Origin of the sequence: Kluyvera sichuanensis (assembly GCF_014218705.1) — a bacterium.
GTDB lineage: Bacteria > Pseudomonadota > Gammaproteobacteria > Enterobacterales > Enterobacteriaceae > Kluyvera > Kluyvera sichuanensis.
This window is the reverse complement of sequence record NZ_JABBJF010000005.1, coordinates 173015-229765: the sequence shown is the minus strand read 5'-3', so window position 1 is coordinate 229765 and position 56751 is coordinate 173015. Positions and strand designations below refer to the sequence as shown.

The 56751-nt window shown below is 54.0% G+C and carries 57 protein-coding genes (2 of these 57 only partly in view); 28 read left to right on the top strand and 29 right to left on the bottom strand.

The window, feature by feature from the left end; all coding sequences use genetic code 11:
• Positions 1–1131: the 3' portion of an SLC13 family permease gene (locus HII27_RS08570; RefSeq protein WP_185667502.1), read on the top strand. 174 nt of this gene lie to the left of the window's left edge; the window shows 1131 of its 1305 coding nt (coding positions 175–1305); its start codon lies off the left edge, out of view; it ends in the stop codon at positions 1129–1131.
• Between the two features lie 77 nt (positions 1132–1208).
• On the opposite strand, the gene tpiA is transcribed toward HII27_RS08570, so the two are convergent.
• Positions 1209–1976 (bottom strand): triose-phosphate isomerase, encoded by a 768-nt coding sequence (tpiA, locus tag HII27_RS08565; protein WP_035895862.1) that lies wholly within the window; start codon positions 1974–1976, stop codon positions 1209–1211.
• A gap of 108 nt (positions 1977–2084) precedes the next feature.
• The gene (locus tag HII27_RS08560) at positions 2085–2681 is read right to left on the bottom strand and encodes a DUF1454 family protein (protein WP_185667501.1); all 597 of its coding nucleotides are present in this window, start codon (positions 2679–2681) and stop codon (positions 2085–2087) included.
• A gap of 111 nt (positions 2682–2792) precedes the next feature.
• Between HII27_RS08560 and HII27_RS08555 the strand changes: the two genes are divergently transcribed.
• Positions 2793–3224, top strand: coding sequence for a DUF805 domain-containing protein (locus tag HII27_RS08555; protein ID WP_185667500.1), 432 nt, complete (start codon positions 2793–2795; stop codon positions 3222–3224).
• Here the strand turns inward: HII27_RS08555 and fpr are convergent.
• The 7 genes from fpr to gmk all read right to left on the bottom strand — a co-directional run bounded on the left by fpr (position 3215) and on the right by gmk (position 10999).
• Positions 3215–3961 (bottom strand): ferredoxin--NADP(+) reductase, encoded by a 747-nt coding sequence (gene fpr, locus HII27_RS08550; RefSeq protein ID WP_185667499.1) that lies wholly within the window; start codon positions 3959–3961, stop codon positions 3215–3217. The genes HII27_RS08555 and fpr overlap by 10 nt on opposite strands.
• A gap of 96 nt (positions 3962–4057) precedes the next feature.
• Entirely contained in the window at positions 4058–5068 is a 1011-nt protein-coding gene (glpX, locus tag HII27_RS08545; RefSeq protein WP_185667498.1) for a class II fructose-bisphosphatase, read from the bottom strand.
• A gap of 68 nt (positions 5069–5136) precedes the next feature.
• A complete protein-coding gene (gene recG / locus HII27_RS08540; protein ID WP_185667497.1) occupies positions 5137–7218 on the bottom strand; it encodes an ATP-dependent DNA helicase RecG in 2082 nt (693 codons plus the stop codon).
• A 5-nt stretch (positions 7219–7223) separates the two neighbouring features.
• Positions 7224–7910, bottom strand: a complete 687-nt coding sequence (gene trmH, locus HII27_RS08535) for a tRNA (guanosine(18)-2'-O)-methyltransferase TrmH (RefSeq protein WP_185667496.1) — start codon at positions 7908–7910, stop codon at positions 7224–7226.
• A 4-nt stretch (positions 7911–7914) separates the two neighbouring features.
• A complete protein-coding gene (gene spoT, locus HII27_RS08530; protein WP_185667495.1) occupies positions 7915–10029 on the bottom strand; it encodes a bifunctional GTP diphosphokinase/guanosine-3',5'-bis pyrophosphate 3'-pyrophosphohydrolase in 2115 nt (704 codons plus the stop codon).
• Positions 10030–10047: 18 nt separating this feature from the next.
• Complete coding sequence (gene rpoZ / locus HII27_RS08525; protein WP_000135058.1) at positions 10048–10323, bottom strand: DNA-directed RNA polymerase subunit omega; 276 nt, start codon at positions 10321–10323, stop codon at positions 10048–10050.
• 52 nt (positions 10324–10375) lie between these two features.
• Positions 10376–10999: a guanylate kinase gene (gmk, locus tag HII27_RS08520; protein ID WP_035895845.1), complete on the bottom strand. Its 624-nt coding sequence runs from the start codon at positions 10997–10999 to the stop codon at positions 10376–10378.
• A gap of 256 nt (positions 11000–11255) precedes the next feature.
• On the opposite strand from gmk, the gene ligB reads away from it, so the two are divergent.
• Complete coding sequence (gene ligB / locus HII27_RS08515; RefSeq protein WP_396401352.1) at positions 11256–12932, top strand: NAD-dependent DNA ligase LigB; 1677 nt, start codon at positions 11256–11258, stop codon at positions 12930–12932.
• Here ligB and HII27_RS08510 read toward each other — a convergent pair.
• From HII27_RS08510 to HII27_RS08500, 3 genes are all read right to left on the bottom strand, one after another.
• Positions 12929–13546, bottom strand: coding sequence for a trimeric intracellular cation channel family protein (locus HII27_RS08510; RefSeq protein ID WP_185667494.1), 618 nt, complete (start codon positions 13544–13546; stop codon positions 12929–12931). The two genes, ligB and HII27_RS08510, sit on opposite strands and share 4 nt — an antisense overlap.
• A 246-nt stretch (positions 13547–13792) precedes the next feature.
• The gene (locus HII27_RS08505) at positions 13793–15526 is read right to left on the bottom strand and encodes a phosphoethanolamine transferase CptA (protein WP_185667493.1); all 1734 of its coding nucleotides are present in this window, start codon (positions 15524–15526) and stop codon (positions 13793–13795) included.
• 282 nt (positions 15527–15808) lie between these two features.
• A complete protein-coding gene (locus HII27_RS08500) occupies positions 15809–16672 on the bottom strand; it encodes a YicC/YloC family endoribonuclease (protein WP_185667492.1) in 864 nt (287 codons plus the stop codon).
• Positions 16673–16886: 214 nt separating this feature from the next.
• On the opposite strand from HII27_RS08500, the gene rph reads away from it, so the two are divergent.
• Together rph and pyrE are read left to right on the top strand one after the other, a co-directional pair.
• Positions 16887–17603: a ribonuclease PH gene (gene rph / locus HII27_RS08495; protein WP_123651034.1), complete on the top strand. Its 717-nt coding sequence runs from the start codon at positions 16887–16889 to the stop codon at positions 17601–17603.
• Between the two features lie 63 nt (positions 17604–17666).
• On the top strand, positions 17667–18308 hold the full coding sequence (gene pyrE, locus HII27_RS08490; protein ID WP_185667491.1) for an orotate phosphoribosyltransferase: 642 nt from the start codon (positions 17667–17669) through the stop codon (positions 18306–18308).
• 37 nt (positions 18309–18345) lie between these two features.
• On the opposite strand, the gene slmA is transcribed toward pyrE, so the two are convergent.
• From slmA to coaBC, 3 genes are all read right to left on the bottom strand, one after another.
• Positions 18346–18942: a nucleoid occlusion factor SlmA gene (gene slmA / locus HII27_RS08485; protein ID WP_064540962.1), complete on the bottom strand. Its 597-nt coding sequence runs from the start codon at positions 18940–18942 to the stop codon at positions 18346–18348.
• A gap of 151 nt (positions 18943–19093) precedes the next feature.
• On the bottom strand, positions 19094–19552 hold the full coding sequence (dut, locus tag HII27_RS08480) for a dUTP diphosphatase (RefSeq protein ID WP_185667490.1): 459 nt from the start codon (positions 19550–19552) through the stop codon (positions 19094–19096).
• Entirely contained in the window at positions 19530–20750 is a 1221-nt protein-coding gene (coaBC, locus tag HII27_RS08475; protein WP_185667538.1) for a bifunctional phosphopantothenoylcysteine decarboxylase/phosphopantothenate--cysteine ligase CoaBC, read from the bottom strand. Before coaBC ends, dut begins: the two co-directional genes overlap by 23 nt.
• A 176-nt stretch (positions 20751–20926) precedes the next feature.
• Between coaBC and radC the strand changes: the two genes are divergently transcribed.
• The 4 genes from radC (at position 20927) to mutM (ending at position 23146) form a co-directional block, all read left to right on the top strand.
• The gene (gene radC / locus HII27_RS08470) at positions 20927–21592 is read left to right on the top strand and encodes a RadC family protein (RefSeq protein ID WP_185667489.1); all 666 of its coding nucleotides are present in this window, start codon (positions 20927–20929) and stop codon (positions 21590–21592) included.
• Between the two features lie 219 nt (positions 21593–21811).
• On the top strand, positions 21812–22048 hold the full coding sequence (gene rpmB, locus HII27_RS08465) for a 50S ribosomal protein L28 (RefSeq protein WP_002436699.1): 237 nt from the start codon (positions 21812–21814) through the stop codon (positions 22046–22048).
• 22 nt (positions 22049–22070) lie between these two features.
• Complete coding sequence (rpmG, locus tag HII27_RS08460) at positions 22071–22238, top strand: 50S ribosomal protein L33 (protein ID WP_003024094.1); 168 nt, start codon at positions 22071–22073, stop codon at positions 22236–22238.
• Positions 22239–22336: 98 nt separating this feature from the next.
• On the top strand, positions 22337–23146 hold the full coding sequence (gene mutM, locus HII27_RS08455; RefSeq protein WP_185667488.1) for a bifunctional DNA-formamidopyrimidine glycosylase/DNA-(apurinic or apyrimidinic site) lyase: 810 nt from the start codon (positions 22337–22339) through the stop codon (positions 23144–23146).
• 56 nt (positions 23147–23202) lie between these two features.
• Here mutM and coaD read toward each other — a convergent pair whose 3' ends face one another.
• The 3 genes from coaD to HII27_RS08440 all read right to left on the bottom strand — a co-directional run bounded on the left by coaD (position 23203) and on the right by HII27_RS08440 (position 26201).
• On the bottom strand, positions 23203–23682 hold the full coding sequence (coaD, locus tag HII27_RS08450) for a pantetheine-phosphate adenylyltransferase (protein ID WP_185667487.1): 480 nt from the start codon (positions 23680–23682) through the stop codon (positions 23203–23205).
• Positions 23683–23690: 8 nt separating this feature from the next.
• Positions 23691–24968, bottom strand: coding sequence for a lipid IV(A) 3-deoxy-D-manno-octulosonic acid transferase (gene waaA / locus HII27_RS08445; protein WP_185667486.1), 1278 nt, complete (start codon positions 24966–24968; stop codon positions 23691–23693).
• A 243-nt stretch (positions 24969–25211) separates the two neighbouring features.
• Positions 25212–26201, bottom strand: coding sequence for a glycosyltransferase (locus HII27_RS08440; protein ID WP_185667485.1), 990 nt, complete (start codon positions 26199–26201; stop codon positions 25212–25214).
• Between the two features lie 306 nt (positions 26202–26507).
• On the opposite strand from HII27_RS08440, the gene HII27_RS08435 reads away from it, so the two are divergent.
• The 5 genes from HII27_RS08435 (at position 26508) to HII27_RS08415 (ending at position 31876) form a co-directional block, all read left to right on the top strand.
• Positions 26508–27758, top strand: a complete 1251-nt coding sequence (locus HII27_RS08435; protein ID WP_185667484.1) for an O-antigen ligase family protein — start codon at positions 26508–26510, stop codon at positions 27756–27758.
• Between the two features lie 254 nt (positions 27759–28012).
• Positions 28013–29041 (top strand): lipopolysaccharide core heptosyltransferase RfaQ, encoded by a 1029-nt coding sequence (gene rfaQ / locus HII27_RS08430; protein WP_185667483.1) that lies wholly within the window; start codon positions 28013–28015, stop codon positions 29039–29041.
• Between the two features lie 21 nt (positions 29042–29062).
• On the top strand, positions 29063–30187 hold the full coding sequence (locus HII27_RS08425) for a glycosyltransferase family 4 protein (protein ID WP_185667482.1): 1125 nt from the start codon (positions 29063–29065) through the stop codon (positions 30185–30187).
• A complete protein-coding gene (gene rfaP, locus HII27_RS08420; protein WP_185667481.1) occupies positions 30180–30977 on the top strand; it encodes a lipopolysaccharide core heptose(I) kinase RfaP in 798 nt (265 codons plus the stop codon). The genes HII27_RS08425 and rfaP overlap by 8 nt, the downstream gene beginning before the upstream one ends.
• Before the next feature lie 128 nt (positions 30978–31105).
• Positions 31106–31876, top strand: coding sequence for a glycosyltransferase family 25 protein (locus HII27_RS08415; protein WP_185667480.1), 771 nt, complete (start codon positions 31106–31108; stop codon positions 31874–31876).
• A gap of 134 nt (positions 31877–32010) precedes the next feature.
• Here HII27_RS08415 and rfaC read toward each other — a convergent pair whose 3' ends face one another.
• From rfaC to rfaD, 3 genes are read right to left on the bottom strand one after another with little or no spacing between them, the layout of a single operon-like run.
• Positions 32011–32976 carry a lipopolysaccharide heptosyltransferase RfaC gene (gene rfaC / locus HII27_RS08410; RefSeq protein WP_185667479.1) on the bottom strand — a complete coding sequence of 322 codons (966 nt, stop codon included), beginning with the start codon at positions 32974–32976 and terminating at the stop codon, positions 32011–32013.
• 3 nt (positions 32977–32979) lie between these two features.
• On the bottom strand, positions 32980–34026 hold the full coding sequence (gene rfaF, locus HII27_RS08405; protein ID WP_185667478.1) for an ADP-heptose--LPS heptosyltransferase RfaF: 1047 nt from the start codon (positions 34024–34026) through the stop codon (positions 32980–32982).
• Positions 34027–34028: 2 nt separating this feature from the next.
• Complete coding sequence (gene rfaD, locus HII27_RS08400) at positions 34029–34961, bottom strand: ADP-glyceromanno-heptose 6-epimerase (RefSeq protein ID WP_185667477.1); 933 nt, start codon at positions 34959–34961, stop codon at positions 34029–34031.
• 217 nt (positions 34962–35178) lie between these two features.
• On the opposite strand from rfaD, the gene kbl reads away from it, so the two are divergent.
• The 3 genes from kbl to HII27_RS08385 all read left to right on the top strand — a co-directional run bounded on the left by kbl (position 35179) and on the right by HII27_RS08385 (position 38605).
• A complete protein-coding gene (kbl, locus tag HII27_RS08395) occupies positions 35179–36375 on the top strand; it encodes a glycine C-acetyltransferase (protein WP_185667476.1) in 1197 nt (398 codons plus the stop codon).
• A gap of 9 nt (positions 36376–36384) precedes the next feature.
• Entirely contained in the window at positions 36385–37410 is a 1026-nt protein-coding gene (tdh, locus tag HII27_RS08390) for an L-threonine 3-dehydrogenase (RefSeq protein ID WP_185667475.1), read from the top strand.
• 157 nt (positions 37411–37567) lie between these two features.
• Positions 37568–38605 carry a glycosyltransferase gene (locus HII27_RS08385; RefSeq protein ID WP_185667474.1) on the top strand — a complete coding sequence of 346 codons (1038 nt, stop codon included), beginning with the start codon at positions 37568–37570 and terminating at the stop codon, positions 38603–38605.
• Here HII27_RS08385 and HII27_RS08380 read toward each other — a convergent pair.
• The 3 genes from HII27_RS08380 to gpmM are packed head-to-tail and all read right to left on the bottom strand — an operon-like array spanning position 38602 to position 42369.
• Positions 38602–39537, bottom strand: coding sequence for a divergent polysaccharide deacetylase family protein (locus HII27_RS08380; protein WP_185667473.1), 936 nt, complete (start codon positions 39535–39537; stop codon positions 38602–38604). The genes HII27_RS08385 and HII27_RS08380 overlap by 4 nt on opposite strands.
• A gap of 3 nt (positions 39538–39540) precedes the next feature.
• Positions 39541–40812 (bottom strand): murein hydrolase activator EnvC, encoded by a 1272-nt coding sequence (gene envC / locus HII27_RS08375; protein ID WP_185667472.1) that lies wholly within the window; start codon positions 40810–40812, stop codon positions 39541–39543.
• 9 nt (positions 40813–40821) lie between these two features.
• Positions 40822–42369, bottom strand: a complete 1548-nt coding sequence (gpmM, locus tag HII27_RS08370; RefSeq protein ID WP_185667471.1) for a 2,3-bisphosphoglycerate-independent phosphoglycerate mutase — start codon at positions 42367–42369, stop codon at positions 40822–40824.
• 248 nt (positions 42370–42617) lie between these two features.
• On the opposite strand from gpmM, the gene HII27_RS08365 reads away from it, so the two are divergent.
• The 5 genes from HII27_RS08365 (at position 42618) to cysE (ending at position 45811) form a co-directional block, all read left to right on the top strand.
• Positions 42618–43049: a rhodanese-like domain-containing protein gene (locus HII27_RS08365; protein ID WP_185667470.1), complete on the top strand. Its 432-nt coding sequence runs from the start codon at positions 42618–42620 to the stop codon at positions 43047–43049.
• 38 nt (positions 43050–43087) lie between these two features.
• Positions 43088–43339: a glutaredoxin 3 gene (gene grxC, locus HII27_RS08360; protein ID WP_185667469.1), complete on the top strand. Its 252-nt coding sequence runs from the start codon at positions 43088–43090 to the stop codon at positions 43337–43339.
• Between the two features lie 84 nt (positions 43340–43423).
• Positions 43424–43891: a protein-export chaperone SecB gene (gene secB / locus HII27_RS08355; RefSeq protein ID WP_064541041.1), complete on the top strand. Its 468-nt coding sequence runs from the start codon at positions 43424–43426 to the stop codon at positions 43889–43891.
• On the top strand, positions 43891–44910 hold the full coding sequence (gpsA, locus tag HII27_RS08350) for an NAD(P)H-dependent glycerol-3-phosphate dehydrogenase (protein WP_185667468.1): 1020 nt from the start codon (positions 43891–43893) through the stop codon (positions 44908–44910). The genes secB and gpsA overlap by 1 nt, the downstream gene beginning before the upstream one ends.
• A 79-nt stretch (positions 44911–44989) precedes the next feature.
• Entirely contained in the window at positions 44990–45811 is an 822-nt protein-coding gene (gene cysE / locus HII27_RS08345; protein WP_185667467.1) for a serine O-acetyltransferase, read from the top strand.
• Positions 45812–45877: 66 nt separating this feature from the next.
• Here the strand turns inward: cysE and trmL are convergent, their stop codons facing one another.
• The 5 genes from trmL to HII27_RS08320 all read right to left on the bottom strand — a co-directional run bounded on the left by trmL (position 45878) and on the right by HII27_RS08320 (position 50780).
• Entirely contained in the window at positions 45878–46351 is a 474-nt protein-coding gene (gene trmL, locus HII27_RS08340) for a tRNA (uridine(34)/cytosine(34)/5-carboxymethylaminomethyluridine(34)-2'-O)-methyltransferase TrmL (protein ID WP_185667466.1), read from the bottom strand.
• Between the two features lie 176 nt (positions 46352–46527).
• Positions 46528–47712: an FMN-dependent L-lactate dehydrogenase LldD gene (lldD, locus tag HII27_RS08335; RefSeq protein ID WP_185667465.1), complete on the bottom strand. Its 1185-nt coding sequence runs from the start codon at positions 47710–47712 to the stop codon at positions 46528–46530.
• On the bottom strand, positions 47709–48485 hold the full coding sequence (gene lldR, locus HII27_RS08330; RefSeq protein WP_185667464.1) for a transcriptional regulator LldR: 777 nt from the start codon (positions 48483–48485) through the stop codon (positions 47709–47711). The genes lldD and lldR overlap by 4 nt, the downstream gene beginning before the upstream one ends.
• Positions 48482–50137, bottom strand: a complete 1656-nt coding sequence (gene lldP / locus HII27_RS08325; protein WP_185667463.1) for an L-lactate permease — start codon at positions 50135–50137, stop codon at positions 48482–48484. Before lldP ends, lldR begins: the two co-directional genes overlap by 4 nt.
• 280 nt (positions 50138–50417) lie before the next feature.
• Complete coding sequence (locus HII27_RS08320) at positions 50418–50780, bottom strand: YibL family ribosome-associated protein (RefSeq protein WP_185667462.1); 363 nt, start codon at positions 50778–50780, stop codon at positions 50418–50420.
• A 274-nt stretch (positions 50781–51054) separates the two neighbouring features.
• On the opposite strand from HII27_RS08320, the gene HII27_RS08315 reads away from it, so the two are divergent.
• The 6 genes from HII27_RS08315 to selB all read left to right on the top strand — a co-directional run.
• Positions 51055–51267 (top strand): hypothetical protein, encoded by a 213-nt coding sequence (locus HII27_RS08315; RefSeq protein ID WP_185667461.1) that lies wholly within the window; start codon positions 51055–51057, stop codon positions 51265–51267.
• Positions 51268–51465: 198 nt separating this feature from the next.
• Positions 51466–51831, top strand: a complete 366-nt coding sequence (locus HII27_RS08310) for a DUF3302 domain-containing protein (RefSeq protein ID WP_185667460.1) — start codon at positions 51466–51468, stop codon at positions 51829–51831.
• Between the two features lie 2 nt (positions 51832–51833).
• Positions 51834–52970, top strand: coding sequence for an HlyD family secretion protein (locus HII27_RS08305; protein ID WP_185667459.1), 1137 nt, complete (start codon positions 51834–51836; stop codon positions 52968–52970).
• Positions 52971–53044: 74 nt separating this feature from the next.
• The gene (locus HII27_RS08300; protein WP_185667458.1) at positions 53045–53653 is read left to right on the top strand and encodes a glutathione S-transferase; all 609 of its coding nucleotides are present in this window, start codon (positions 53045–53047) and stop codon (positions 53651–53653) included.
• Between the two features lie 99 nt (positions 53654–53752).
• Entirely contained in the window at positions 53753–55144 is a 1392-nt protein-coding gene (gene selA, locus HII27_RS08295) for an L-seryl-tRNA(Sec) selenium transferase (protein WP_185667457.1), read from the top strand.
• Positions 55141–56751 carry the 5' portion of a selenocysteine-specific translation elongation factor gene (gene selB, locus HII27_RS08290; protein ID WP_185667456.1) on the top strand. Its footprint extends 240 nt past the window's final position, so 1611 of the gene's 1851 nt are visible here — the first part of the coding sequence; the start codon lies at positions 55141–55143; its stop codon lies off the right edge, out of view. The genes selA and selB overlap by 4 nt, the downstream gene beginning before the upstream one ends.

Below are 56751 nucleotides of genomic sequence, written 5' to 3'. Positions count from 1 at the left end.
TCGGCCTTCTGGCTGGTGTTTAGCGGATTTGTGCTCGGCATTGCCATTCGCAAAACCGGGCTGGCCGATCGCGCCGCACGGGCGCTCTCCTCAAGGCTCACCGACTCCTGGCTGCTGATGGTCGGCAGCGTGGTGCTGTTGAGCTACGCGCTGGCGTTTGTGATGCCGTCGAATATGGGGCGTATTGCGCTGCTGATGCCGATTGTGGCGGCAATGGCCAAGCGTGCAGGGATCGAAGATGGCACTCGCGCGTGGTACGGGCTGGCGCTGGCCGTGGGCTTTGGTACCTTCCAGCTTTCTGCGACCATTTTGCCCGCCAACGTACCCAATCTGGTGATGAGCGGGGCGGCGGAAGGTGCCTACGGTATCCACCTCAACTACGTGCCGTATCTGCTGCTGCACACGCCGGTGCTGGGCTGGCTCAAGGGGGCCGCGCTGGTGGGACTTATCTGCTGGCTGTTTCCTGGAAAACCGCACCCGCCGCGCGACCTGGAGCCGCTGCCGCCAATGAGTGGGGATGAGAAGCGCCTGGCGTGGCTATTAGCGGTGGTCTTAACGCTATGGGTAAGTGAGAGTTGGCACGGCATTGGGCCTGCCTGGACGGGGCTGGTGGCTGCGGTCATCACGCTGCTGCCGCGCGTGGGATTTATCAACGGCGACGAATTTGCCAGCGGGGTGAACATTCGTGCCTGCGTTTACGTGGCGGGGATTCTGGGGCTGGCGATCACCGTGACCCAAACCGGGATTGGCGCGGTGGTGGGCAATGCGCTGCTGCATGTTATGCCGCTCAGTGAGGACGCGCCGTTTACCAGTTTCCTGGCCCTAACCGGTATTACCAGCGCGCTGAACTTCATTATGACCGCCAACGGTGTGCCAGCGTTGTATACGACTTTTGCTCAGAGCTTCTCCGATGCCACCGGTTTCCCGCTGCTCAGCGTGATTATGATTCAGGTGCTGGGCTACTCCACGCCGCTGCTGCCGTATCAGGCGTCGCCGATCGTGGTGGCGATGGCGTTAGGGAAGGTGCCGGCGCGGGCGGGGATGCTGCTGTGTCTGGCGCTGGCGGCGGTGAGCTATCTGCTGCTGTTGCCGCTGGATTACGCGTGGTATCAGGTGCTGGGGAAATTATAAAAAAACCGGCCAAATGGCCGGTTCTTCCCGGCGGCGCTACGCTTGGCCGGGCTACGGGGTCGTTCCGCGTAAATGTCTTACGCTTTTTTCGCCGCTTCTGCCGCTTTAACGATCACCGCGAAAGCGTCAGCTTTCAGGGATGCACCGCCAACCAGCGCGCCGTCGATGTCAGGCTGAGTGAACAGCTCTGCTGCGTTGCCTGCGTTTACGGAACCGCCGTACTGGATGATAACCTGTTCAGCGATTTTCGCGTCAGCTTTAGCAATGTGGTCACGGATGAATTTGTGAACAGCCTGAGCCTGCGCTGGGGTTGCAGATTTGCCGGTACCGATCGCCCATACTGGCTCGTAAGCGATAACCGCGCCTTCGAAGGCTGCTGCGCCCTGAGTTTTCAGAACGGCGTCGATCTGACGTGCACAAACTTCTTCAGTTTTGCCCGCTTCGTTTTCTGCTTCGGTTTCACCGATGCACAGAACGGGGATCAGGCCCTGTTCTTTCAGAATCGCGAATTTCTTAGCGATCAGCTCGTCAGATTCTTTGTGGTAAGTACGACGCTCGGAGTGGCCGATGATGATGTAGGTTGCGCCAACATCTTTCAGCATTTCAGCGGAAGTTTCGCCGGTGAATGCGCCGGACAGGTTCAGGTCTACGTTCTGCGCGCCCAGGTGGATGTGGCTGCCCGCAGCGGCGTGTTTAGCCAGATCGATGTACATTTCTGGTGGCGCGATAGCAACGCCACAACCAGCAACGCCAGCCAGTTCGGTACGCAGATTAGCAATCAGCTCGTTTACCATGTGGCGGCTGCCGTTCAGTTTCCAGTTACCCATCACTAAAGGATGTCGCATTTCGATTCTCCACGCTTATCAGCGAATTAAGGAATATGGCCGCCCGTCAGGGCAGCATGGTCTGTGAAACAGTATAGAGATTGAATGTCATGAAGGCTTTGCTTTTTATCATTTATTCTCCCCTTCAAGATTCTCAGATAACGCCAGCTTAATCGGTTCAACGGCGAAGGTCAGCCCTTTTTCACCGTTATCTGCGACAACATAGCGCATGGCGCCTTCGGTGCTGGCGAAGTAGTGTTTGCCTTTACCCAGCGCCAACAATTTTTGCAGCTTTTGCAGGCTTTGCGGTTTGGTGAGCGTTGGGATCACGGCGCGCATCAGGGCGCTCATATATTCCTGAGCTTTATTTTTCGCAGCCTTCTGTTCTGGCCCCTGAATAGGCAGCCAGGTTATCTGGATAGATTTAATTTTCAGCGTACCGCGCTCCAGCGCCGTCGAGGCGTAGAGGTTTTCGTTAATCTTGCTGGCGGCTCGGGTAATATTGAGCTGATCGCGGCTGGACGCGATGGCGCGGAACTCATCGAGCGGCAGCGTCGGATTGTCGGTATTGAATTTTTCCCGGAACTGGCTGATGGAGAGGTCAAAGACCGGCGCGCCAGACAGCAGATACGGCGCAACGGCCGCAGGCGATTGCGCCGACAGCACGGACTGACCGGCGCCCAGGGCCACAAGCCCTATTAGACACAGCGTTATCCACTTTCTCATGCTTATCGTCCTCCTCTTTTCAGATGACGATTAAAACGGGAACCGCCTCGCTTGTCAAAATGTGGCCGCTTCAGGGTAAACTACGCGGCACAACGACAAAGGAAAGGGTACATGACTCTACAGCAATGGTTATTTTCCGGTAAAGGCCGTATTGGCCGCCGTGACTTCTGGATCTGGATCGCCATCTGGGCGGTGACGATGGTGGCGCTGTTCAGCCTTGCGGGCGGCGGGCTGGTTGACCTGCAAACGGCGGCATTTATGCTGGTCTGTCTGCTGTGGCCAACGGCGGCGGTGACGATTAAACGCTTACATGACCGGGGCAAGTCCGGTATCTGGGCGCTGCTGATGATACTGGCGTGGATGCTGCTGGCAGGCAACTGGTCAATGCTGCCCGGCATGTGGCAGTGGGGCGTAGGGCGCTTTATCCCGACGCTGATCATTGTGATGATGCTTATCGACCTGGGCGCGTTTGTTGGCACCCAGGGCGAAAATAAATACGGCAAAGAGACACAGGACGTGAAGTACCGCGCCGATCACCAGTAGTGTTCAGCGGTCATGTGGCCCGGCCGACGACGCAGGTGTTTGGTCATCTGTCGGGTCTCTTTCAGCAACTGTTGGGTATCGCGCACCATCTGCGGGTTACCGCATAACATGACGTGGCTGGTTTCGGCGTTCATCGGCAGGCCGACCGCCGCTTCCAGCGCGCCGCTTTCAATAAGCGCCGGTACGCGCCCTGTTAGCATGCCCGGTGCGGTTTCCCGGCTGACCACCGTCTGAATACGCAGCTTACCAGCGTAACGCGCTTCCAGCGCCCGCATTTGCGGCAGATAGCTTAAATCGGCGGCGTAGCGCGCAGCGTGCACCAGCACCATATTTTTAAAGCGATCCAGATCTTTGCCTTCTTCCAGAATCGACAGGTACGGGCCAATGGCGGTGCCGGTTGCCAGCATCCACAGGGTTTCGCAGTCGGGAATTTCGTCGAGCACAAAGAAGCCAGCCGCTTCGCTGACGACCAGCACTTCATCGCCGGGCTTCAGCGCCGCTAAGCGGGGGCTTAGTTTGCCGTCAGGAACGGTCACCAGATAGAACTCGAGATCGGGGTTGTGCGGGGCGTTAACGTACGAGTAGGCGCGCTGAACACGCTCGCCGTCGATATCCAGCCCAAGCTTGGCAAACTGCCCGGCGGTGAACGGTTGAACCGGTGCGTGGACGGTGAGGCTAAACAGCGCATTCGTCCAGTTCTGCACGTTAACAACTTTGCCTGTAACCCAGTCAGCCATGGCTTTTCTCCCCTCAATATCGTTAGTTTTATCATCACCGCGACGAGAGCAGATTTCCAGCCCGAAAGGGCCGGAAAGCTCTATTGATCAAATGATTTAGAGAATGTGACGCTGAATTTCAGTGTCTTTGCGATCGAGGTAGTGAATCGACTGAATGCGGCGAATAGTCCGTGATTTCCCGCGGATCAGCAGCGTCTCGGTGGTGGCGATATTCCCTTTGCGAGTAATGCCGTCCAGCAGGTCGCCTTTGGTGATGCCGGTGGCGGAGAAGATAACGTTGTCGCTGCGCGCCATGTCGTCAAGCGTCAGTACGACGCCTGCTTCAATGCCCATCGCCTTACAGCGCTCCAGCTCGTTTTCACCGATGCGGCGGTTCTCTTCGCTGTCGCCTTTGACGTGGTGACGCGCCAGCAGGCGGCCGTGCATATCGCCATCCAGTGCGCGAATGACGGCGGCAGAGACCACGCCTTCCGGTGCGCCGCCGATGCCGTACATGACGTCGACTTCGCTATCCGGCATACAGGTCAGGATGGACGCCGCGACGTCGCCATCAGGAATGGCAAAGACGCGTACGCCCAGTTTTTGCAACTCAACGATAACGTCGTCGTGGCGCGGCTTGGCAAGAATGGTAACGGTAAGTTCTGAGAGCGGTTTATCCAGCGCGCGGGCGACGTTGCGCAGGTTCTCTTCCAGCGGTTTGTTGAGATCGATAGTGCCTTTTGCGCCTGGGCCGACAATCAGTTTTTCCATGTACATATCAGGCGCGTTGAGGAAGCAGCCTTTATCGCCCACCGCCAGCACCGCCAGCGCGTTTGCCTGGCCCATCGCCGTCATGCGGGTGCCTTCGATGGGGTCAACGGCGATATCCACCGCATCACCATTCCCGGTACCAACGGACTCGCCAATGTAGAGCATTGGCGCTTCATCGATTTCGCCTTCGCCAATGACGATGGTGCCGTCAATGTTGACCTTGTTGAGCATAATACGCATGGCGTTGACCGCTGCGCCGTCGGCGGTGTTCTTATCGCCACGACCCAGCCATTTGTAGCCTGCCAGCGCCGCCGCTTCGGTGACGCGCGAAAATTCGATAGCCAGTTCTCGTCTCATTACAAACTCGTCCAGGAAAGTAAAATTGTGCGAAGTTTAGCACAGCCCCTGCGGGGCTGCGGGTATCGCTACGCGTTGGAATAACGTTCGGTTTCCGGCATCCAGCGTTCAATCAGGGCATTAGCCTGCTGTGGGTAACGGTCGTGAATATGGCGTGCCAGGCGCTGAACTTCGGGGATCATTGCCTGATCGCGCATTAAGTCGGCGACTTTAAATTCGGCGTTGCCGGTCTGGCGGGTACCCAGCAGTTCACCGGGGCCACGGATCTCGAGATCTTTCTGGGCAATCACGAAGCCGTCATTGCTGTCGCGCAGCACCTGCAGGCGCATTTGTGCGGTTTTCGACAGCGGCGATTTGTAGAGCAGCACGCAGTGCGATGCCACCGCGCCACGGCCCACGCGGCCTCTTAGCTGGTGCAGCTGTGCCAGCCCCAGACGCTCCGGGTTTTCAATAATCATCAGGCTGGCGTTTGGAACGTCGACGCCCACTTCAATGACCGTGGTGGCAATCAGCAGATGTAGCTCGCCCTGTTTGAACGCCTGCATAACCGCCTGCTTCTCGGCGGGCTTCATGCGCCCGTGGACGAGGCCGATATTCAGCTCCGGCAGCGCCAGCTTCAGCTCTTCGCAGGTGGCTTCCGCCGCCTGAGCCTCCAGCAGGTCAGACTCTTCAATCAGCGTACAGACCCAATAAGCCTGGCGGCCCTCGGTGGTGCAGGCGTTGCGCACGCGGTCGATAATGTCGTGACGTCGGGTATCAGGTATCGCTACCGTGGTCACCGGGGTGCGGCCCGGCGGCAGTTCGTCAATCACCGAGGTATCCAGATCGGCATAGGCGGTCATCGCCAGGGTGCGCGGAATCGGGGTGGCGGTCATGATCAACTGATGTGGGTGGAAGCCCTGCTGCTGGCCTTTCTCCCACAGCGCCAGGCGTTGATGGACGCCAAAACGGTGCTGTTCGTCGATGATGACCAGCGCCAGCCCGTTAAACTGCACCTGCTCCTGGAAGATGGCGTGGGTGCCGACAATCATCTGCACCTGACCGCTGGCAATAGCCTCCTGCTGCGCCTGACGGGCTTTGCCTTTTTGCTTGCCCGCTAACCAGCCGACTTCAATGCCGAGCGGTTCAAACCAGTTGCGGAAGTTGTTGGCGTGCTGTTCGGCGAGCAGTTCGGTCGGCGCCATCAGCGCCACCTGTTTACCGTGCGCGATAGCGCGTAGTGCCGCTAGCGCGGCAACCAGCGTTTTACCGGAACCAACGTCGCCCTGCACCAGACGCATCATCGGTATATCCAACGCCAGATCATGTTCGATTTCGGCCGTCACCCGCGCCTGTGCGCCGGTAGGCTTAAACGGCAAATTGGCCAGAAACTTATCTTTCAGCTCACGGTTCTCGCTGAGAGGCTGAGCGTGAAAACGCTGCGCGCCCGCACGCAGCGCCAGCATGCTGAGGTTATGCGCCAGCAGCTCTTCGAGAATTAAACGCTGCTGTGCGGGGTGTTTACCGGTTTCTAAATCGGCGAGCTGTAGCGTCGGCGGTGGGCGATGCAGCGTGCGCAGCGCTTCCGGCAGGCTCATCATCCCCTGTGCCAGTTCCGGTGGCAGCAACTCGCTGATGGCGCAGGTATCGAGTAGATCCAGCGCTTGGTCGGTGAGTTTGCGCAGCGTCGCCTGCTTGATGCCTTCGGTAGTGGGATAGACCGGCGTTAAGGTCTCCTGCAAATCCGGCGTACTGAGGTCGCCCTGCACGCGGTATTCCGGGTGGATCATCTCCGCGCCGTACTTGCCGCGCTTTGCTTCACCATAGGCCAACACGCGTCGCCCGGTGGCGAGGCTATTTTTCATCGCCGCGTTGAAGTTGAAAAAGCGCATGGTCAGGATGCCAGTGCCATCGCTAATCTGGCAGGTCATCATCCGGCGGCCGCCGAAGGTGATATTACAGTTCAGAACTTCGCCTTCTACGGTCACGTAGATGCCGGGAAGCAGTTCACCGATAGGATAAAGTTGGGTGCGGTCTTCGTAGCGTAACGGCAGGTGCAGGAGCAAATCCTGCACCGTGTGCAGACCAATTTTCGCCAGCCGATTGCTCTGCGCGGCGCCTACGCCGGTCAATGTGTTGAGCGGAACGGCATCCAGCAGACGGCTTTGCATGGCGGTTACTCCGTAGCCTGCATAGTGGACCACCACGTGGCATCGGCTTCAATTTCGCCCTGCTCATTGACGTGGGGATAAGGAAGGCCTTTGCGTTTGGCGACGTGTGCCAGCACCGGGTAGCCGCCTTCAAACAGCAGACGCTGCTGCTCTTCGACCGGCAGCATGCTGTTTTCGCGTTGGTACATACCGGCGTTTTGACGCTGACGCTGGGCTTCGTAGAGAATCAACGCAGAGGCGACGGAAACGTTGAGCGACTGCACCATGCCGATCATCGGGATGATGATGTCCTGGTCTGCGAGGGCTAACGCTTCCTGGGTGATGCCGGTTTTTTCCTGCCCCATCAGAATACAGGTTGGGCGAGTGTAGTCGATTTCACGGAAATCGACGGATGTGTCTGACAGGTTAGTGGCCAGGATTTGCATGCCCTGGCCCTTTAAATGGCCGACCGCATCGCCAATGGTGGGATGGGTTATTACCTGAACCCAGCTGTTACTGCCCGCCGCGGATGCCATAGGGCGCATTCGGGTGCTGGGCCAGACCGCATGAACTTCGTGTACGCCTACCGCGTCGGCGGTGCGAACGATCGCCGAGACATTATGAGGTTTGTGGACCTCTTCCATGCAGATCGTCAGGTCAGGCTGACGCCTGGCGAGCATCTCACGAATACGCGCATAACGCTGTAAATTCATAAAGCTAGTTTCTGTTACGGGTGACTTTAATGACGTCCGGCATCACGCGGATTTTGCGCATGATATTCGCCAGATGCACGCGGTCACGTGCGGTCAGACGGATAAAGGCGCTGTAAACGCGGCCGTCTTTTTCTTCCGTATTCAGGCTTTGAATATTGGACGCCGCGGTATTGATGGCTGCCGTCAGGTTGGCCAGTGCCCCCTGATGGTTGAACATATCGACCTTAATCTCGGTGATAAATTCCTGCGCCGTCTCTTTGTCCCACTCAACCGCCATGAATTTCTCAGGTTCTTTCTGATAGCCACGAATGTTGCGGCAGGATTCATGGTGAATAACCAGCCCTTTACCCGGGCTGACGTGGGCGATGATCGGGTCGCCAGGGATTGGACGACAGCATTTCGCGAAGGTGATCAGCACGCCGTCGGCGCCTTTAATCGGCAGATGGGTATGCCCGGAGGCACCCGGTGCAGACGGGATAGCTTCACCCTGCTGGAGGTTTTTCGCCACTACCACGCTCATGGCGTTGCCCAGGCCAATTTCGGCCAGCAGGTCGTCAAGGGTGGCAAGACGCATACGGTCAAGTTCGCGCTGAACATGGTCCGCAGGAATTTCCGCAAGTTTGCGGCTGCCGCCCAGCGCGTGGTTCAGCAGACGGCGGCCCAGGCTGACGGAGTCGTCGCGCTTGAGGTTTTTCAGCATCTGACGGATTTTGGCGCGCGCTTTTGAGCTGACGACAAAATTGAGCCATGCGGCGTTCGGGCGTGCGCCCGGCGCGGTGATGATCTCTACCGTCTGACCGCTTGAGAGCGGTTGCGACAGTGGGTAAGGCTGGCGGTCGACGCGCGCGCCCACGCAGGCATGACCGATATCGGTATGCACGGCGTAGGCGAAGTCCACCGGTGTAGCGCCAGCGGGCAGTTCGACAATGCGGCCTTCCGGGGTGAAAACGTAAATCTCATCCGGGAAGAGATCGGATTTAACGCTCTCGATAAATTCAAACGAGCTACCGGCGCTCTGCTGCAGTTCCAGCAGGCTTTGCATCCAGCGCTGGGCGCGGATTTGTGCGGTCGTACTGCTTTCGCCACCGTGCTCTTTGTATGCCCAGTGCGCGGCAACACCCATCTCCGCCATTTGATCCATGTCTTCAGTACGGATCTGGACTTCGACCGGGACACCGTGTGGCCCAATCATTGAGGTGTGCAGGGACTGATATCCGTTGGCCTTTGGAATCGCGATGTAATCTTTTACGCGACCCGGACGCGGTTTGTACAGGCTGTGCATCTGGCCCAGTACGCGGTAGCAGGTATCCAGATCGTGGACGATAACGCGGAAGGCGTAGATGTCCATGATCGAGTGAAAACGCTGCTCTTTCAGCACCATTTTGCAGTAGATAGAGTAAAGATGTTTCTCGCGACCGCTAACGCGACACGGAATTCCCGCTTCCTGCAAACGCCCTTCGATTTCAGAAAGGATCTTCTGAATCATCTCTTTACGGTTACCACGCGCGGCTTTCACCACTTCTTTAATCACGCGATAACGGTTTGGATACAGCGCTTCAAAGCCCAGCTCTTCGAGCTCGGTCTTGATGTGGTGGATACCTAAACGGTGGGCCAGCGGACTGTAGATTTCGAGCGTTTCACGGGCGATGCGGCGACGTTTGTCCGGGCGTAATGAGCCCAGCGTGCGCATGTTGTGGGTGCGGTCGGCAAGCTTGATGAGGATGACGCGGATATCCTGCACCATCGCCATAATCATTTTGCGAAAGTTTTCAGCCTGCGCTTCTTTCTTATCGCGGAACTTGAGCTTATCAAGTTTAGAGACCCCCTCTACCAGTTCAGCAACGCTTTTACCAAAGAGTTGCTCCATGTCCTGGTAGGTGGCAGGGGTATCTTCAATCACGTCATGCAGCAGAGCAGCCATCAGCGTTTCATAGTCGAGTTTCATCTCGGCCAGAATGCAGGCCACCGCTACCGGGTGCGTGATATAGGGTTCACCGCTTGAACGTGTTTGCCCCTCGTGAGCGTCACGTGCAACGAGATAGGCCTGCCGAAGACGCTTAATCTGGTCTTCCGGCAGGTAATTTTGAATCAGCTGATTCAGGCTCTCAAACAGATACAAGGGCGACCCGCTATGTAATTAACGACGACCTTCAGCAATAGCGGTAACAGCTTGTAATTCAGCGGCTTCCTGCTCTTGCTGTTCCTGGCGCTCGCGCACGTCGAGGATCTGGTTGTTGATCAGACCTTCTTCGATTTCGCGCAGTGCGATAACGGTGGTTTTATCGTTTTCTTCTGGAACCAGCGGATCCTTTCCGCCTACCTGCATCTGACGAGCGCGACGCGCGGCGACCAGTACCAGGTCAAAACGGTTACCAATTTTCTCTACAGCGTCCTGAACAGTTACGCGTGCCATACTTTAATGCTCCACAGATAGTGATGGACTGGGCATGATACTGAAAGTGGGTTCAGTCTGCCAATAATTTGCTGATTAAAGCGTCATGTCGCTGCTTTTGGCGGCTCATACGCAGACGTTCTGCCCGGAGGATGGTTTTAAAATCACCCAGCGCGGTATCAAAATCATCATTGACGATAAGGTAATCATATTCCGCGTAATGACTCATTTCTGCAACTGCCTGAGCCATACGTTTTGCGATCACCTCTTCGCTGTCCTGTCCGCGGCCGCGCAGGCGACGATCCAGTTCAATTTTGGATGGCGGCAGAATAAAGATGCTGCGCGCACCCGGCATGCTTTTACGGATTTGCTGAGCGCCCTGCCAGTCGATATCGAGGAAGACATCAACGCCGGTCGCCAGTACCTGCTCAATTGCCTGACGCGAGGTGCCGTAATAGTTGCCAAAGACTTCCGCGTGTTCCAGGAATGCCCCTTCGCCAATCATCGTTCTGAAATCGTCGTGATTCACAAAGAAATAGTGTTCGCCGTGCACTTCACCCGGACGCGGCGCGCGCGTGGTATGTGAAACAGATACCTGGGAGTCGTACAACGGTTGGGTTTTCAACAAAGCCTGAATCAGGCTGGATTTACCCGCGCCGCTAGGGGCGGAAACAATATAGAGCGTGCCTTGAGCCATGAGTGTCTTTTGTATGTGATTATCGAAAGAGAACTTACATACGAGCCTATTATACACGGCGCTGCCACGCGACGTAGCCTTTGTCACACTTTTTGCGCCAGTTTCTTTCATTTTGCGTACCGTTTTCCTGATTTCTCCTTGTGTTGCTGCAACAAACACGTTTTCCCGGAATCCGGCTCGATAAATGCAGAATCCCTTATCGCAGGGTGAAAAGCGCTGCGCTACAAAGGGGCTATTCGTTGGCGAGGGGAAGAACATGAAAGCATGGATGATTGGCGTGGGCTTGCTGTTCACGTTGCAGGTAGAGGCGGCCTGTCCTGCCTGGTCACCCACCAGAGCGGAGCAGGAGATAGCGCAGCTCGAAGCCCAGATTAGTGGGTGGAATAAAGTTTACTGGCAGCAGGGGGAGAGTGAGGTTAGCGACGGCGTATATGACCAACTCTCTGCGCGTCTTACCCAGTGGCAGCGCTGCTTTGGCATGACCACCGTGGAGCAAACCAGCCTGTCGCCGCTCGGTAAGACGGTGAAGCATCCGGTGGCACATACGGGCGTGCGTAAGTTGGCGGATGCCAGGTCGATGGATGAATGGATGAAGGGCCGGGAAGGGATGTGGGTGCAGCCGAAAGTGGATGGCGTTGCGGTTACCCTGGCCTATCAGGATGGACATCTAAAGCAAGCTATCAGCCGGGGGGATGGGCTAAGTGGAGAAGACTGGACGGAAAAAGCCCGGCACATTCCCGCTATCCCACAAAATGTCAGCGGAGCGCTGGCAAACAGCGTTCTGCAAGGCGAGATATTTTTACGTGCGGAAGGACATGTACAGAAAAAAATGGGGGGAATGAACGCGCGCTCAAAGGTGGCGGGAATGCTGATGCGTCAGAGTAATAGCCAGTCGCTTTCCGCGCTGTCGTTGTTTATCTGGGCATGGCCCGATGGCCCGGCCTCAATGCGTGAGCGGCTGAACCTTCTTGCCGCGTCCGGATTCGAACTCGCCGCGCGCTATAGCCATTCAGTAACGAGTGCCCGGGAGGTAGCAGAATGGCGCTCGCGATGGTTTAACGCGCCGCTACCCTTTGCAACGGATGGTGTGGTGGTTCGAATGGGAAAAGAACCTGAAGGAAGCCGATGGTTGCCAACGCAGGGAGATTGGGTTGTCGCCTGGAAGTATCAGCCGGTGTCGCAGGTGGCAGAGGTCAGCGGTATTCACTTTGCGATAGGCCGTACCGGAAAGATTGCAGTGGTGGCCGAATTGCAGCCCATCATGCTCAACGATAAGCGGGTACAGCGGGTCAATATAGGTTCGGTGGCGCGCTGGCAGAGCCTGGATATTACCGCAGGCGATCAGCTGCTGATTAGTCTTGCCGGGCAAGGCATTCCGCGACTGGAAAGCGTGGTCTGGCGTGCTCTCGAACGAACAAAACCCGAGCCACCTGCGGCTGACTTTAACTCACTCACCTGTTTTTATCGTACGGTTGCGTGCCGGGAGCAGTTCTTAGCGCGCCTTGCCTGGCTCGGATCGCCCGCGGTGCTCGATATTGAAGGCGTTGGAGAGGTTGGGTGGCAGCGGCTTGCGACGGCGCATTCGTTTGAGCACATCTTCTCCTGGCTTGGGCTCACGCTAACTCAGCTTCAGTCCACACCTGGCATGACGGCAGAGCGAGCGCAGCAGGTATGGCACCGTTTTGATATGACGCGTCGGCAGCCCTTTCGCCGCTGGATTAAAGCAATAGGTGTGCCGCTGTCGAACGCGGCCTTAAAGGCGCTTGACGATAGTACCTGGCGACAGCTACTTGCTCGCAATGAGCAACGCTGGCAAACGTTGCCGGGCATCGGCCCGGAGAAAGCGCGTAGCCTGGTAACGTTTCTTCATGACCCCGTGGTGAGCTCGCTTGTCGAAAAGCTGAGAAAGCTTGGGGTTGCGGGGTTTAACTAGTGCGTTTCGTGCCGGTAGTGGAATACCGGAAGGCCAAGCTTGAGCCTGAGCGCCAGCATCCTTGCGGTAAAGCCGAAGAGCAGCGTGGAGATCACCACCACGTCATGATTGCTGACGTACTGTGAAAGCGCCACGTACAGCACGGCGGCCGCAAACGAGATACCGGCATAAAGCTCTTTCTGGAAGACGAGCGGAATGCGCTTACAGAACATATCGCGCAGTACCCCGCCAAATACGCCGGTGATGACGGCGGCGATGACGGCGATAATGGGTCCTTCCCCCATATCCAGCGCGATTTGCGCGCCAATGATTGAGAAGACAATCAGGCCCACGGCATCGAGAACCAAAAACAGGCGGCGCAAATGCGGCATGACCGGAGCCACAATGGTGGTCAGTACTGCGGCAATGGCGACGGTGATGATGTATTCAGGGTGTTGCACCCAGCCTAAGGGATAGTGGCCAAGCAGCATGTCACGGACGGAACCCCCGCCCAGTGCGGTGGCGGTGGCAATGATGATGACCCCAAAGGTATCCATGCGGCGGCGCCCGGCGGCCAGGGCTCCGGTCATCGCCTCTGCGGTGATGCCGATAAGGTAAAGGATGTGCAGTAACATGTTCGCTCCCAACAAGAATGACAGGAGGGTAGCGATTTGTGCGCCATGTCACGATTGAGTTTTTCTAAGGTGAGCTCATTTGAATAAGAAAAACTAATTCATAAATTACGTATGAATGCTGTAGTGGTGAGTTTTATAGAATTTGTTAATGGATTTTATGATTAGAAAATGTAAGTCATTGCGTGAAAAAATGATGCGCGGGGTAAAGCGTAAAAAGCCGCTCCATACGGAGCGGCTTACGGAGCGTTACTGATTACCTTTCTGCTCGCCGTACGGCAGTTTGTCGTAATCGGTCAACGACTTCTTATCGTATGGGTTGCCAATCCAGCGTGTGGTTTCAACAAACTGCGGGCTGGTTAACGCGCGGGTTGGCTCGAAACCGTCATAGCTTAATCCTGCCAGATCGGACCAGGTATGGATAAGCTCGGAGCTGCTGTATTTACGGTTAACATCCTGAGAGAAATCTCGAGGGTGTTCCTGATGCCATTTTTCTGACGTCCACAGCAGGAATGGAATGGTGTACATATGACGCGTTGGCGCAAGCTCATTGCGGCCCTGCGTTTGGTGCGGCGGCGTGTCATAAACCTCTTCCCCGTGGTCAGAGAAGTACAGCAGGAAGCCATTCGGATCTGTTGCTTTGTAGTCCTTAATCAGGGTGGAAACGACGTAGTCGTTGTAAAGGTTGGCATTATCGTAGCTGTTGTACGTGCTTTGCTCATCCTTACTTAACCCAGCTGGCATCGTGTCGGTTTTGCCCGAGAATTTATTCCAGTTTTCCGGGTAACGGTAATCGTAGTTAATATGCGTACCCAACAGGTGCACGATAATAAACTTCTTCGGTGCCGGGTCTGACAGAACCTGTTTAAACGGTGCCAGAACGTTAGAATCGTATTCACGGGCGCTCTGAGTGCGCTGCTGGTTCATATAGAACTGCTGGTCGGTCTGTTTTGAGAACACGGTCAGCATGGTGTTACGTGAGGTCATCGTCTGCTGGTTGGTGATCCAGAAGGTTTTATAGCCGGCCTGTTTCATCAGGTTCATCAGCGATGGTTTAGTCAGATACAGGTCTGGGTTCTGCTCGTTGGCAAAGGTTAGCGCCTGCTGCAGGATCTCAATGGTGTAAGGGCGCGAGGTCACTACATCATTGAAAACGGTGAAGTTAGAATCTGACTTGTGCAGTGCATCCAGCTCAGGCGTGGTTTCGCGCGGGTAGCCATAAAGGCTCATGCGCCCACGCTGTGTGGATTCACCAATGACCAGCACCAGCGTACGAGGAGCATTCCCTGAACTGTCTTTCAGGTTGGCTAGCGGCGGCAGCGCGTGGTTATCATTGAGCAGTCTGGTCAGGCTGTCTAACTGATGGTGATACTGGTAGTAGCCAGTAATAAACTGCCAGGGAGCCGCAGGGGCAAGGCGGGTCGATATGCCATCCAGCACGTCCGCAACGGGCTTGCCTTTCATCAACACGCCGGTCACCAGCGGGTTCAGAATCAGCCCATAGAGCAGGGCAAAGGAGACGAGCCAGCGCCAGGGATTTGGGATATATACTGGACGCAGGCGCGTCCAGAGCAGCACGGCAACAATGGAGTAGACCACCGCAATCAGGACAATCTTAAGGCTAAAATACTGGCTTAAGAACTCACCTGCTTCGTTGGTGTTGGTCTCAAACATCACAAATAAAACGCTTTGCGAAAACTCCTGACCATAAATCACGTAATAGCTAATAGCAGCTAGCGACGCCGCCCAGAGCACAACGCCAATAATGGCGCCAATGATGCGAGTCTTCTTCGGGAACAGGAATACCGGCACCAGCCATAATAAGCTAAAGAGGATGGAATCCCTTAAACCGGTAGAGCCACTGTAGCCTGTGGCGTAGATTACAAGCTGTAATGCCGTTGAAAAGAAACAAAAATACAATACGGCCCAGCCAAGGGCTTTCCAGCTAAAGGCTGGTGTACTCTGAGTAGTCGTGAATTGCATAGGTTTAACTTTATTTGTGATGGAGGCGGCCAGTCTAGCCACCAATGCTTAAGATATAATTAGTTCGATATCTGAACGCATAAGCAGATAGCCCTGGCATCTGAAAGGATATAGATGAAGGTGGAAAATATCTGGTTAAAAACGTCCTGTGTATCGACTCATTCCATAATCACCCTTTATATAAGGGTGAGTAATGATGCAATTTACTTAGGAAAAAAGAAACTACCTGAATTAAAAATGCCCGCACAATGGCGGGCATCAATTTAAAGTCACTGATTCTAATTATTCGATGTTTTGAATCTGCTCGCGCATTTGTTCGATCAGTACTTTCAATTCGATAGCAGAATTGGTCACGTCCGCATTGATCGACTTTGACGCCAGGGTGTTCGACTCTCGGTTGAACTCTTGCATCATGAAGTCCAGACGGCGGCCAACCGCCTCTTTTTTCTTCAGGATGTTATAGGTCTCTTTCACGTGCGCTTCGAGGCGATCCAGCTCTTCGGCAACGTCGATACGCTGGGCCATCAGCACCAGTTCCTGCTCCAGGCGGTTATTTTCAAGCTGAACTTCCGCGTCTTCCAGTTTGGCAACCAGACGGTCGCGCTGCCACTGCAGGATTTCCGGCATATGGGCGCGGACTTTGGTCACTTCGCCGCTGACGCCTTCCAGACGCTGCTCAATCAGGGCTTTCAGCGCCTGACCTTCGGTTTCACGAGCAACGATGAAGTCGTCCAGCGTACCGTCCAGCGCATTGAGGATCTCGGCGGCAATAGCGTCCAGATCCTGCTCCTGTGCGGCCATTACGCCAGGCCAGCGCAGAATGTCGACAGGGTTAACTTCCCCTTCATCGCTCTGCATTTTTACCCAGTTTGCGGCGCTAACCAGTTGTTTTGCCAGTTTTTCATTGAGGATTAGTTCGCCTTGCGCGCTGGCATCTGGCTCAAAACGCAGGGTGCACTCAACTTTACCTCGCGTTAAGCGGGTACGCAGACGTTCACGGACAACGGGTTCAAGACTGCGGAACTGCTCTGGCAGACGGAAATAGGTTTCGAGATAACGCTGGTTAACAGAGCGCAGTTCCCAAGCGGCGCTGCCCCAACTGCCCTTGATTTCACGGCGGGCATAGGCGGTCATGCTGCGGATCATAGACGTTCCTGTTTTTAAAGGAGAGATGGGGGGATTATAGCCTCCGGGGGCTTATGAGGATAGGAATAAGCGCCGTTAATCCGTATACGCTTCGTCCTTCAGGCAGTCTCTGTTTAGTACGCTCCTGAGGTGAGCGCCCTTGCCGCCTTGATACAGCTTGAATGATTTTGTGTATAATGCGCGCCACATTCGTTTCAAGCCGGAGATATCTATCATGCGTCCAGCAGGCCGTAGTGCTAACCAGGTGCGTCCCGTCACCCTGACCCGTAATTATACAAAACACGCTGAAGGCTCCGTGCTGGTCGAATTTGGTGATACCAAAGTGCTGTGTACTGCTTCTATCGATGAAGGCGTACCACGTTTCCTGAAAGGTCAGGGCCAGGGTTGGATCACCGCCGAGTACGGCATGCTGCCACGTGCGACCCACACGCGTAATGCGCGTGAAGCGGCTAAGGGCAAGCAGGGCGGTCGTACCATGGAAATTCAGCGTCTGATTGCTCGTGCGCTGCGCGCGGCGGTAGATCTGAAGGCGCTGGGTGAATTCACCATCACGCTGGACTGCGACGTTATCCAGGCCGATGGCGGCACGCGTACGGCCTCCATTACCGGTGCCTGCGTGGCGCTGGCCGATGCGCTGGGCAAACTGGTTGCCGCGGGTAAGCTGAAAACCAACCCAATGAAAGGGATGGTAGCGGCGGTTTCCGTAGGTATCGTGAATGGTGAAGCACTGTGCGACCTGGAATACGTTGAAGATTCAGCGGCAGAAACCGATATGAACGTGGTGATGACCGAAGATGGACGCATCATTGAAGTTCAGGGGACCGCCGAGGGCGAGCCGTTCAGCCACGAAGAGTTACTCACCCTGCTGGCGTTAGCCCGAGGGGGAATCGAATCTATTATCACGACGCAGAAAGCGGCGTTAGAAAATTGATGTTAAGGGCGACGTGGTCGCCCTTTTTTTTGTCCGTAATAAAGTGAGATGAGGAGCGAATCCATGAAACCGTATCAGCGCCAGTTTATTGAGTTTGCGCTTAACAAGCAGGTACTTAAGTTTGGCGAATTTACGCTGAAATCCGGGCGCAAGAGCCCCTATTTCTTCAACGCCGGGCTGTTTAATACCGGGCGCGATCTGGCACTGTTAGGCCGTTTTTATGCCGAAGCGCTGGTGGATTCCGGTATTGAGTTCGATCTGTTGTTTGGCCCTGCCTACAAAGGTATCCCGATTGCCACAACTACGGCAGTTGCGCTGGCGGAGCATCACGACCGTGATTATCCGTACTGCTTTAACCGCAAAGAAGCGAAAGACCACGGAGAAGGCGGCAATCTGGTGGGGAGCGCGCTGACCGGACGCGTGATGCTGGTAGACGATGTGATCACTGCGGGTACCGCGATCCGTGAATCGATGGAGATTATCCAGGCCAACGGTGCGAAGCTTGCCGGCGTGCTAATCTCTTTAGATCGTCAGGAGCGTGGACGCGGTGAAATTTCCGCGATCCAGGAAGTTGAACGTGACTATGGCTGTGAGGTTATCTCGATCATCACGCTGAAAGACTTGATTGCTTATCTGGAAGAAAAACCAGAGATGGCTGAACATCTGGCGTCGGTACGCGCTTATCGCGAGGCGTACGGCGTATAAAAAAATAGCCCGGCGGATGCCGGGTTATTTGAACGTGTTACTGCAGTTGCGCAACGATCAGCGGCCAACGGGCATCAAAATCGTCCGTTGGTCGGTATTTGAATTCGCTGCGTACAAAGCGCGACAGCATGCCCTCACAGAAGGCGAGCAGTTGACTTGCCAGCAGCGTTTCATCCGTTTCGTAGCCTTCACCTTCCCGCATTTTCCGCTCGCGCAGCACCTGGCGCAACTGAGCTTCAATACGTTCAAACAGCTGGTTGATACGTCCCTGTAGGCGATCTTGCTCAAACATGAGCGCATGGCCGGTCAGGATACGGGTCAGCCCTGGATTGCGTTCGCCAAAACCAAGAATAAGCAGCACAATCAGGCGTAAACGCGCGGTGGTGTCCTTCTCGTCTTTGAGGATCAGGTTGATACGGGTAATCAGGCTATCTTCGATAAACTCGATGAGGCTATCGAACATGCGGGTCTTGCTAGGAAAATGCCGGTACAGCGCTGCTTCGGAAACACCAACGGAGGCGGCCAGTTTGGCCGTGGTGATACGCTGGCTACCGTCGCTGGATTCAAGCATCAACGCCAGGGATTGAAGTATTTCCTCGCGACGATTCCTTTTCGCAGTTTGCTTTTCTGCCATGTTCTAAAATACCCCTGAAAATAAAACAATTGTCAGGCGAGCATCCACACGGCGACCGCAATCATAATTTGCAGTGATGTATTCGCATTATGACACCGTGAGATACGTAAAAACGGGCGCACCGCGCTGGGCGGGTGCGCCTTAGGGCGCGCTATTTACGCCCGGAGTGGCCAAAACCACCTTCGCCACGATCGGTGGCTTCAAACGATTCGACCAGATTAAACTCGGCCTGTACGACAGGAACAAACACCATTTGCGCAACGCGTTCGCCAGGCTCAATGGTGAAGGTCGTTTGCCCACGGTTCCAGATGGAAACCATCAGCTGACCCTGATAGTCGGAGTCAATCAGCCCGACCAGGTTGCCCAGCACGATACCGTGCTTGTGACCCAGGCCAGAACGCGGCAGCATCACAGCGGCCAGGGAAGGGTCGGCAATGTGAATCGCCAGACCGGTTGGCAGTAAAGTGGTCTCGCCCGGCGCCAGCTCTACGGCGTCATCAAGACAGGCGCGCAGGTCAAGGCCTGCTGAGCCAGCAGTGGCATAGGTCGGCAGCGGGAACTGCTGACCAATACGCGAGTCCAGAATCTTAACGTCGATTTTTTTCATCATAACGGGTAACGATCTCGTCCAATAATAGTTGGCCCAGGAGTGACTTACTGGCGAGTGGTAAGCGCTTCTCGCCGTCCTGCCAGAAAAGATGTAATGCATTGTTGTCGCTATTAAAGCCTTGATTTGATTGAGAAACGTCGTTGGCACAAATCAGATCAAGGTTCTTGCGGCTACGCTTTTGCCGCGCATATTCTTCCACATTATTCGTTTCGGCGGCAAATCCTACGACGTAAGGTCGCTCGGTTTTTCGTGCTGCAACGCCGGCAACGATGTCAGGGTTTTTCACCATTTTTATTGTGAATTCATCACCCTGAGTATCCTGCTTCTTAATTTTTTCGTCGGCAATCACGGCAGCGCGATAGTCCGCGACGGCGGCACAACCGATGAAAATATGCTGCCCGGCAACGCCAGCTTGAACGGCCGCATTCATCTCCTCAGCGGTCGTCACATCAACGCGCTGCACGAAGGCTGGCGTTGGCAGCGATACCGGGCCGCTAACCAGCGTAACGTTGGCGCCGCGCTGTGCGGCCGCTTCGGCAATCGCAAAGCCCATTTTCCCGGAGCTATGGTTGGTGATGTAGCGTACGGGATCCAGCGGCTCACGAGTGGGGCCAGCGGTAATCATGATGTTCAGATGTTGCAAATCTTTGACGGGCGAAAAGTGCGCAGCCGCCATATCAACGATGGTCAGCGGGTCGAGCATGCGCCCCGGGCCGACATCACCGCAGGCCTGACTGCCGCTGTCAGGGCCCCAGATGAGCATATTCCGCGAGGCTAATACCTCAAGATTGTGCTGAGTGGCGGCAGCGCGGTACATCTGCTGATTCATGGCTGGCACTACGGCAACGGGAGACGGCGTGGCGAGACAGATAGTCGAGACCAGGTCGTTTGCCATCCCCGCGGTCACGCGGGCAATCAGGTCTGCCGTCGCGGGTGCCAGAATAACGAGGTCAGCCCATTTCCCCAGCTCGATGTGCCCCATTGCGGCTTCAGCGGCGGTATCAAGCAGACTATCAGAGACCGGATAGCCGGAAACGGCTTGCAGACTCAGCGGGGTGATAAAAGCTTTTGCAGCTTCCGTCATGGCAACGCGTACGTCTGCGCCGCGGTCGCGCAGGCGACGTACGAGTTCCGGCGTTTTGTAGGCAGCAATGCCGCCGCTGACGCCAAGAACAATTTTTTTACCGGCCAGGCTCATCATGATTCTTTCCTGTTAGGGGGACACCAGAATCCGCGTATTTTATCACAATCCTTTCGGGGTCGTGCGCTTGTGACATCGACACTTTGCGAGGCGCTACGCAAGCGCAAGATCTCAGTCGTGCGGCGCGATACGCGTTGTGACAGCATGGCGGCAGCTATCGGAAGGAGGCCGTTATGGAGAGTGCAGAAGCGATGATGCCGCGGGAAAAGATGCAGCGGTATGGCATTGAGACGCTGTCAGATACCGAATTGCTGGCGCTGTTTTTACGCACGGGGACGCGTGAAAAAAGCGTGATGCGCTATTCTCACGACCTGCTTCGGCATTTTGGGTCGCTCTACCGGCTACTCTCTGCTAGCGAGGAGGAGATGACTCAGATTGATGGGATGGGGATTGCCAAATATGCTCAGCTCAAAGGTATTGCTGAACTGGCGCGTCGCTACTTCAGCGTGCGGGTGCTGGAAGAAGATTCCCTGTTGAGTCCGGAGCTGGCGCGAGAATTTTTACAAAGCCAGTTGGCCGATGAAGAAAGAGAAATCTTTGTGGTCATCTTTCTCGATAACCGGCACAAGGTCCTGAAACATAGTCGACTTTTTTCCGGAACGTTGAATCATGTGGAGGTTCACCCGCGTGAAATTGTACGAGAAGCCATCAAAGTGAATGCCGCGGCGGTGATCCTCGCGCATAATCATCCATCAGGAAATGCCGAACCGAGTAAATCAGACAGACTTATCACCGAAAGAGTGGTAAAGTGTTGCCAATTCATGGATGTACGTGTACTAGACCATTTGGTTATTGGCCGCGGTGAGTATGTTTCTTTTGCCGAACGAGGCTGGATTTAGCGGATAATTACGCGATCCACCGGGATCTTTGTCTGTTCGGGACTTGAGCATATCCTCGTGTCAGCGTATACTACGCCACCTTTGAGAATCTCGGGTTTGGCATTTGGGCCTGGCAATCGAGAGTTCACTTAGAACTACGCGATGACCGGGCTGTAAAGCCTGACGAGGCGCCGATACCCCATACGAAGCTCGAGCTAATTTGATTTTTGGAGAATAGACATGTCCCGAGTCTGCCAAGTTACTGGCAAGCGTCCGGTGACCGGTAACAACCGTTCCCACGCACTGAACGCGACTAAACGCCGTTTCCTGCCGAACCTGCACTCTCACCGTTTCTGGGTTGAGAGCGAGAAGCGTTTTGTCACCCTGCGTGTATCTGCTAAAGGTATGCGTGTTATTGATAAGAAAGGCATCGATACAGTTCTGTCCGAACTGCGTGCCCGTGGCGAAAAGTACTAAGTACTTAAAGAGGAAATAAATCATGGCTAAAGGTATTCGCGAGAAAATCAAGCTGGTTTCTTCTGCTGGTACTGGTCACTTCTATACCACCACGAAGAACAAACGTACTAAACCGGAAAAACTGGAACTGAAAAAGTTCGATCCAGTTGTCCGTCAGCACGTTCTGTACAAAGAAGCTAAAATCAAATAATTTTAGTTTTGATGTCACGAAAAACCTCGCCTCGGCGGGGTTTTTTGTTTTCTGCGCGTCCCCATAATAGAGAGATCTGTATTTGAGTCGGAGACGCTATGCCTGAATTACCTGAAGTTGAAACCAGCCGCCGGGGTATTGAACCACACCTGGTCGGTGCCACCATCCAGTACGCTGTGATTCGCAACGGTCGCCTGCGCTGGCCTGTCTCTGATGAAATCTACCGCTTGAGCGATAAGCCCGTCCTGAGCGTTCAGAGGCGTGCAAAGTACCTTCTGCTTGAACTGCCCGATGGTTGGATAATCATTCATTTGGGGATGTCTGGCAGCCTGCGTATCCTGTCTGAAGAACTCCCCGCAGAAAAACATGACCACGTCGACCTGGTGATGAGTAACGGCAAAGTGCTGCGCTATACCGACCCACGTCGCTTTGGTGCCTGGCTATGGACCACGGAGCTGGAAGGGCACAGCGTGCTCGCGCATCTTGGCCCAGAGCCGCTCAGCGCGGAATTTAACGCCGATTATCTGTTGGTGAAGTGTGCGAAGAAGAAAACGGCGATCAAACCCTGGCTGATGGATAACAAGCTGGTCGTGGGTGTGGGGAATATCTACGCCAGCGAATCACTATTCGCCGCGCGGATCCACCCGGATCGGCTGGCGTCCTCGCTCTCAAGAGAAGAGGGTGAACGGCTGGTTGACGCGATCAAAGCGGTGCTGGCACGATCGATTGAGCAAGGCGGGACGACGCTAAAAGACTTCCTGCAAAGCGACGGTAAGCCGGGCTATTTTGCTCAGGAATTGCAGGTATATGGACGTAAAGGGGAAGCGTGTCGGATATGTGGGGCGCCGATTGTGGCGAGCAAGCATGCGCAGCGGGCGACGTTTTACTGCAAACAGTGCCAGAAATAACACCTACACGTACGTAGCCCGGCCAAGCGAAGCGCCGCCGGGAACGACACCAAAGCCTACTTCAGCTTCTCCATCAACGCCTGATGCACGTTCACCGGCAGGAAGTGGGTCACATCACCATGATGACGTGCCACCTCTTTCACCAGCGAAGATGAGATAAACGACCACTCTTTGGAGGGCATCAGGAAGACGCTTTCCAGCTCCGGCATCAGGTGGCGATTCATATGCGCCAGCTGCATTTCATACTCGAAGTCAGCCACGGCGCGCAGGCCGCGAATCAGAATATTGGCCTGCTGCGTCCGCGCAAAGTTAGCCATCAGGTCGCTAAAACCCATTACCTCAACGTTATCAAGGTGCGCCGTTGCCTGCTGGGCCAACGCCACGCGCTCGCTCAGATCGAACAACGGTTTTTTACTGGGACTGGCTGCAATAGCGAGGATAACATGGTCAAACATGCAGGCTGCACGGGTCACGATATCAAGGTGACCGTTGGTAATAGGATCGAAGGTGCCTGGATAAATCGCCCGTTTTTGCATAGCCATCCTCAATGCGTTTTCGGTGGTAGGTAAGGCTCCAGAAGTTGTAGCAGACGCTGCAGTGCGCCCTGATTCTGGTAAAGAACCTCAACGGCATGACGGCCATAGAAACTACGGTAGTCTTCATCGGCTAACAGCGAAGCCACTTCTTTCTCAAGGCTGGCGGCATCGGTGACCGTGATAAGGCCGCTGGCCTGCTCCAGACGAGCACAGATATCTTTGAAGTTGAAAGTATGCGGCCCCATCAGCACCGGAATGGCGTGGGCAGCAGCTTCCAGCGGGTTGTGCCCGCCACGTTCAACCAGTGAACCGCCGACAAACGCCAGGTCGGCAATGCCGTAGAGCAGCATCAGTTCACCCATCGTGTCACCAATCACTACCTGGGTGGTGGCAGAAGGGACTTCACCGGAAGAGCGAGTAGTATAGCTCAGGCCTGCCTGACGAGTGAGGTTGATGGCATCCGGGAAACGCTCAGGATGGCGGGGCACCAGAATTAACAGAAGATCGGGATAGTGCTGCAGCAGCGCTTTATGCGCGGCAATGATGATGCTCTCTTCGCCATCATGAGTGCTGGTGGCAATCCATACCGGACGATGCGGGGCCCATTGGCGGCGCAGCGTGATGGCTCTGGCCGCCAGTTGAGGCGTAACCGAGATATCAAACTTCAGGCTGCCAGTGATAGTCACCTGACTATTTTTGGCACCGAGCGCGACAAAGCGCTTACCGTCTTCTTCATTCTGCGCCGCAATTAGCGTAATACGTTGCAGCAGCGTGCGCACGAACGACCCAAGCTTAGCGTAACCAGCAGCAGAACGCTCGGAAAGGCGGGCATTGGCGATAACCAGCGGAATATGACGGCGATGCAGTGCGGCAATCAGGTTCGGCCACAGTTCGGTTTCCATGATAAGCACCAGCTTAGGGTCAATCTTATCGAGGAAGCGGTTCAGAGCATCCGGTAAATCATAAGGTAGATAGACATGCTGAACGTCTTTGCCAAAGGCCGACTGAACGCGTTCAGACCCGGTTGGGGTCATGGTGGTCACCGTAATCGGCAAATCAGGATAACGATGACGCAGCGCGCGAACCAGTGGGATGGCTGCCAGCGTTTCACCAACGGAAACGGAGTGCAGCATAATGCCACCGGGTTTAAGCGGCTGGCGATAGAAACCATAACGTTCACCCCAGCGTTTGCGATAGGCTGGAGCCTTACGTCCGCGCACCCAAAGCCGTACCCAGATGAGAGGCTGGATAAGGTAGAGGAGGGCGGTGTAAAGCAATTCGAGCATATATGGTAGCTGGCTTATGGATGTGCTGGGGATTCTATGTATTTAACTATGGCTTTACCATCATTTTTGCTGATTTTTTGAGGAAACTGTACGGATCATGAGAAGGGGGCCGGAGTCGTGTTGCCCCACTTTGTCATCTCAGCAGCAAAAGGCTAGAAAAGGAATGGTTATGGGCTTAAAAACCGATCGCCTTATCAAATATGACGGAAATATCACCATTTACGCAAGCAGAGCATCGGCTTATTAGCGACTTTTCTTCGCTTGGTACTTTCTCACTAAATATTTTATATAGAAAATAAAGGCACTGAGCACGTGACCATTGTGCTTTAAATGCGTACTTTTTCTCGATAGCTGTTTATATGTAGTGGGGGCTAACAATGGAATATCTTTCCACGGTGAGTTTTCTCTGGCGACGTTGAAGTATTCTACTTCAGCATAAAATTGTGCCCAGTCATGCCAGGGTTTAGTGACGCCAACATAGTGTATGAATACTGTTTGTGGTGTGATTTTAAAGGCATCACCACCTTTTTTTGCTAACGTGTCGATGTTAAAGAATGAATTGAACTTATGATCCAAAATTTTTACGCGATCGTTGAAGAGGACATTCAGTGCATCCTGATCGGGGTGTGAAAAACGATTTTCATTGACCTTTGTAATGACCTGTAAAGTCAAATTAATATCTTTTAATGCTGGAAGGTTAAAGTACATGAATCCTGAGTTGAAATATAGACCCGGATTAATACCGGCAACAGCCGAGGTATCGACAAACCTGTCATGAACAGCCATTAATACATTGTCATTGAATTCTTCTTTGAGTAAGGGAGCAAGACTCTCTTTACATATGATATCAGAATCAAGGTATATAATATTGGTTAATTTATCTGCAAAGTAATCAATCGCAATAAGTCTAAAATAGATTGAATAATTCCATGCTTTAGATGCAGTAGGTAGATTTTTTAGTTCATTGTCATCTAATACATAAAATGTGATGCGGGTATTATATTGTTTTGTCAGGGTAGAAAAAAGATGAAGTTGATGTTCATCAAGGTAATTAGTAAAAATATGAAAGTGAAAATTAATATCGCGGTTATTTAAAAGGACAGATGTAATCGAAACACCGGTTCCATAGAGAAAAGGTCTATCAGCACCATAGGTAATGTTGACACATGGATTTGTTGTATCATCATTTTCAATATGTGCATTCTTAATATATTTTATTATATTTTCTTTCACATTTATTCCTTTTATTTTTCAGAGCGCACTGATGTTTATCTGAGATAAAGTCGCTCTTCTGTTGGCATAGGATAGAACAATCTGCAAAGGAAGGAAAGAGGTAGATGCATGATAAATTTTATATATTAATCATTGTGTTATGTTGGTTTTTCTTGCAAGGAAAGCGAAGGTGCGCGGTGAGAGGAAGAGACAAAATTAATAGGGGATTTTTACGTTTTTTTATAATAAAATATGTCTTATAAATCGTATGTTTGAGCGCTTGTTATTGATTAGCAAGGAAATTTTGATGGGTGAGATTCCAATTTTATGAATCAAGTAAGATATGGTAAAAATGATAACGTCTTGATTTTAAGCAAAATAGTTTTGTTGCTAATGATCTTTGGGTTATTTACAATTGATAATCAAGGGGTGCTCAATATAACCTCTGTCATCGCTGTGCTTTTATCTTTTTATTATATAAAAGTCAGCGGTGTTGAAATTAAAGATAATATTTTAGATCTCATACAGAAGAGAAAAACATTGCTTCTCTTCACGTTATGGTGTGTTTTTTGTATTGCATTTTTCACTTATGAAAATAAATTCCTCCACGCCTATAGCATATTGATAAAAGACTGGCGTTACCCGTTGGTGATGATGTTGTTCTTTGGTGCATTCAGCAAACACAAGGCCTCGCTGAGACAGGTTTTTGTGATTGGGGCGATGCTAACGCTTTCCTATATTGTCTTAGTGGTACCAATTTTAAGAATTATAAAAAATAACCAGCAGGAATTGTATCTACAGCTTCGCTATGGTTTCGCATTCTATGTCGTCATGCTATTTCCTTTTGTATTGACCGGGGCTGTTTTATTAAAGAATACTTTTCTTAAAGTAGCCTTGTATATCATTTCCGCGCTTGCATTTGTCTTTTTGTTATATACCGGGAGTCGGGGTGGAATCTTAGCGATTGTTGTAGAGATTTTCATGATCTCATTCCTTGTGAGTAAAACGCTTAAGAGATTTATGGTAGCTACCTGCAGTCTGCTGATTATAATGTCTGCTTTACTGGTCGGTACCTACAATACAGTGGATCAGGTAAAGCGGAAAGTTGATCAAACGCTACAGATGAAAAACGTTACTTCCAGTCGCGATGAACTCATCACTGACCGTTTTCCTCTGGTAATGAAGAATATCAATAATGTCGTCTTTGGTATTGGGTATGGCAATGCTACATATAACCAATATTTAGAGGACCACAATGCGCCGAAAAATCCAGGCGTATATTCTGAGCGAAACAAAGGCTATAATATAGACGAGCCATTCTTTATAATAGTTCTTTATAATTTAGGGGTGATTGGGCTGCTTTTATTTGTGTCGGCCTTTTACATTACATTTAAAGATATATATGGCCGTGCTAGAACCCAAAAAGACATTTTCAGTATTTCATTACTTTGCTCTCTGGTTGGTTACATTTTGGTGTATTGCTTATTTGAGCAAATGTTCATAAACGTATTCTTTTTATATAGTATAGCTATTGTGATGCTGTATGAGAAAAATGAACCAGTCAGAGTGACGAATTAATATCAAATGAGCCTATGTGATATATTTAAGAATATAGGCTCAATATTCATCATGTAATCTATGGCTTTATATATTGAAGCCATTTATTTGTTCTCTATTTCGCATAGAACTTTTCATAGATATCGAATTGTCAAGTGAATAGTGGTATAATATAACCGATAAAATGCGATGGTGTGATCTGCAGTACACAGGTAGCTGTTGAGCCTGGGGCGGTAGCGTGATTTAAAATTAACAATAACCTGAAAGGGTATAGTGTGAAAAAGATCCTGGTAATAAAAATGCGCTTTCACGGTGATATGTTACTAACCACACCGGTCATCAGTACGCTTAAAAAAAATTATCCTGATGCAGATATTGATGTTCTGCTCTACGAAGATACTATTCCAATTTTATCTGAAAACCCTGACATTCATGCATTGTATGGGATAAAAAATAAGAAGAGTTCTGCTTTTGAGAAAGCAAAAAACTTCTTAATGCTGATCAGAGTATTGCGCGGCAATCATTATGATTTAGTGGTTAACCTTACCGATCAGTGGATAGTCGCTTTACTGTGTCGCTTCCTGGATTGCCCAATAAAATTAACTCATGATTTTTCTCATAGAAATAAGAAATTCTGGCGTGATAGCTTTACCCATCACGTTCCGCTAAGTGGCGAACATTGGGTTGAACGTAATTTGTCTGTTCTGATGCCATTAAACCTAAAGGAATCAGTCCCGGTACTGAAAATGGTTTATGGGGAGTCAGTATGGCAATCCGTTCGGAAAAAACTCCCTCAGGTTGATACCAGAAAGTATGTTGTTATACAGCCAACGGCGAGACAAGAATTCAAATCGTGGGAGAATGAGAGATTCTCCCAGGTGATCGATGCGATACATCGTTTGGGGTATCTGGTCGTACTGACTTCTGGACCAGGTGCAAGCGATCTTGCCTGTGTCGATGAGATTGCCAGGGGATGTGAAACTAAGCCCTTAACGGAAATCGCCGGTAAAACAACATTCCCTGAGCTTGCTGCATTAATTAATCATGCTGTACTTTTCATTGGCGTAGACTCTGCCCCGATGCATATCTCTGCAGCGGTTAAAACCCCCATCATTTGTCTATTCGGCGCGACCGATCATATCGCCTGGCGGCCATGGTCTGATGATGTGACGCAATTTTGGGCTGGTGATTACCAACCCATGCCTGCGCGTGAAAACCTTGATCGAAGTAAGAAATATTTATCTGCTATACCTGCGGAAGACGTGATTGAAGCGATACAGTCACGGTTACCTAAAATCGATTAATAAAGCATCCGGATATATAAAATGGATATTGCCTTCTGTTTGTATAAATATTTCCCTTTTGGTGGGTTGCAGCGTGATTTTTTACGCATCGCGTCGACAGTTGCAGCGCGCGGACACCATGTGCGGGTTTACACGCAATCATGGCAAGGAGATATTCCAGATAGTCTGGAGATAATAATTGTTCCTGTGAAATCGTGCTCCAATAACGGGAAAAATGCAGAGTATCATCGCTGGGTAAGTAAACATCTTGAGAGTAATCCAGCAGGACGTGTTGTTGGCTTTAATAAAATGCCAGGGTTAGACGTGTATTATGCTGCCGATGTTTGTTACGCAGAAAAAGTCGCGCAAGAAAAAGGTTTTCTCTATCGTCTGACGCCACGATACCGGCATTATGCAGCCTTTGAGAAAGCAACATTTGCTGCGGGGACATCAACACAACTGTTGATGCTTACGGATAAGCAAATTGCCGATTTTCAGAAACATTATCATACTGAGATAACACGTTTCCATATTCTCCCTCCGGGAATTTACCCGGACAGAAAATACAGCGCTCAGGCGCCAAACTGTAGAGCTAATTTCCGCAAAGAAAATGATATCAGTGATTCCCAGTATCTGATGATACAAATCGGATCCGATTTTACCCGTAAGGGTGTCGACAGAACTATCAAGGCGATAGCTTCTTTACCGGAACTTGTCCGCAAACAAACGATTCTGTTTGTTGTTGGTCAGGATAAGCCCGAGCGCTATATGAAATTGGCAACAGAATGTGGCGTTGCTGACAATATCAAATTCTTCCCCGGCCGTAATGATGTCTCTGAGTTAATGGCGGCAGCCGATCTATTGATTCATCCGGCATATCAGGAAGCCGCAGGGATCGTGTTGGTTGAAGCAATTGCCGCAGGTTTGCCTGTCATAACAACTGCCGTTTGTGGTTACGCCCATTATATTATAGATGCTAATTGCGGTATTGTTATTGATGAACCATTTGAACAAAAATTATTGAATGAAGCTGTTTGTTTTTCTTTAACTGACTCAGGGCGAAGAGTTGCATGGCAAGAAAATGCACAACACTTTGCTGATACTCAAGACCTTTATAGTCTACCTGAGAAAGCAGCTGATATTATTATAGGCGGTGCCCATGGTTGAGTTAAAAGAACCATTTTTATCCTTGTGGAAAGGGAAAAATGTTTTTTCTGAAGTGCAGAAGTTGCAGGGAGAAACATTTAGACAGCTCGAAACGCGTAGAACGATAAGGTTTGAGATTGCAGGAAAAAGCTATTTTCTGAAATGGCACCAGGGAACTAAACTGAAAGAAGTGATCAAGAACTTATTCTCTTTACGCTTGCCTGTATTAGGAGCTGATAGAGAATGGAATGCGATCCACCGTCTGCAGGAATTGGGTGTCGACACAATGCACGGTGTGGGTTTCGGGCAGCAAGGGCTAAATCCACTTAATCGTATCTCATTTATTATCACTGAGGATCTGAGCCCGGCGGTTAGCCTGGAAGACTATTGCGCAGATTGGCTGGCGAATCCACCTTCGCGAAAAATTAAAATGGCATTAATTGAACGTCTTGCCGTTATGGTCAGAAAAATGCATCAGGGAGGTGTTAATCACCGTGATTGCTATCTCTGCCACTTCTTATTGCATCAACCGGCCAATTTTGAAGGTAATGCGTTTAAACTCTCGGTTATTGATTTACACCGGGCTCAGATAAGAAATTCGGTGCCTATTCGTTGGCGAAATAAGGATCTGATTGGCTTGTACTTCTCCTCGTTAAACATTGGTTTAACGCAAAGAGACTATTTCAGATTCTTGAAGATATACTTCGAAAAAGACATGAATACAATTATCCGTGATGAGTCAGGCCTCTTTGCAACCTATGCAAGAAAGACTGATAAAATTATCAACCATACATCAAAAAATAAACTATAAATATGAAGTGATAGATTTTATATAACTACATAGAATAGTTAATTTAATTTATTCAGCTGGCCAGTAACTGTCAATGTATCTTTCATGGTGACGGTGCTGGCTTAATTTATATTAGAGGGTTTGAACTCATGCACGTGCTGGTCATTTCGCTTCCTTTTGACGATACCCGACGGAAACGCGTATCAGACATAATGAATGAATTAAATGTTGAGTATTCATTTGTTGATGCTCTTTATGGCAAGACTTTGTCTGCCGAAGAAAAGTCTAAGATATCGCTAACTGACTTTCAGCACAGAGTAAATCATAACCCGACGGATGGCGAACTTGGTTGCTCATTAAGCCATATGAAGGCATTTAAGCAGTTTTTGCAGAGTGGGCAAGATTGGGTCTGCATCCTTGAGGATGACGCAATAATCGATAAAGACTTTAAGGAGTTTATATCGACTGTCGATGAACGTGTTCTCAATAAGGATACATTATATCTACTTGGCGGGCAGGATGGCTTAAGATATAAGAATAAAGTTGTCTTAAATCTAATTAAACTTAAGCGAATTGGTGGGCAGACTTTCGGTAAGGTCATATTTGGTCATGGGTATGTTTTGCGAGCCTGTGGTTATTTAATGAATGCTGAAATGGCTCAAAAACTCCTATCCCGTTTTGAACATAACTTTTTCATCATAGACGAATGGGCATATCTGATGCGCCAGGGCTATTTTTCTGATATATACATGGCAAACTTTGTCCATCATCCGGAGGAATTATCCGGGAGCTGGTTAGAGAAAGAGCGTCAAGAGATAAAAAATCGCAAGAAAAAGAAGAAATCGTTTATTAGACTTATGATTTCATCTTCATACTGGCATTCCCGACGAATTCTGCTCGGATTATGTTGGTGGAAGTGAATGGCTGCGACCCCATTTAACCGTGGGCGAAATACGCTACAGTAAAATAGTTTTATTAATCCGCAGATAGGTTAAATCAGCAAGCGATGATATCAATGCACGTTTAACATATCTGCGATGATGAGTACCAAAAATTACAGCAATGCTATGTGGGAATAAACCTGAGTGGGTTCAAGCATAGCCAGCCTCCCTTCCGGGGCACGACATGTGACCTGATTCTTTCCGTAACCCCCAATCAAACCCGGGTCTGTAGGGCCATATAGCGTAACATTCGGCCGATCCAGTGCGGCGGTCAAATGGCTTAATCCGGTATCAACGGATATAACAAACCTAGCGCCTGCTAAGATCCTGGCGACATCTCCAAGACTCATTCGCGGTAAAACGTCAACGTAATCAAATCCCTCTGCTAGTCGTCTGGCGCGGGCCTCCTCATGTGGCGCCCCCCAGGGGAGCTTAATACGTATTCCTGCGTGATCTAATAACCCAATAAGTTCCCGCCACTTCGCTTCCGGCCAATGCTTGTCATCACGAGTGGTGGCGTGCAGGAAGACGGCATACTGCCCAGCATCAGCATCAGCATTGCCTTCATTCAGGAAATGCTGGGCAATAGCGTAATCGCCCTGAGCTTCCGGTTTGACATATCCCAGGCTTTTGGCAAACAGTTCGCGCGTCCGTTCTACCGCATGTTGCGCTTTAGCGATGTGGTGTTTGCGGTTGTAGAACAAGCTTGCCAGCGGTTCACGTGCGGTACGCCAGTCCATGCCATTTTTGACGCCATGGGCGAGTCGAGTGACCAGCGCAGCGCTTTTTACCAGGCCTTGAGCGTCAATGACCGCGTCGTAGGTGACGGCCTGAACCGCTGCTTTAAACGCTTTACGCTCAGCTTTGATAGCCGCAGAGAACCACGCTTTACGCCAGCGGCGAATCGCCACTGGAATGACGCGATCGACGGCTTCGTGCCAGGACGGGATCTGTGCGAAGCCTTCTTCAACAACCCAATCAAAGCGAATGCCGGGAAGGGCGCGCATGGCATCGGTTAACGCGGGCAGCGTGTGCAGCACGTCGCCCATGGAGGATGTTTTGACAATCAGAACCCGCATGCGTCAGGCTTCCTCGCTTGCTAGCAGTGCATTAAGCTCTTCCAGCACGCGGGCCGGGGTAATATCGATAAGGCTCTGATGATAACCCTGAGCGGCATCGCCTTTACGCACCTTGTGATAGCCGGTGATAAGACGAATCACGCGCGCCTTATTAGAGAGCGGCGGCGTAAAGTCAGGACTGCTTGGCCCATAGAGCGCGACCAGCGGGCGGTTAAGCGCGGCGGCAACGTGCATCAGGCCAGAGTCATTGGTGACGATAGCCTTGCAGGCGGCAATCAGGATGACCGCCTGTTCCAGCTGGGTTTCGCCGGCCAGATTGCGGCACCAGCCCTTTTGTTCGTCGCTCAGCGAAGCGATGATCTCATTGCCGGCTTCGTGATCTTTTGCCGAACCGAAGAGGACAATCTGGTTACCCTCATCAATGAGCTGTTTTGCCAGCGTCGCGTAGTGATAGTGTGGCCAGCGCTTGGCTGGGCCAAATTCAGCGCCAGGGCAAAAGCCAATCATAGGACGTTCACTGGAGAGCGAGAACGCATTGCAGGCGAGGGATTTCTCCCCTTCGTTAACCAGCAACTGGGGCCACAGCAGCGGCTGCGGCAGATCTTTAGCGCAGCGCATCACGCCTTTGTCATAAGCCAGCGCGACGTAGCGATCGACCATCAGCGGCCAGGCTTCTTTATCCAGCACGCGCGCATCGTTTAGCAGGCCGTAGCGCATTTCTCCGCGCCAGCCGGTGCGCAGTGGAATACCCGCAAAGAACGGTACCAGCGCCGATTTAAACGAGTTAGGCAGTACATATGCGCGATCGTAGCGCCGTTCGCGCAGGCTATGACCGAGCTTGCGCCGTTCGCCAATTTCCAGCGCGCCGTGCCCTAAAGGCATAGCGATCGCTTCATTGACTTCCGGCATCCGCGATAACAGTGGACGGCACCACGCAGGTGCCATCACGTCGATTATCGCCTGGGGATAGCGCGCCTTGAGCGTGCGATAGAGACTTTGCGACATCATCATGTCGCCCACCCATGACGGGCCTATCACCAAAATTTTCATACTTACGCGTCGCGGTTCAGCCAGGCCATATATTCCGCTACGCCTTCGGCGACGGTCTTGAACGGCTTATCGTAGCCTGCAGCGCGCAGGTTGGTCAGATCGGCCTGGGTGAACGCCTGATAGCGGCCTTTCAGTTTGTCCGGGAACGGAATGTATTCGATACTGCCTTTTTTGTGGTACGCCAGGGTTGCATCTGCGACGGCCTGGAAGGATTCTGCACGACCGGTACCGAGGTTAAAGATGCCGGATTTACCGTTTTCCCAGAACCACAGGTTTACTGCCGCAACGTCGCCAACGTAGACGAAGTCACGCTTGAAGCCGTCACTACCTTCGAACAGTTTCGGGCTCTCGCCATTGTTCAACTGGGTGTTCAGGTGGAACGCGACGCTTGCCATGCTGCCTTTGTGACCTTCACGCGGGCCGTAAACGTTGAAGTAGCGGAAGCCGACGATTGGCGAGTCTACTTCCGGCATGATGCGACGTACGTATTCGTCGAACAGGAATTTGGAGTAGCCGTACACGTTCAACGGTTTTTCGAACTCGCGGGATTCGATGAAGTCGCTGGTGCGGCCGCCGTAGGTGGCTGCAGAAGAAGCGTACAGGAACGGAATTTCACGTTCCAGGCAGTAGTGCAGTAGCTCTTTGGAGTACTGATAGTTGTTATCCATCACGTACTTACCATCCCACTCGGTGGTAGAGGAGCAGGCACCTTCGTGGAAGACAGCTTCGATTTCACCGAACTCTTCACCGGCCATCACCTGGATCAGAAAGTCTTCTTTATCCATGTAGTCGGCGATGTCCAGGTCGACCAGGTTCACAAACTTGGTGCCATCTTTCAGGTTATCCACCACCAGAATGTCAGTGATGCCTTTGTCATTGAGCGCTTTCACGATGTTGCTGCCAATGAAGCCAGCGCCGCCGGTAACGATAATCATAACTGTAACCTTTGAAATGAATAGGCCCTGGACAATCCCGGGCACGAATACCCTTTATCATATCATCACATTGCTAAGCCTTCAGCCTTTCGCCGTGTCGTGAACATCAGGCCGCGTGATTTATGCTGCAAATAATTCATTCAGACATGCATCATCTCGTATCAGCGTATAGCTTTGGGTAATATGTGCCAAATTTTACCGGATCTGGAGAGTTGCAATGCGTGGTGATTTCTACAAACAGTTAACGAACGACCTGGACACTGCTCGTGCGGAAGGGTTGTTTAAAGAAGAACGTATTATCACCTCCGCTCAGCAGGCGGATATCACCGTGGGCGACGGCAGCCACGTTATCAACTTTTGCGCCAACAACTACCTTGGCCTGGCGAACCATCCTGAACTGATCAATGCTGCGAAAGCGGGTATGGACAGCCATGGTTTTGGTATGGCCTCCGTTCGTTTTATCTGCGGCACCCAGGACAGCCACAAGGTGCTCGAGCAGAAGCTGGCCAGCTTCCTCGGTATGGAAGATGCGATTCTGTACTCCTCCTGTTTCGACGCGAACGGTGGCCTGTTTGAGACGCTGCTGGGCGCTGAAGATGCCATTATCTCCGATGCGCTGAACCATGCCTCTATCATCGACGGCGTGCGTCTGTGCAAAGCGAAGCGTTTCCGCTACGCCAACAACGACATGCAGGAACTGGAAGAACGTCTGAAAGAAGCCCGTGAAGCCGGTGCGCGGCACGTGCTGATTGCCACCGACGGCGTGTTCTCCATGGACGGCGTGATTGCCAACCTGAAAGGGGTGTGCGATCTGGCAGACAAATACGATGCGCTGGTGATGGTCGATGACTCCCACGCCGTCGGTTTTGTTGGCGAGGGCGGCCGTGGCTCCCACGAATACTGCGACGTGATGGGCCGTGTAGACATCATCACCGGTACGCTGGGTAAAGCGCTCGGTGGCGCGTCCGGCGGCTATACCGCTGCCCGTAAAGAGGTGGTGGAGTGGTTGCGTCAGCGTTCCCGCCCGTATCTGTTCTCTAACTCTCTGGCGCCAGCCATTGTCGCTGCCTCTATCAAAGTGCTGGAGATGGTGGAGTCTGGCGCTGAACTGCGCGATCGCCTGTGGGCAAACGCGCGTCTGTTCCGCGAAAAAATGTCCGCAGCAGGTTTCACGCTGGCAGGGGCCGATCACGCGATTATCCCGGTGATGCTGGGCGATGCCGTGATTGCACAGAACTTTGCCCGCGAACTGCAAAAAGAAGGGATCTACGTGACCGGCTTCTTCTTCCCGGTCGTACCGAAAGGCCAGGCGCGTATTCGCACCCAGATGTCGGCGGCGCATACGACGGAACAAATTGAACGTGCGGTGGAAGCCTTTACCCGCATCGGGAAACAACTGGGCGTGATTGCCTAAGGGTGTGAGATGAAAGCGTTATCCAAACTGAAAGCGGAAGAAGGGATCTGGATGACCGATGTTCCTGAACCGGAACTCGGCCATAACGACCTGCTGATTAAGATTCGCAAAACCGCCATTTGTGGCACCGACGTGCATATCTACAACTGGGATGAATGGTCGCAGAAGACAATTCCAGTGCCGATGGTGGTGGGCCACGAGTATGTTGGTGAGGTCGTGGGTATTGGTCAGGAAGTGCGTGGCTTTAAGGTCGGCGACCGCGTCTCTGGTGAAGGCCATATCACCTGCGGTCACTGCCGTAACTGCCGCGCCGGTCGTACGCACCTGTGCCGCAACACCATTGGCGTGGGCGTGAACCGCCCGGGCTGTTTTGCAGAATATCTAGTGATCCCGGCGTTTAACGCCTTCAAAATCCCGGACAATATCTCTGACGATCTGGCGTCTATTTTCGACCCGTTCGGCAACGCGGTACACACGGCGCTCTCATTCGACCTGGTGGGTGAAGATGTGCTGGTTTCTGGCGCGGGCCCGATTGGCGTGATGGCGGCGGCAGTGGCTAAGCACGTGGGCGCGCGTAACGTGGTGATCACCGACGTTAACGAATACCGCCTGGATCTGGCGCGCAAAATGGGCGTCACCCGTGCGGTCAACGTCTCCAAAGAAAATCTCACCGACGTGATGGCTGAACTGGGCATGACCGAAGGCTTCGATGTCGGTCTGGAGATGTCCGGCGCGCCGCCGGCGTTCCGCTCTATGCTCGACACCATGAACCACGGCGGACGTATCGCGATGCTGGGTATTCCACCATCAGATATGTCCATCGACTGGACCAAGGTTATCTTTAAGGGGCTGTTTATTAAAGGTATCTACGGTCGAGAAATGTTTGAAACCTGGTACAAAATGGCGGCGTTGCTCCAGTCTGGTCTGGACCTGTCTCCGATCATTACCCACCGTTTCGGCATTGACGATTTCCAGAAGGGCTTCGACGCTATGCGCTCAGGCCAATCGGGTAAAGTGATTCTGAGCTGGGATTAATCGCTTTCACGAAAGTTGTCCCCGGGTATTGATTCGCGTTGAATACCCGGGGATTTTTTTTGCCCTGACACAGCATAGAGTGCAACACTTTCTCTGACTTTTTGCCGTCTAATATGTTAAATATTGCCGTTAATTACACTGTCTGGCAGGATTTTATATGACCTACACCCCCGGTCTCCTGAGCGTCATAATGCCGCTTTACAATACCGGCGAGCCGTTTATCGCTTGTATGGATTCGCTGATCGCGCAAACCTGGAAGAATATCGAGATAATCATCGTTAACGATGGTTCGACGGATAACTCGGCAGAACTCGCCCAATCCTATGCGGATCGCTATCCGCACGTTCACCTGCTGCATCAGCGTAACGGTGGCGTTTCTGCGGCGCGAAATACCGGGATGAAAGTCGCAAAGGGTGAGTACATTGCCTACGTTGACGGTGATGACATTGCCTACCCGGAAATGTACGAAACGCTGATGAATATGGCGCTCAAGGACAATCTGGACGTGGCGCAGTGCAATGCTGACTGGTGTATTGCCGAAACGGGCAAAACCTGGGCATCGATTCCTACCGATCGCATTCGCTCGACCGAGGTCATGACCGGGCCGGATTGGCTGCGTAAAGGGCTCGCGAGCCGTCGCTGGCGCCATGTGGTGTGGATGGGTGTTTACCGCCACCAAACCATCAGCGATGCAGGCCTCTCGTTTATTTCGGGTCTACACCACCAGGATATAATCTGGACGACCGAATTCATGTTTAACGCTAAACGCGCGCGTTACACGGAAGTGCCACTGTACAAATATTTTCTCCACGACGCTTCCATCAGTCGTCTGCCGCGTACCGGTCTGAAGAACCTGGACTACCAGCGTCATTACATCAAAATTACCCGCCTGCTCGATAAGATGAACCACGATTACGCCGGGCGCATTCCAATATACCCGGAGTTTAAACAACAGGTTATCTACGAAGCGCTGCGTGTCTGCCACTGCATTCGCAAAGAGCCGGACCAGAAAATTCGCGAGCGAATGATTGCCGAGGTGGATGTTTCGGGGATGTTTAAACGGATGGTGAGCAACATTTGCAGCGTGAAGCTGGCATATCAGGTGATGCTATGGGCCATCCGCTTTGGTCAGTGGCGCGATAAGTCACTCACGCCTCGTCGTCTGGCCCATTTAACCTTGGGTCTGAAAGGCTAACTGCTCCGCCGCCACCCCTGCCACTGCTGCTGCATATATTTCACCAGCGTGCTGTGGGTGATGCTCTCGCTCAATACGTTGAAGAAACGGCTGGCGTATACAGGCTCCAGCGGTTTCTTCGGCTTGCAGAGCGTTACGCCGCGGAACGGATTGCGCGGTGCGGTGGGTTGGCTTTGAGGCGGCAGGCTGTTGTTAGGCTTAGACGTATCCACCTGCGGCTCGTTGAGCAGGCTGCTCGGACGTACCAGGGTGATATCCGCTGGCAGGTTGTAGACCATCTGCTGTAGTACGCGGACGGTGGTCGGGTGCGGGTGGCCAATGGCGATAGCCGAACCGTTGCGGCGTGCTAAATCGATAGCCCGATTAAACTGTACGCGGATATCCGCTTCGTTCTGCGTATCATCCAGGAAGACCCGACGCTTAATCACCTTCACGCCGGTACCGTTGGCGGCGCGCATGGCCTGGCTGTTGCCGATGGTCATGCTATCAAGGAAATAGAGGTTGTAGCGGCTAAGCGCCTGCATCACCTTCTGCATCCCGAACAGGCTGGAGGTCATCGCACTGCCCATATGGTTATTTAGTCCGACGGCGTACGGTACTTTATCTACGGCTTCGCGAATAATCCGCTCGATCTCATCGCTGCTCATATCCGGGCGAAGCGTGTCTTTCTCCAGCGGCTGCTTGCTGAGCGGCGCCATCGGCAGGTGAATCAGCACCTCGTGCCCGCTGTTATGGGCTTTGGTGGCCATTTCACGCGCGTGGGGAGCGTTGGGTAACACGGCGACGGAAATGGTGGATGGCATCGCCAGTACCTGATTTTCCGTCTGTGGACGATAACCAAAGTCATCGATAACGATTGATAATTTACCGGCGTAACTCGGTGCGGCTAATGCCAGCGCACTGAGCAGAACTACCCTGCGAAATTGAAGCAAAACTTATCTTCCCAACCACGGCAGTGGATTGACCGCCTGACCCTGACGGCGAATTTCGAAATAGAGTGACGGTCTGCCTTGACCACCACTGTTGCCCACCAGAGCGATAGGCTGGCCGGCGCGCACCTGGGTGCCTACGCTGACCAGCGCGCTTTGGTTATAACCGTACAGGCTCATATCACCCTTACCGTGCTCGACCACGACCACAAGACCGTAGCCCTGGAGCCAGTCGGCAAGAATGACGCGTCCATCGGCGATGGCTTTCACTTCGGTGCCTTCCGATGCGCTGATAACCATCCCCTTCCAACGTAGCTCACCTTGCAGCTGTTCGCCATAACGATGCAGCGTGGTCCCACGAACCGGCCAGTAGGCCTGACCGCGTGGCGCACCCAGGCCGCCGGTACGGGCCATCAGCGAGCGTTCGCTTTCGGAAGGTTTGTAGGTGGTGCCTTTACGGGTGGCTTCCTGCTGTCGGTCGCGCACGGCCTCGGCTTCGCGCGCTTCGCGTTCGGCGCGGGCTTTGGCGGCGGCTTCCGCGCGGGCAATGCTGCTACGCAGACGGGATTCGTTCGCGCGCATTTCACCGAGCTGCTGTTGACCTGCCTGGATGGAGGATTCGAGCCCGGAAAGGGTTTTCTGGCGCTCATTACGCGCCGCTTCGAGTTTGGCCTGCTGGGCCTTCTGCTCGTACAGCAGCGTTTGCTGTTCGCTCTGCTTCTCTTCCAGCTCGGTTTTCTGCGTGGCGACTTCTTCACGCGTCTGCTTAAGTTCGGCGATAGTCTCCTGGCGCGCCTGGTTCAGGTAGCCAAAGTAGGCCTGCAGGCGCTGCCCGCGCTGGCTCTCTTCACCGCTGAGGATAAGCTGAATACCCGTGTGCTCGCCCTGGCGGAACGCCGCATCAAGCTGCGCGGCCAGATTACGCTCCTGCGCAGCACGCTGCTTTTCCAGCTTAGCGATGGAGGCATTCATATTGGCAATTTGCGTGTTGAGCTGAGCCAGCGAGTTTTGTGTGTCGCGCAGCTGACGCGCGGCGGCGGCAATGGCCTGTTCCTGCGCTTGCAGTTGGGCGAGAAGCGTAGAGCGCTGTTGCTGCTGTTGGCGAACCGCGCGCTCTTTAGCGGCGATATCGGCCTGAATAGACTGGAGCTGTGAGCGGTCGTCCGCATGGGCGGGCGCGGCGCACAGCAATACGCCAGCGCTGAGTGCGCTGGCGTAGAACGTGGACCGAAGCGTCGCCTCGGCCCACTTAATGGAATAAATCGCCTTTCCCCTCATGGGGAAGGATTATTCCACGATGAACAGCGGCTTACCAGTCATCTGTTGCGGGATTTCCATCCCCATCAGCGTCAGCATGGTTGGCGCGATATCGGAGAGCTTGCCGCCTTCCACCGCTTTCACGGATTTATCACCCACGTAGATCAGCGGAACCGGCAGGCTGGTGTGCGCGGTGTGTGCCTGGCCGGTAGCCGGGTCACGCATCTGCTCAGCGTTGCCGTGGTCAGCGGTAACCAGCAGCTGGCCACCCACTTTCTCGACGGCGCGGGTAACTTCATCCAGGCAGTGATCCAGCGCTTCAACCGCTTTCACCGCGGCTTCCATCACGCCGGTATGACCAACCATATCGCCGTTCGGGTAGTTACAGATGATGGTGTCGTACTTACCGCTTTCGATAGCCGCAACCAGCTTCTCGGTCAGCTCTGCGGAGCTCATTTCCGGCTGCAGGTCGTAGGTCGCCACTTTCGGGGAGTTGATCAGGATGCGATCTTCGCCTTTGAACGGGTCTTCTACGCCGCCGTTGAAGAAGAAGGTGACGTGAGCGTATTTCTCAGTTTCGGAAATACGCAGCTGAGTCTTCTCATGCTTCGCCATCCACTCACCGAAGGTGTTTTCCAGGGAGGCTGGTGGGTAAGCACATGGCGCTTTGATATCTGCTGCGTATTCGGTCAGCATGATGAAGTCGCCCAGCTTCACTTCTTTGCGGCGCTTGAAGCCGTCGAAGTCAGCGTTAACGAATGCACGGGTGATTTCGCGCGCACGGTCAGCACGGAAGTTCATGAAGATCAGCGCATCGCCGTCTTCCATTGCGGCATCGGCCTGGCCGGCTGCGCGGATAACGGTCGCTTTCACGAATTCGTCGTTTTCATCGCGAGCGTAAGCAGCTTCCAGCGCGGCAACCGCGGTGTCAGCCTGGAATTCGCCTTTGGCTTCAACCAGCAGGTTGTAAGCTTGTTCAACGCGATCCCAACGGTTGTCACGGTCCATTGCATAGTAACGGCCGATGATGGAGGCCACGCGGCCTTTGCCCAGCGCGGCAAATTTCTCTTCAAATTTCTGCAGGGAGCCGTTTGCGCTGCGCGGTGGGGTGTCGCGACCGTCGAGGAAGGCGTGCAGGTAGATTTTTTCTGCACCACGTTCAGCGGCCAGTTCGACCATCGCCATGATGTGGTCTTCATGGCTGTGTACGCCACCGGCGGACAGCAGACCCATGATGTGTACCGCTTTGCCCGCAGCAACGGCTTTATCTACTGCGCCTGACAGCACCGGGTTAGCGAAGAAAGTGCGCTCTTTGATTTCAACATCAAGACGGGTCAGGTCCTGATACACGATGCGGCCTGCGCCCAGGTTCACGTGACCGACTTCAGAGTTACCCATCTGACCGTCTGGCAGACCGACTTCCAGGCCAGAAGCGTGGATCAGGGTATGTGGACGTTTTGCCCACAGCGCGTCCATAACCGGAGTTTTAGCGCTGTAAATAGCGTTATCCTGATGCTCTTCGCGGTAGCCGTAGCCATCCAGAATCACCAGTACCATAGGTTTTTTAGTAACCGACATTGCGACAACCTCATGCTCTAAAGACAGAAAATTTGCGTAATTTTACTACAGCTGAATCGATAAAATAACAACGAGAGATCAAAGAAAGCGGGGAGATGCGCGCTGAAAAACGCACAATTCCTCCCTTTTTTCCGTAGCACTCCGCAGAAAACGCATTACATCGCGCGCGCTGGCTGTATTTGCGCCACGCCGCAGGTATACTCCATCCCTGGTTTTTAAACATTACACGTCGGGAGCTGTTACCCCCCATGCAAGAGATTATGCAATTCGTTGGTCGTCACCCTGTCCTGAGCATCGCGTGGATCGCGCTGCTGGCGGCCGTACTGGTCACCACCTTTAAAGGGCTGATGTCTAAAGTTAAGGTCATCAACCGTGGTGAAGCGACCCGTCTGATTAACAAAGAAGACGCAGTGGTTGTTGACCTGCGCCAGCGTGACGATTTCCGTAAAGGCCACATCGCCGGTTCTGTGAACCTGCTGCCGGCTGAAATTAAAGCCAACAACGTTGGCGAGCTGGACAAACACAAAGACAAGCCGGTTATCGTGACCGACAGTTCCGGTATGCAGGCGACTGAATCTGCTAGCGCGCTGCTGAAAGCCGGCTTTGAAAAAGTCTTCGTACTGAAAGAAGGTATCGCAGGCTGGAGCGGTGAAAACCTGCCTCTGGTTCGCGGCAAATAATTCCGGCTCATTCATCGGGTAAAGTCAGGAGAGCTGTCATGGCTAAGATTGAGATCTATACCAAAGCGACATGTCCTTATTGCCATCGTGCGAAGGCGCTGCTGTCTGAAAAAGGCGTTGCCTTCCAGGAACTGCCAATCGACGGTAACGCCGAAAAGCGCGAAGAGATGATTCAGCGCAGCGGCCGTACCACGGTTCCGCAGATTTTTATTGATGCACAGCACATTGGCGGCTGTGATGACTTGTACGCGCTTGATGCGCGTGGTGGACTCGATCCCCTGCTGCGCTAATGCTTTGCGAAGCGTTCACGCCTGACCTGGGCGGGCGTGAGGCATACCGCTTTTTTTAAGGACAACACGAAAGGGTTTTTACACATGTCAGAACAAAACAACGCAGAAATGGCTTTCCAGATTCAGCGCATCTACACCAAAGATGTTTCTTTCGAAGCACCAAATGCACCACACGTTTTCCAGAAAGATTGGCAGCCAGAGGTTAAACTTGATCTTGATACGGCTTCCAACCAACTGGCTGAAGGCGTGTATGAAGTGGTGCTGCGTGTCACCGTAACGGCGACCCTTGGCGAAGAAACCGCGTTCCTGTGCGAAACTCAGCAGGCGGGTATCTTCTCCATCGAAGGTATTGAAGGGACTCAGATGGCGCATTGCCTGGGTGCATACTGCCCGAACATCCTGTTCCCGTATGCGCGTGAATGCATCACCAGCCTGGTTTCCCGTGGGACTTTCCCACAGCTGAACCTTGCGCCGGTTAACTTTGATGCGCTGTTCATGAACTATCTGCAACAGCAGGCTGGCGAAGGTGCAGAACAACATCAGGATGCCTGATGAACGCACTTAATGCTTCAATGACTGTGATCGGTGCCGGCTCGTACGGCACCGCTCTTGCCATCACCGTGGCAAGAAACGGGCACCAGGTTGTACTCTGGGGCCACGATCCCAAACATGTCGCGACCTTACAGCACGATCGCTGCAATGCGGCATTCCTTCCCGACGTTCCGTTCCCTGATACTCTCCATCTGGAAAGCGACTTAGCGACCGCGCTGGCCGCCAGCCGCGATATTCTGGTGGTGGTGCCAAGCCACGTGTTTGGCGACGTATTGCGCCAGATGAAACCGCTGCTGCGTCCTGACGCGCGCCTGTTATGGGCGACGAAAGGGCTGGAGGCTGAAACCGGCCGCCTGTTGCAGGACGTGGCGCGTGAAGCGCTGGGCGACGAGATTCCACTGGCGGTGATTTCCGGCCCGACCTTTGCCAAAGAACTGGCTGCAGGTATGCCAACGGCAATTTCGCTGGCGGCGACGGATCCGGTCTTTGCTGACGATTTGCAGCAGTTGCTGCACTGCGGCAAGAGCTTCCGCGTCTACAGCAACCCGGATTTCATCGGCGTCCAGTTGGGCGGCGCGGTGAAAAACGTGATTGCGATTGGCGCAGGTATCTCCGACGGTATCGGCTTTGGTGCGAACGCACGTACGGCGCTGATCACCCGTGGCCTGACCGAAATGTCGCGCCTCGGCGTGGCTCTGGGCGCTGATCCCGTGACCTTTATGGGTATGGCGGGGCTCGGCGATTTAGTGCTGACCTGTACCGACAACCAGTCGCGCAACCGTCGTTTCGGCATGGCGCTGGGGAAAGGCGCACAGGTTCAGGAAGCGCAGGACAGTATTGGCCAGGTGGTCGAAGGTTACCGTAATACCAAAGAAGTCCGCGAGTTGGCGCACCGTGTAGGTGTCGAAATGCCAATAACCGAGGAAATTTATCAGGTATTATATTGCGGAAAAAACGCGCGCGAGGCAGCATTGACCTTACTAGGTCGTGCACGCAAGGATGAGCATAGCGGCAGCTAGAAACGCAGGAAACCTTTGTCATCCCGACGATCCGGCAAGCGCAGACTTGCCGATCGTTCCAATATGTCTGGAGTAAGCAATGTCGTGTGAAGAACTGGAAATTGTCTGGAACAATATTAAAGCGGAAGCCAGGGCTCTGGCGGACTGTGAGCCTATGCTCGCCAGTTTCTATCACGCGACGTTACTCAAGCACGAAAACCTCGGCAGCGCCTTAAGCTACATGCTCGCCAACAAGCTGGCTTCGCCAATTATGCCCGCCATCGCTATTCGCGAAGTGGTGGAAGAGGCCTACGCCGCAGACCCGGAAATGATCGCTGCTGCCGCCTGTGATATTCAGGCCGTGCGCACCCGTGACCCGGCGGTCGACAAATATTCTACGCCGCTGCTGTATCTGAAAGGCTTCCACGCCTTACAGGCTTACCGTATCGGCCATTGGCTGTGGGCGCAGGGGCGACGCGCGCTGGCCATTTTCCTGCAAAACCAGGTATCGGTGTCGTTCCAGGTGGATATCCACCCGGCGGCGAAGATTGGCCGCGGCATCATGCTCGACCACGCGACCGGTATTGTGGTGGGCGAAACCGCGGTTATCGAAAACGACGTCTCTATCCTACAGTCCGTGACCCTCGGCGGTACCGGTAAAACCAGCGGCGACCGTCACCCGAAAATCCGCGAAGGCGTGATGATTGGTGCCGGGGCGAAGATCCTCGGCAATATTGAAGTGGGTCGCGGGGCGAAGATTGGCGCGGGCTCGGTAGTTCTCCAGCCGGTGCCACCACACACCACCGCTGCGGGCGTACCGGCGCGTATCGTCGGCAAGCCGGAGTCGGATAAACCGGCGATGGATATGGATCAGCACTTCAACGGCATCAACCACGGGTTTGAGTACGGCGACGGGATTTAACGTTGCTGTTTTCCCGGCGTCGCTTCATTCCGCCGGGCTACCTTCAAATGTAGCCCGGGCAAGGCACTAGCTGCGCAATACCGCGCCAGGATACCCCAGCTGGCGCCACGCTTCATACACCACCACCGACACCGCGTTTGACAGGTTCATGCTGCGGCTGTCCGGCATCATTGGAATACGGATTTTTTGCTCCGGCGGCAGCGCGTCCAGAATGGTTGCAGGCAGCCCGCGCGTTTCCGGGCCAAACATCAGATAGTCACCGTCCTGATAGTTCACCGCGCTGTGTGCGGGCGTACCTTTGGTGGTCAGGGCAAACAGACGCTGCGGGTTTTCGCGCTCAACAAAGGCGGCGTAATTGGCATAGCGTGTAACGGCAGTGAACTCATGGTAGTCCAACCCGGCGCGGCGTAGGCGTTTGTCGTCCCAGGCAAAGCCCATCGGTTCGATGATATGCAGACGAAAGCCGGTGTTGGCGCACAGACGGATGATGTTCCCGGTATTCGGCGGGATTTCAGGTTCGAATAAAACGATGTTAAGCATACTGCCCCCTTGGATTGCGGGGGGCAGGATAGCAGAATTTGGGGAAACCCTCACCCCGGCCCTCTCCCTGAAAGGGAGAGGGAGCAGAGCAGGTCTGCGGGCGAGCAAACGATACAGAACAGTCCCCTCGCCCCTACGGGGAGAGGGTTAGGGTGAGGGGGAAAAACCGCACGGACCTACGCCGCGCTCCCTTGTTTAATTGCTCCAAACGCCTGCGCCACTTCGCCGCTCTGCACTAGCGAATCACGGCTAATCTCTTTAATCGATTTCGCTCCGGTCAGCGTCATCGCCACCTTCATCTCTTTCTCAACCAGATTCAGCAGATTAGCCACGCCCGCCTGGCCGTGTGTCGCCAGCGCATACAGATACGCGCGGCCTAACAGTACGCTGTCCGCGCCCAGCGCAATCATGCGCACGACATCCAGGCCATTACGGATACCGCTGTCGGCGAGGATCGTAATATCGCCTTTCACCGCGTCGGCAATGGCTGGCAGCGCGCGGGCGGAAGAGAGCACGCCGTCGAGCTGGCGGCCGCCGTGGTTGGAGACGACGATCCCGTCGGCGCCGAAGCGCACCGCGTCGCGGGCATCTTCCGGGTCGAGGATCCCTTTGATCACCATCGGGCCATCCCAGAATTCGCGGATCCACTCCAGGTCTTTCCACGAGATGGATGGATCGAAGTTATTCGCCAGCCAGCCGATGTAATCTTCCAGCCCGGTTGGCTTGCCGAGGTAGGTGGAGATATTGCCTAAGTCGTGCGGGCGACCGTTCAGGCCCACGTCCCACGCCCACTGTGGATGGGTGGCGGCCTGCCAGTAGCGGCGCATGGCGGCATTCGGGCCGCTCATGCCGGAGTGAGCGTCACGATAGCGCGCGCCCGGGGTTGGCATATCGACGGTAAAGACCAGCGTTGAACAGCCCGCCGCTTTGGCGCGCTCCAGCGCGTTGCGCATAAAGCCGCGATCGCGCAGCACGTACAGCTGGAACCACATCGGGCGCTTGATGGTTGGTGCCACTTCTTCAATTGGGCAAACCGACACGGTGGAAAGCGTAAACGGAACACCTTTGGCATCGGCGGCGGCGGCGGCCTGCACCTCACCGCGACGGGCGTACATACCACATAAGCCAACCGGTGCCAGGGCGACTGGCATAGAAAGCTGCTCTTTGAACAGCGTGGTTTCGAGGCTTAGGTCGGACATATTTCTCAGGATACGCTGGCGCAGCGCCACATCTGACAGGTCTTCCACGTTGCGGCGCAGGGTGTGTTCTGCATACGCGCCACCGTCAATATAGTGGAACAAGAACGGTGGCAGGATGCGCTGGGCGGCAGCGCGATAGTCGCTCGCGGCGGAAATAATCATGCTTTTTTCTCCCTGGAAAGTTCAGTGTGGTCGTCGGGCAGGCGGGTGATCCGCGCCTGGCGGGCCAGGTCTTCATCAAAACGTTTTATGGTGGTGTGGACAAAGCCGAGGTGCGCCATCATCGCCTGACGGGCGCCTTCGGCATCGCCAGCGGTAATGGCGTTCAGTACGGCCAGATGCTGCTCGGTGAGCTTCGCAAAGACCGGTGGCACCAGATACATGCGCTCGCGGCTCTGAATGACTGAGGACTGCAGGAGGTCGAAAAAGCCGCGCATGGTTTGCAGCAGCACCACGTTGTGAGATGCCTCGGCGATGGCCAGATGGAAACGCACGTCGGCCTGTGAGGCGAGATCCGGGTCGTCGCTCTGGGTGGCTTCAAAGCAGAGGCGGATTTTCTCTTTGTCGGCATCGGTCGCGCGCATCGCGGCGTACCATGCGGTGCTGGCTTCGATGGCGTGGCGGGCTTCAAGGATATCGAAACTGTAGTCAGGGTCATCGGCCAGCAGGGTTTTCAGCGGCTGCACAATATTCTGTTCAGACCAGCCCTCATGTTGCCAGCGCACGAAGGTGCCGCCGCCGCGACGGCTAAGCAGTAGTCCTTCGCTCACCAGCTTCGCCAGCGCTTCGCGCAGAGAGTTGCGCGAGACGCCAAGCTGAGCTGCCAGCTTTCTTTCGGCGGGCAATCGCATGCCCGCCTCCAGTTGCTGTTCTTCAATCAGTGCCCGCACGCGGCAGGCGACATCGTCTGACAGACGTTTGGGCAGTATTATCACGGAATCATCCAGGTTAAGACGTAAGCCTGCAGCGTCGTTATCACGCCCACCATACAGGTGAAGATCAGGCTGTGTTTCACGGTAAAGCGGAACAGGTCAGACTCTTTACCCACCAGGCCAACCGCCGCACAGGCAATGGCGATGGACTGCGGTGAAATCATCTTCCCGGTCACGCCGCCGGTGGTGTTGGCGGCAACCAACAGCACATCCGACACGCCAATCTGCTGCGCGGCGGTCGCCTGAAGCGCGGCGAACAGGGCGTTAGAAGAGGTGTCTGAACCGGTCAGGAACACGCCGAGCCAACCCAGGAACGGTGAGAAGAAGGTGAACGCATGGCCGGTATGCGCCAGCGCCAGTGCCAGCGTCGACGACAGGCCGGAGTAGTTCGAGATAAAGGCGAACGCCAGCACCATGCCGATGGAGTAAATCGGTAACGCCAGCTCTTTCAGCGTGGAGCCAAAGGTGCTGATGGCATCTTTTGGCTTCATACGCAGCCAGACGATAGAAAGCAGGGCAGCAAACAGAATCGCGGTGCCAGTCGCTGACAGCCAGTCGAACTTATACACCGCCGCATAGGCCGTGGCCTGACTTACCACTGGAGGCATACGAGCAACCAGCTTGTCGAGGTACGGTACTGAAATGTTAATCACCAGGTCATACAACGCGCCGCCCGGTGCGAACAGTGCTTTAAACGGAGGGATGCTCCACAGGGTGACGGTCGCGGTCAGGAACAGGAACGGTGACCAGGCGCGAATCACTTGCCCTGCGGTGTAGTGAGTGCGTGACAGGTTCATATCGACCTGCGAAGCGCCCATATCGCCGAAGCGGAAAATACGTACCGGCTGCCAGCGCTTGAGGAACAGCGTCAGACACACCAGTGAAACCAGTGAAGAGATGATGTCCGGCAGTTCCGGCCCGAGGAAGTTGGAGCTGAGGTACTGGGCGATAGCAAACGAACCGCCCGCGACCATCACGGCAGGCCAGGTCTCTTTGACGCCGCGCCAGCCGTCCATAATCGCCATGATCCAGAACAGCACGATAATGGTCAGGAACGGCAACTGGCGACCCACCATCTGACCAATGTGGAAGCTATCGAGCCCGGTCACCTGACCAGCAACCAGAATCGGAATTCCCATTGCACCGAACGCCACCGGCGCGGTGTTGACGATAAGGCACAGGCCTGCGGCATACAGCGGGTTAAAGCCAAGGCCAACCAGCAGCGCGGCGGTAATCGCCACCGGCGCGCCAAAGCCCGCTGCCCCTTCGAGGAATGCACCGAAGGAGAAGCCAACAATCAGCATTTGCAGGCGCTGGTCCGGGGTAATCGAGAGGATCGACGAACGAATAATGTCGAACTGTCCGGTCTTCACCGAGATTTTGTAGACGAAAACGGCGGCGATAATAATCCAGGCAATCGGCCACAGGCCGTAGAAGAAGCCGTAAACCACCGACGCCAGCGCGCGATCAACCGGCATCTTGTAGAACAACAGCGCCACGGCCAGCGCGATAAATACCGTCCAGCTTGCCGCGACATAGCCTTTCAGCTTGAGCTTAATCAGCGCGAAGAAGAAGAACAGGATCGGAAGTGATGCGATCAGACTAGACAGCCAGATATTCCCAGCCGGGTCGTAGTTTTGTTGCCAGAGGCTCATGCAGGTCTCCAGGGGGCCACACGCGCCGGTTGCGGTGAGTCTATGCTCAGCTCTGCGTCACGGTTTGTGTAAAAGTGGCCCTGCCAATATGGTGATGTAGGGGTAATGCCAATGAATGGTTAACTAAATGTTATGTTCTAGCAATGTGTTTGTGACTAGAGATTATGGAATTGTGAACCAATAGCGATTTGGTTGTGAAATTGGTTGGGCCAATTGCGGGAGAGGTTTTGGGGAGGAAAGACAACCTTCTCCCGGCGGGAGAAGGTTCAGGGGAGGTGACTTAGAACTCGCTCTTCGCGAACCCGGTCATCTCCTGCAGGCCCATTTCGCGGCCAAGCGCGCTCATTGGGTGTACAACCACCAGACCGCGGACGCTTTTCTTCAGCTTGCCCATGTCGGCCTGTTCTTTTTTGGTAATCGCACGGCTGAACGGCAGTTTGGTCAGTTGCTGTGCTTCTTTACTCAGCTTCTGAGTACGGACTTCACGCAGACGCGCGATTTCCGTTTCAAGCTTGGTTTTTTCAACTTCAAGCTCAGCGTACTTTTCGGCGCCTTCCACCAGGGACAGCGCTGCCTGCTGGTGGCGGATCGCATCAAGCAGGTCGCTCAGGCGTTTAATTTCGTTTTTTTCGATTTCTTTCATGTTGCCGGTATCTGATAACAAATAGACGTAATAGCCTCTAGTATGCGCGTTGTCGCTCATTTCTGGTAGTTAATTATACAAAATGGAGAAGTTTCTTTGTGTGATAATTAGCAAATTATTTAAATAACAATATGAATTATAAAGTGATTTATAGAATGAGTTAACGCGATCGCTTTTTTGAAAATAAGTGACAAAAATCCGCACATTTTCCTTAACCGGGTTGGCGTTGATTATCCATTCTTAAGATAAGGTTAATCGATGAGGAGGACGTGCGATGAGCAATAAAATGGGTGAAAACATTCCGCAGATTATCGATAAAGCGGTCGATTTTATGGCCTCCAGCCAGGCGTTTGTCGAGTACCTGCACAAAAAGCCGCATAACGATCGCGTGCCGGACGATATTCCGGAAGATAAAGCCGGGATGTTCCTTGAGCGTTTGGCCTACTATCGCAACCTGTACCGTCCGGTAGATTCGCAGCACAAATAGCGTCGGTTTGGGCTGTTTCTCAAACGGGTAATGCACTGGGTATTACCCGGGATAGGCTTGCCTCTCTCCAGAAATAAAAATTACCCCGCCGGGTGATGGCGAAAATAGCGTTTGAGCATTATTTTCAACATATCGGTCAGTCGTGTATTCGGCCGCCAAACATCTCAAAAACCCGAATAGCGTGAATCTGAGGCAGGTATGTTTCTAAACTATTTTGCGTTGGGTGTGCTCATCTTCGTCTTTCTGGTGCTGTTTTACGGAATCATCATGATTCATGATATTCCCTATAACATCGCGAAAAAACGCAACCATCCCCATGCCGATGCGATTCATACCGCCGGGTGGGTTAGTCTGTTTACTCTGCATGTGATATGGCCGTTTTTATGGATCTGGGCGACGCTCTACCAGCCCGACCGGGGGTGGGGCATGCAGTCGCATATTCCTGCGCCAGAGCCTCAGCCACCCGCTGACGATACGCTTGCCCGGCTTACCCAAAGGGTGACGGATCTTGAGCAAAAGCTGGCGGAAATTCGCCCCTCGGCTGACACGACTGCGGAGCAATAAACATGGATCTGCTGATTGTTTTGACCTACGTCGCGCTCGCGTGGGCGGTATTTAAAATATTCCGTATTCCGGTGAATCAATGGACGCTGGCAACCGCGGCATTAGGCGGTGTCTTTTTAGTTAGCGGACTTATTTTATTAATGAACTATAACCACCCTTATACCTTTACGGCCCAGAAGGCGGTGATTTCCATTCCAATTACGCCGCAGGTCACCGGTGTAGTCAGCGAAGTGACGGATAAAAATAACCAGCTGATTAAAAAAGGCGAGGTGTTATTTAAACTCGACCCAACCCGCTATCAGGCGCGGGTCGACCGCCTCCAGGCTGACCTCGTCACCGCCACGCACAATGTTGATACCCTGAAGGGCCAGCTTTCCGAAGCGCAGGCCAATACCACGCGGGTTTCCGCAGAGCGTGACCGCTTGTACAAAGACTACCAGCGCTATCTCAAGGGCAGCCAGGCACGGGTGAACCCTTTCTCCGAAAGCGATATCGATAACGCCCGGCAGAACTATCTGGCCCTGGATGCGATGGTCAAAGGCTCGGTTGCCGAGCAGTCGCAAATTAAGAGCCAACTGGACAGCATGGTCAACGGTGAGCAGTCGCAGATTGTCAGCCTGCGCGCACAGTTGGCGGAAGCCAAATATAACCTCGACCAGACGGTGGTTCGCGCTCCGAGCGACGGCTACGCCACGCAGGTGCTGATTCGCCCAGGTACCTACGCCGCTGCGCTGCCGCTGCGCCCGGTGATGGTGTTTATCCCGGAACAGAAACGGCAGATAGTGGCGCAGTTCCGCCAGAACTCGCTGCTGCGACTGGAAGCGGGCGATGATGCTGAAGTGGTGTTTAACGCGCTGCCCGGCCAGGTGTTCCACGGTAAGCTCGCCAGCATACTGCCGGTGGTGCCCGGGGGCTCGTATCAGGCGCAGGGGGCGCTGCAATCGCTGACGGTGGTGCCGGGGACGGACGGCGTCATGGCGCTGATTGATTTAGACCCTAACGAAGAGGTGGATTCACTGCCGGACGGTATCTACGCGCAGGTTGCCGTTTACTCTGACCATTTCGCCCACGTCTCGGTAATGCGTAAAGTCCTGCTGCGTATGACCAGCTGGATGCATTATCTCTATCTGGATCACTAGACGGGTAAAAAGCAGAGGGCGAACGCGGCTGCCTGAGCCATACTGATCTCTTTGTTGGCGCAAAGGAGATGATAATGAAACTGGTCGGCAGCTACACCAGCCCATTTGTACGCAAAATATCGGTCCTCTTACTGGAAAAGGGGATCGCCTTTGAGTTTGTTAACGAACAGCCCTACAACGCTGAAAACGGCGTGGCGCAGTACAACCCGCTGGGTAAAGTGCCCGCGCTGGTGACGGATGACGGCGAGTGCTGGTTCGACTCACCGATTATCGCCGAGTACATCGAGCTGTTGGGCGTTGCGCCGGAGATGGTGCCGCGTGACCCGCTAGCCGCGCTGAAAGTACGTCAGATGGAATCGCTGGCTGACGGCATTATGGATGCTGGCCTGGCCTCCGTACGTGAACAGGCTCGCCCAGCCGCGCAGCAGTCGGAAGCCGAAGTGCTGCGCCAGCGTGAAAAAATTCGCCGCAGCCTGGATGCGCTGGAAGGTTATCTGGCCGACGGTACGCTAAAAACCGACACCCTCAACCTGGCCACCATCGCGATTGCCTGTGCGATTGGTTACCTGAACTTCCGCCGCATTGCGCCGGGCTGGTGCGTGGAAAGGCCAAATCTGGTGAAGCTCGCCGAAACGCTCTTCCTGCGTGAAAGCTTTGCGCGCACCGAACCGCCAAAGGCTTGATTGAACGCTATAACGCGGAGCCGCTGTACATTGTACAATCCCTCCCTTATGACTCCCTCTCCCGTCGGGAGGGGTAACATTTAACCGTCAGGCCTATTCATGACTACCGATACCCGTTCGCTCTACAGCCAGCTTCCGGCGACCGATCGCCTGCTTCGCGATCCCGCTTTTGCCCGTTTACTCGATACCCATGGTCACTCGCAGGTGGTGGAACAGCTCCGCCAGATGCAGGACGAGGCGCGCCTTTGCATTCGCGAGCAGCAGACGCTTCCCGCCTGGTGCGAAAATTGGGCGCAGGAGACGCTGTGCCGTTTGAACCGCGATGCGCAAAGCGCATTACGCCCGGTCATCAACCTGACGGGTACCGTGCTGCACACTAACCTCGGGCGCGCGCAGCAGGCGCAGGCGGCGATTGATGCCGTCACCCAGGCAATGCGTGACCCGGTGACGCTGGAGTACGATCTCGACGGTGCGGGGCGAGGGCACCGTGACCGCGCGCTGGCCGACCTGCTGTGCCGTTTAACCGGTGCGGAAGATGCCTGCATCGTGAATAACAACGCCGCGGCGGTGCTGCTGATGCTGGCGGCGACGGCGGCGGGAAAAGAAGTGGTGGTTTCACGCGGTGAGCTGGTGGAGATTGGCGGTGCGTTTCGCATTCCCGACGTGATGCGTCAGGCGGGCTGTGTGCTGCATGAAGTGGGCACCACCAACCGCACTCACGCGAAAGATTACCGTCAGGCCTTCAACGACAACACCGGGCTGCTGATGAAGGTACATACCAGCAACTACAGCATTGAAGGCTTTACCAAATCGGTAGAAGAAGCGGAGCTGGCGGAAATTGGTCGCGAGCTTGGCGTACCGGTAGTCGCCGATCTCGGCAGCGGTTCGCTTATCGATCTCAGCCGCTACGGTCTGCCGAAAGAACCCATGCCGCAGGAGATGATTGCCGCAGGCGTCAGCCTGGTCAGCTTCTCCGGCGACAAACTGCTCGGTGGCCCGCAGGCCGGGATTATCGTTGGTAAAAAGGCGCTGATAGCCCAGTTACAGCAGCACCCGCTTAAACGTGCGCTGCGCGCCGATAAAATGACGCTCGCCGCGCTGGAAGCCACGCTGCGCCTCTATTTGCACCCGGAAAAACTGGCGGCAGAGCTGCCGACGCTGCGTCTGCTAAGCCGCCCGGCGGAAGAGATTCACCAGCAGGCGTTACGCCTGCGCGAGCCGCTGCAGCAGCGCTATGGCGATGAGTTTGCGGTGCAGGTCATGCCGTGCGCGTCGCAGATTGGTAGCGGTTCGCTGCCGTCTGAAAGCCTGCCGAGCGCCGCGATTGCGCTGACGCCGCTGGATGGCAGAGGTAGCCGGCTGGAGGCGCTTTCCAGCGCCTGGCGCAGCCTGCCCGTTCCGGTCATTGGCCGTATTTATGATGGGCGTCTGTGGCTTGATTTACGCTGCCTTGAAGATGAACCCCGATTCCTGGAGATGTTGCTGAAATGATTATTGCCACCGCCGGTCACGTAGACCACGGCAAAACCACCCTGCTGCAGGCGCTCACCGGCATTAACGCCGACCGCCTGCCGGAAGAGAAATCCCGCGGTATGACGATTGACCTCGGTTACGCCTACTGGCCGCAGCCGGATGGGCGTGTGCTGGGCTTTATCGACGTCCCCGGGCATGAAAAATTCCTCTCCAATATGCTGGCAGGCGTTGGCGGCATTGACCATGCCCTGCTGGTGGTGGCATGCGATGACGGCGTGATGGCACAAACGCGTGAGCATCTGGCGATTCTTCAGTTGACCGGTAACCCGACGCTGACCGTCGCCTTAACCAAGGTCGACCGCGTTGATGCCGCGCGTATTGAAGAGGTTCGCCGTGAAGTTGCCGATGTTCTGTGTGAATACGGCTTTGAGCAGGCGACGCTGTTTGAAACCGCCGCGACGGAAAACCGCGGTATTGATGCGCTGCGCGACCATTTGCGCCAGCTGACTGCCCGCGAACATCCAGAAAACCAGCGTTTTCGTCTGGCGATTGACCGCGCGTTTACCGTTAAAGGCGCGGGGCTGGTGGTGACCGGTACGGCGCTGTCGGGCGATGTGCGCGTGGGCGACACGCTGTGGCTCACCGGCATGGACACGCCGATGCGCGTGCGCGGCCTGCATGCGCAGAATCAGCCTGTCGAACAGGCCCACGGTGGCCAACGTATTGCGCTGAATATCGCCGGTGCCGCGCAAAAAGAAGATCTTAACCGTGGTGACTGGCTGCTGAGCGAAGCGCCGCCTGCGCCGTCTGAACGGGTGATTGTCGAACTGCAAAGCCACGTACCGCTGACCCAGTGGCAGCCGCTGCATATCCACCATGCGGCGAGCCATATCACCGGGCGCGTGTCGTTGCTGGAAGATAATCTGGCCGAACTGGTGCTCGATGCACCGCTGTGGCTGGCGGATAACGACCGTCTGGTACTGCGCGATATCTCGGCAAAAGTGACGCTGGCCGGGGCACGCGTGGTGACGCTCAATTCGCCGCGTCGCGGCAAGCGTAAACCTGAATATCTGGCGTGGATTGCCGCATTGGCGCTGGCCAAAGAAGATGCGCAGGCGCTGGCGGTGCATCTCACCCGCGATGCCGTTAATCTGCGTGATTTTGCCTGGGCGCGTCAGTTGAGTCCCCAGGGCCTTGAGAAGCTGATTGCTCAGCCGGGCTTTATTCTCGCGGGCGACAGCCTGCTGGATGCGCCGCTGGCGGCCCGCTGGCAGCGCAAACTGCTGGACGCGCTGGCGATTTATCATGAGCAGCACAAAGATGAGCCGGGCCCGGGGCGCGAGCGCTTACGCCGCATTGCGTTACCGATGGAAGACGAAGCGCTGGTGCTGACGCTTATCGAGCAAATGCGTGAAAGCGGCGTGATTGCCAGCCATCATGGCTGGCTGCATCTGCCGGACCATAAGGCAGGCTTTACCGATGAACAGCAGGCGGTATGGCAGAAAGCCGCGCCGTTGTTTGGCGACGAGCCGTGGTGGGTACGTGACCTGGCGACGCAAACGGCTACCGATGAGAACACCATGCGCAGCGTGTTACGCCTGGCGGCGCAGCAGGGGATGATCACC

Coding starts and splice junctions, on each gene's coding strand:
- kbl (WP_185667476.1), top strand. CDS start 35,179: ATGCGTGGTGATTTCTACAAACAGTTAACGAACGACCTGGACACTGCT.
- HII27_RS08425 (WP_185667482.1), top strand. CDS start 29,063: ATGGATATTGCCTTCTGTTTGTATAAATATTTCCCTTTTGGTGGGTTG.
- pyrE (WP_185667491.1), top strand. CDS start 17,667: ATGAAACCGTATCAGCGCCAGTTTATTGAGTTTGCGCTTAACAAGCAG.
- grxC (WP_185667469.1), top strand. CDS start 43,088: ATGGCTAAGATTGAGATCTATACCAAAGCGACATGTCCTTATTGCCAT.
- rfaC (WP_185667479.1), bottom strand. CDS start 32,976: ATGCGGGTTCTGATTGTCAAAACATCCTCCATGGGCGACGTGCTGCAC.
- rpmG (WP_003024094.1), top strand. CDS start 22,071: ATGGCTAAAGGTATTCGCGAGAAAATCAAGCTGGTTTCTTCTGCTGGT.
- gpsA (WP_185667468.1), top strand. CDS start 43,891: ATGAACGCACTTAATGCTTCAATGACTGTGATCGGTGCCGGCTCGTAC.
- mutM (WP_185667488.1), top strand. CDS start 22,337: ATGCCTGAATTACCTGAAGTTGAAACCAGCCGCCGGGGTATTGAACCA.
- tdh (WP_185667475.1), top strand. CDS start 36,385: ATGAAAGCGTTATCCAAACTGAAAGCGGAAGAAGGGATCTGGATGACC.
- dut (WP_185667490.1), bottom strand. CDS start 19,552: ATGATGAAAAAAATCGACGTTAAGATTCTGGACTCGCGTATTGGTCAG.
- HII27_RS08305 (WP_185667459.1), top strand. CDS start 51,834: ATGGATCTGCTGATTGTTTTGACCTACGTCGCGCTCGCGTGGGCGGTA.
- rpmB (WP_002436699.1), top strand. CDS start 21,812: ATGTCCCGAGTCTGCCAAGTTACTGGCAAGCGTCCGGTGACCGGTAAC.
- selA (WP_185667457.1), top strand. CDS start 53,753: ATGACTACCGATACCCGTTCGCTCTACAGCCAGCTTCCGGCGACCGAT.
- slmA (WP_064540962.1), bottom strand. CDS start 18,942: ATGGCAGAAAAGCAAACTGCGAAAAGGAATCGTCGCGAGGAAATACTT.
- coaD (WP_185667487.1), bottom strand. CDS start 23,682: ATGCAAAAACGGGCGATTTATCCAGGCACCTTCGATCCTATTACCAAC.
- HII27_RS08365 (WP_185667470.1), top strand. CDS start 42,618: ATGCAAGAGATTATGCAATTCGTTGGTCGTCACCCTGTCCTGAGCATC.
- rfaP (WP_185667481.1), top strand. CDS start 30,180: ATGGTTGAGTTAAAAGAACCATTTTTATCCTTGTGGAAAGGGAAAAAT.
- waaA (WP_185667486.1), bottom strand. CDS start 24,968: ATGCTCGAATTGCTTTACACCGCCCTCCTCTACCTTATCCAGCCTCTC.
- gmk (WP_035895845.1), bottom strand. CDS start 10,999: ATGGCTCAAGGCACGCTCTATATTGTTTCCGCCCCTAGCGGCGCGGGT.
- HII27_RS08320 (WP_185667462.1), bottom strand. CDS start 50,780: ATGAAAGAAATCGAAAAAAACGAAATTAAACGCCTGAGCGACCTGCTT.
- HII27_RS08435 (WP_185667484.1), top strand. CDS start 26,508: ATGAATCAAGTAAGATATGGTAAAAATGATAACGTCTTGATTTTAAGC.
- coaBC (WP_185667538.1), bottom strand. CDS start 20,750: ATGAGCCTGGCCGGTAAAAAAATTGTTCTTGGCGTCAGCGGCGGCATT.
- gpmM (WP_185667471.1), bottom strand. CDS start 42,369: ATGTCGGTTACTAAAAAACCTATGGTACTGGTGATTCTGGATGGCTAC.
- HII27_RS08415 (WP_185667480.1), top strand. CDS start 31,106: ATGCACGTGCTGGTCATTTCGCTTCCTTTTGACGATACCCGACGGAAA.
- lldD (WP_185667465.1), bottom strand. CDS start 47,712: ATGATTATTTCCGCCGCGAGCGACTATCGCGCTGCCGCCCAGCGCATC.
- cysE (WP_185667467.1), top strand. CDS start 44,990: ATGTCGTGTGAAGAACTGGAAATTGTCTGGAACAATATTAAAGCGGAA.
- HII27_RS08505 (WP_185667493.1), bottom strand. CDS start 15,526: ATGCAATTCACGACTACTCAGAGTACACCAGCCTTTAGCTGGAAAGCC.
- recG (WP_185667497.1), bottom strand. CDS start 7,218: ATGCAAAGCCGTCTGCTGGATGCCGTTCCGCTCAACACATTGACCGGC.
- HII27_RS08555 (WP_185667500.1), top strand. CDS start 2,793: ATGACTCTACAGCAATGGTTATTTTCCGGTAAAGGCCGTATTGGCCGC.
- rfaF (WP_185667478.1), bottom strand. CDS start 34,026: ATGAAAATTTTGGTGATAGGCCCGTCATGGGTGGGCGACATGATGATG.
- trmH (WP_185667496.1), bottom strand. CDS start 7,910: ATGAATTTACAGCGTTATGCGCGTATTCGTGAGATGCTCGCCAGGCGT.
- secB (WP_064541041.1), top strand. CDS start 43,424: ATGTCAGAACAAAACAACGCAGAAATGGCTTTCCAGATTCAGCGCATC.
- rph (WP_123651034.1), top strand. CDS start 16,887: ATGCGTCCAGCAGGCCGTAGTGCTAACCAGGTGCGTCCCGTCACCCTG.
- HII27_RS08510 (WP_185667494.1), bottom strand. CDS start 13,546: ATGTTACTGCACATCCTTTACCTTATCGGCATCACCGCAGAGGCGATG.
- lldP (WP_185667463.1), bottom strand. CDS start 50,137: ATGAGCCTCTGGCAACAAAACTACGACCCGGCTGGGAATATCTGGCTG.
- HII27_RS08310 (WP_185667460.1), top strand. CDS start 51,466: ATGTTTCTAAACTATTTTGCGTTGGGTGTGCTCATCTTCGTCTTTCTG.
- rpoZ (WP_000135058.1), bottom strand. CDS start 10,323: ATGGCACGCGTAACTGTTCAGGACGCTGTAGAGAAAATTGGTAACCGT.
- envC (WP_185667472.1), bottom strand. CDS start 40,812: ATGAGGGGAAAGGCGATTTATTCCATTAAGTGGGCCGAGGCGACGCTT.
- ligB (WP_396401352.1), top strand. CDS start 11,256: ATGAAAGCATGGATGATTGGCGTGGGCTTGCTGTTCACGTTGCAGGTA.
- trmL (WP_185667466.1), bottom strand. CDS start 46,351: ATGCTTAACATCGTTTTATTCGAACCTGAAATCCCGCCGAATACCGGG.
- HII27_RS08385 (WP_185667474.1), top strand. CDS start 37,568: ATGACCTACACCCCCGGTCTCCTGAGCGTCATAATGCCGCTTTACAAT.
- rfaD (WP_185667477.1), bottom strand. CDS start 34,961: ATGATTATCGTTACCGGCGGCGCTGGCTTCATTGGCAGCAACATCGTG.
- HII27_RS08300 (WP_185667458.1), top strand. CDS start 53,045: ATGAAACTGGTCGGCAGCTACACCAGCCCATTTGTACGCAAAATATCG.
- fpr (WP_185667499.1), bottom strand. CDS start 3,961: ATGGCTGACTGGGTTACAGGCAAAGTTGTTAACGTGCAGAACTGGACG.
- glpX (WP_185667498.1), bottom strand. CDS start 5,068: ATGAGACGAGAACTGGCTATCGAATTTTCGCGCGTCACCGAAGCGGCG.
- HII27_RS08500 (WP_185667492.1), bottom strand. CDS start 16,672: ATGATCCGCAGCATGACCGCCTATGCCCGCCGTGAAATCAAGGGCAGT.
- tpiA (WP_035895862.1), bottom strand. CDS start 1,976: ATGCGACATCCTTTAGTGATGGGTAACTGGAAACTGAACGGCAGCCGC.
- HII27_RS08560 (WP_185667501.1), bottom strand. CDS start 2,681: ATGAGAAAGTGGATAACGCTGTGTCTAATAGGGCTTGTGGCCCTGGGC.
- radC (WP_185667489.1), top strand. CDS start 20,927: ATGGAGAGTGCAGAAGCGATGATGCCGCGGGAAAAGATGCAGCGGTAT.
- HII27_RS08315 (WP_185667461.1), top strand. CDS start 51,055: ATGAGCAATAAAATGGGTGAAAACATTCCGCAGATTATCGATAAAGCG.